General features: G+C 60.3%; 66 protein-coding genes, 3 tRNA genes and 2 pseudogenes (1 of these 71 cut by a window edge). 44 read left to right on the top strand and 27 right to left on the bottom strand.

The window, feature by feature from the left end; genetic code table 11:
- The 21 genes and pseudogenes from SOP97_RS10090 to SOP97_RS09990 form a co-directional block, all read left to right on the top strand.
- On the top strand, positions 1-357 hold the 3' portion of the coding sequence (locus SOP97_RS10090) for a hypothetical protein (RefSeq protein ID WP_322949130.1). Its footprint begins 108 nt before the window's first position; the window shows 357 of its 465 coding nt (coding positions 109-465); the start codon falls outside the window, past its left edge; the stop codon is at positions 355-357.
- Positions 358-369: 12 nt separating this feature from the next.
- Entirely contained in the window at positions 370-684 is a 315-nt protein-coding gene (locus tag SOP97_RS10085) for a phage holin, lambda family (RefSeq protein ID WP_322949128.1), read from the top strand.
- Entirely contained in the window at positions 681-1,526 is an 846-nt protein-coding gene (locus SOP97_RS10080; RefSeq protein ID WP_322949126.1) for an N-acetylmuramidase family protein, read from the top strand. Before SOP97_RS10085 ends, SOP97_RS10080 begins: the two co-directional genes overlap by 4 nt.
- Positions 1,493-1,885: pseudogene (locus SOP97_RS10075) on the top strand (Rz-like lysis system protein LysB); the annotation flags it as partial. The gene SOP97_RS10080 and the pseudogene SOP97_RS10075, both read left to right, overlap by 34 nt.
- Positions 1,809-2,072, top strand: coding sequence for an Rz1-like lysis system protein LysC (gene lysC, locus SOP97_RS10070; RefSeq protein ID WP_322949125.1), 264 nt, complete (start codon positions 1,809-1,811; stop codon positions 2,070-2,072). The pseudogene SOP97_RS10075 and the gene lysC, both read left to right, overlap by 77 nt.
- Positions 2,069-2,548 (top strand): phage tail protein, encoded by a 480-nt coding sequence (locus SOP97_RS10065; protein WP_322949123.1) that lies wholly within the window; start codon positions 2,069-2,071, stop codon positions 2,546-2,548. Before lysC ends, SOP97_RS10065 begins: the two co-directional genes overlap by 4 nt.
- The gene (locus SOP97_RS10060; RefSeq protein ID WP_322949122.1) at positions 2,541-2,999 is read left to right on the top strand and encodes a phage virion morphogenesis protein; all 459 of its coding nucleotides are present in this window, start codon (positions 2,541-2,543) and stop codon (positions 2,997-2,999) included. Before SOP97_RS10065 ends, SOP97_RS10060 begins: the two co-directional genes overlap by 8 nt.
- A gap of 87 nt (positions 3,000-3,086) precedes the next feature.
- Positions 3,087-3,563 carry a phage baseplate assembly protein V gene (locus SOP97_RS10055; RefSeq protein WP_322949121.1) on the top strand — a complete coding sequence of 159 codons (477 nt, stop codon included), beginning with the start codon at positions 3,087-3,089 and terminating at the stop codon, positions 3,561-3,563.
- Complete coding sequence (locus tag SOP97_RS10050; RefSeq protein WP_322949120.1) at positions 3,563-3,856, top strand: PAAR domain-containing protein; 294 nt, start codon at positions 3,563-3,565, stop codon at positions 3,854-3,856. The genes SOP97_RS10055 and SOP97_RS10050 overlap by 1 nt, the downstream gene beginning before the upstream one ends.
- Before the next feature lie 10 nt (positions 3,857-3,866).
- Positions 3,867-4,211 carry a GPW/gp25 family protein gene (locus tag SOP97_RS10045; RefSeq protein WP_322949145.1) on the top strand — a complete coding sequence of 115 codons (345 nt, stop codon included), beginning with the start codon at positions 3,867-3,869 and terminating at the stop codon, positions 4,209-4,211.
- Entirely contained in the window at positions 4,208-5,110 is a 903-nt protein-coding gene (locus SOP97_RS10040; protein ID WP_322949119.1) for a baseplate J/gp47 family protein, read from the top strand. The genes SOP97_RS10045 and SOP97_RS10040 overlap by 4 nt, the downstream gene beginning before the upstream one ends.
- Positions 5,107-5,724, top strand: coding sequence for a phage tail protein I (locus SOP97_RS10035; protein ID WP_322949118.1), 618 nt, complete (start codon positions 5,107-5,109; stop codon positions 5,722-5,724). The genes SOP97_RS10040 and SOP97_RS10035 overlap by 4 nt, the downstream gene beginning before the upstream one ends.
- The gene (locus SOP97_RS10030; protein ID WP_322949117.1) at positions 5,721-7,079 is read left to right on the top strand and encodes a phage tail protein; all 1,359 of its coding nucleotides are present in this window, start codon (positions 5,721-5,723) and stop codon (positions 7,077-7,079) included. The genes SOP97_RS10035 and SOP97_RS10030 overlap by 4 nt, the downstream gene beginning before the upstream one ends.
- A 10-nt stretch (positions 7,080-7,089) precedes the next feature.
- A complete protein-coding gene (locus tag SOP97_RS10025; RefSeq protein WP_322949116.1) occupies positions 7,090-7,830 on the top strand; it encodes a hypothetical protein in 741 nt (246 codons plus the stop codon).
- Positions 7,831-7,982: 152 nt separating this feature from the next.
- Complete coding sequence (locus SOP97_RS10020; protein ID WP_322949115.1) at positions 7,983-9,173, top strand: phage tail sheath protein; 1,191 nt, start codon at positions 7,983-7,985, stop codon at positions 9,171-9,173.
- 58 nt (positions 9,174-9,231) lie between these two features.
- A complete protein-coding gene (locus SOP97_RS10015) occupies positions 9,232-9,747 on the top strand; it encodes a phage major tail tube protein (protein WP_322949113.1) in 516 nt (171 codons plus the stop codon).
- Positions 9,748-9,804: 57 nt separating this feature from the next.
- Positions 9,805-10,140 carry a phage tail assembly protein gene (locus SOP97_RS10010; protein WP_322949112.1) on the top strand — a complete coding sequence of 112 codons (336 nt, stop codon included), beginning with the start codon at positions 9,805-9,807 and terminating at the stop codon, positions 10,138-10,140.
- Between the two features lie 8 nt (positions 10,141-10,148).
- The gene (locus SOP97_RS10005) at positions 10,149-10,271 is read left to right on the top strand and encodes a GpE family phage tail protein (RefSeq protein ID WP_322949111.1); all 123 of its coding nucleotides are present in this window, start codon (positions 10,149-10,151) and stop codon (positions 10,269-10,271) included.
- Positions 10,258-12,849, top strand: coding sequence for a phage tail tape measure protein (locus tag SOP97_RS10000; RefSeq protein WP_322949110.1), 2,592 nt, complete (start codon positions 10,258-10,260; stop codon positions 12,847-12,849). Before SOP97_RS10005 ends, SOP97_RS10000 begins: the two co-directional genes overlap by 14 nt.
- 6 nt (positions 12,850-12,855) lie before the next feature.
- Positions 12,856-13,296, top strand: a complete 441-nt coding sequence (locus tag SOP97_RS09995) for a phage tail protein (RefSeq protein ID WP_322949109.1) — start codon at positions 12,856-12,858, stop codon at positions 13,294-13,296.
- Complete coding sequence (locus tag SOP97_RS09990) at positions 13,293-14,573, top strand: phage late control D family protein (protein WP_411912049.1); 1,281 nt, start codon at positions 13,293-13,295, stop codon at positions 14,571-14,573. Before SOP97_RS09995 ends, SOP97_RS09990 begins: the two co-directional genes overlap by 4 nt.
- Positions 14,574-14,586: 13 nt before the next feature.
- On the opposite strand, the gene SOP97_RS09985 is transcribed toward SOP97_RS09990, so the two are convergent.
- From SOP97_RS09985 to SOP97_RS09965, 5 genes are all read right to left on the bottom strand, one after another.
- On the bottom strand, positions 14,587-14,772 hold the full coding sequence (locus tag SOP97_RS09985) for a hypothetical protein (protein WP_322949108.1): 186 nt from the start codon (positions 14,770-14,772) through the stop codon (positions 14,587-14,589).
- A 96-nt stretch (positions 14,773-14,868) separates the two neighbouring features.
- The gene (locus SOP97_RS09980) at positions 14,869-15,093 is read right to left on the bottom strand and encodes a helix-turn-helix domain-containing protein (RefSeq protein WP_322949107.1); all 225 of its coding nucleotides are present in this window, start codon (positions 15,091-15,093) and stop codon (positions 14,869-14,871) included.
- A complete protein-coding gene (locus tag SOP97_RS09975) occupies positions 15,084-15,416 on the bottom strand; it encodes a DUF2511 domain-containing protein (protein ID WP_322949106.1) in 333 nt (110 codons plus the stop codon). Before SOP97_RS09975 ends, SOP97_RS09980 begins: the two co-directional genes overlap by 10 nt.
- Before the next feature lie 14 nt (positions 15,417-15,430).
- Positions 15,431-15,889: a hypothetical protein gene (locus tag SOP97_RS09970; protein ID WP_322949105.1), complete on the bottom strand. Its 459-nt coding sequence runs from the start codon at positions 15,887-15,889 to the stop codon at positions 15,431-15,433.
- Between the two features lie 4 nt (positions 15,890-15,893).
- Positions 15,894-16,358, bottom strand: coding sequence for a helix-turn-helix domain-containing protein (locus SOP97_RS09965; RefSeq protein WP_322949104.1), 465 nt, complete (start codon positions 16,356-16,358; stop codon positions 15,894-15,896).
- On the opposite strand from SOP97_RS09965, the gene SOP97_RS09960 reads away from it, so the two are divergent.
- From SOP97_RS09960 to SOP97_RS09895, 14 genes are all read left to right on the top strand, one after another.
- Complete coding sequence (locus SOP97_RS09960; protein ID WP_322949103.1) at positions 16,353-16,580, top strand: DNA-binding protein; 228 nt, start codon at positions 16,353-16,355, stop codon at positions 16,578-16,580. The genes SOP97_RS09965 and SOP97_RS09960 overlap by 6 nt on opposite strands.
- 3 nt (positions 16,581-16,583) lie before the next feature.
- Positions 16,584-17,054 carry a YmfL family putative regulatory protein gene (locus SOP97_RS09955; RefSeq protein ID WP_322949102.1) on the top strand — a complete coding sequence of 157 codons (471 nt, stop codon included), beginning with the start codon at positions 16,584-16,586 and terminating at the stop codon, positions 17,052-17,054.
- A complete protein-coding gene (locus SOP97_RS09950) occupies positions 17,051-17,344 on the top strand; it encodes an Ogr/Delta-like zinc finger protein (protein ID WP_322949100.1) in 294 nt (97 codons plus the stop codon). The genes SOP97_RS09955 and SOP97_RS09950 overlap by 4 nt, the downstream gene beginning before the upstream one ends.
- Positions 17,341-17,697, top strand: coding sequence for a hypothetical protein (locus SOP97_RS09945; protein WP_322949099.1), 357 nt, complete (start codon positions 17,341-17,343; stop codon positions 17,695-17,697). Before SOP97_RS09950 ends, SOP97_RS09945 begins: the two co-directional genes overlap by 4 nt.
- Before the next feature lie 68 nt (positions 17,698-17,765).
- Complete coding sequence (locus SOP97_RS09940) at positions 17,766-18,005, top strand: hypothetical protein (RefSeq protein WP_322949098.1); 240 nt, start codon at positions 17,766-17,768, stop codon at positions 18,003-18,005.
- A 5-nt stretch (positions 18,006-18,010) separates the two neighbouring features.
- Complete coding sequence (locus tag SOP97_RS09935; RefSeq protein WP_322949097.1) at positions 18,011-20,725, top strand: toprim domain-containing protein; 2,715 nt, start codon at positions 18,011-18,013, stop codon at positions 20,723-20,725.
- Positions 20,726-20,773: 48 nt separating this feature from the next.
- Complete coding sequence (locus SOP97_RS09930) at positions 20,774-20,905, top strand: hypothetical protein (protein WP_322949096.1); 132 nt, start codon at positions 20,774-20,776, stop codon at positions 20,903-20,905.
- Positions 20,906-20,954: 49 nt separating this feature from the next.
- Positions 20,955-21,311, top strand: coding sequence for a DUF7673 family protein (locus SOP97_RS09925; RefSeq protein WP_322949095.1), 357 nt, complete (start codon positions 20,955-20,957; stop codon positions 21,309-21,311).
- A 78-nt stretch (positions 21,312-21,389) separates the two neighbouring features.
- Positions 21,390-22,190 (top strand): hypothetical protein, encoded by an 801-nt coding sequence (locus SOP97_RS09920; RefSeq protein ID WP_322949094.1) that lies wholly within the window; start codon positions 21,390-21,392, stop codon positions 22,188-22,190.
- The gene (locus SOP97_RS09915; protein WP_322949093.1) at positions 22,187-22,417 is read left to right on the top strand and encodes a hypothetical protein; all 231 of its coding nucleotides are present in this window, start codon (positions 22,187-22,189) and stop codon (positions 22,415-22,417) included. Before SOP97_RS09920 ends, SOP97_RS09915 begins: the two co-directional genes overlap by 4 nt.
- Positions 22,414-22,620, top strand: coding sequence for a hypothetical protein (locus SOP97_RS09910; RefSeq protein ID WP_322949091.1), 207 nt, complete (start codon positions 22,414-22,416; stop codon positions 22,618-22,620). The genes SOP97_RS09915 and SOP97_RS09910 overlap by 4 nt, the downstream gene beginning before the upstream one ends.
- Positions 22,610-22,828: a hypothetical protein gene (locus SOP97_RS09905; RefSeq protein WP_322949090.1), complete on the top strand. Its 219-nt coding sequence runs from the start codon at positions 22,610-22,612 to the stop codon at positions 22,826-22,828. Before SOP97_RS09910 ends, SOP97_RS09905 begins: the two co-directional genes overlap by 11 nt.
- Positions 22,825-23,445: a hypothetical protein gene (locus SOP97_RS09900; RefSeq protein ID WP_322949089.1), complete on the top strand. Its 621-nt coding sequence runs from the start codon at positions 22,825-22,827 to the stop codon at positions 23,443-23,445. The genes SOP97_RS09905 and SOP97_RS09900 overlap by 4 nt, the downstream gene beginning before the upstream one ends.
- A 95-nt stretch (positions 23,446-23,540) precedes the next feature.
- Positions 23,541-24,707, top strand: coding sequence for an Arm DNA-binding domain-containing protein (locus tag SOP97_RS09895; RefSeq protein WP_322949088.1), 1,167 nt, complete (start codon positions 23,541-23,543; stop codon positions 24,705-24,707).
- Between the two features lie 133 nt (positions 24,708-24,840).
- Here SOP97_RS09895 and SOP97_RS09890 read toward each other — a convergent pair.
- The 3 genes from SOP97_RS09890 to SOP97_RS09880 all read right to left on the bottom strand — a co-directional run bounded on the left by SOP97_RS09890 (position 24,841) and on the right by SOP97_RS09880 (position 25,165).
- Positions 24,841-24,925, bottom strand: a tRNA-Leu gene (locus tag SOP97_RS09890).
- Between the two features lie 53 nt (positions 24,926-24,978).
- A tRNA-His gene (locus SOP97_RS09885) sits at positions 24,979-25,054 on the bottom strand.
- Positions 25,055-25,088: 34 nt separating this feature from the next.
- Positions 25,089-25,165: transfer RNA gene (locus SOP97_RS09880), tRNA-Arg, on the bottom strand.
- 271 nt (positions 25,166-25,436) lie between these two features.
- On the opposite strand from SOP97_RS09880, the gene folD reads away from it, so the two are divergent.
- Entirely contained in the window at positions 25,437-26,291 is an 855-nt protein-coding gene (gene folD, locus SOP97_RS09875; protein ID WP_274086677.1) for a bifunctional methylenetetrahydrofolate dehydrogenase/methenyltetrahydrofolate cyclohydrolase FolD, read from the top strand.
- A 73-nt stretch (positions 26,292-26,364) separates the two neighbouring features.
- On the opposite strand, the gene SOP97_RS09870 is transcribed toward folD, so the two are convergent.
- From SOP97_RS09870 to SOP97_RS09845, 6 genes are all read right to left on the bottom strand, one after another.
- Positions 26,365-28,107 (bottom strand): ABC transporter substrate-binding protein, encoded by a 1,743-nt coding sequence (locus tag SOP97_RS09870; protein ID WP_274086678.1) that lies wholly within the window; start codon positions 28,105-28,107, stop codon positions 26,365-26,367.
- Positions 28,108-28,190: 83 nt separating this feature from the next.
- Positions 28,191-28,463 (bottom strand): DUF2160 domain-containing protein, encoded by a 273-nt coding sequence (locus tag SOP97_RS09865; protein ID WP_090386722.1) that lies wholly within the window; start codon positions 28,461-28,463, stop codon positions 28,191-28,193.
- A gap of 11 nt (positions 28,464-28,474) precedes the next feature.
- Positions 28,475-29,275 carry a carbohydrate ABC transporter permease gene (locus SOP97_RS09860; RefSeq protein WP_274086679.1) on the bottom strand — a complete coding sequence of 267 codons (801 nt, stop codon included), beginning with the start codon at positions 29,273-29,275 and terminating at the stop codon, positions 28,475-28,477.
- Between the two features lie 8 nt (positions 29,276-29,283).
- Positions 29,284-30,147 carry a carbohydrate ABC transporter permease gene (locus SOP97_RS09855; protein ID WP_160014187.1) on the bottom strand — a complete coding sequence of 288 codons (864 nt, stop codon included), beginning with the start codon at positions 30,145-30,147 and terminating at the stop codon, positions 29,284-29,286.
- Entirely contained in the window at positions 30,144-31,256 is a 1,113-nt protein-coding gene (locus tag SOP97_RS09850) for an ABC transporter ATP-binding protein (RefSeq protein WP_274086680.1), read from the bottom strand. Before SOP97_RS09850 ends, SOP97_RS09855 begins: the two co-directional genes overlap by 4 nt.
- Positions 31,256-32,350: an ABC transporter ATP-binding protein gene (locus SOP97_RS09845; RefSeq protein ID WP_274086681.1), complete on the bottom strand. Its 1,095-nt coding sequence runs from the start codon at positions 32,348-32,350 to the stop codon at positions 31,256-31,258. Before SOP97_RS09845 ends, SOP97_RS09850 begins: the two co-directional genes overlap by 1 nt.
- A 260-nt stretch (positions 32,351-32,610) precedes the next feature.
- Here SOP97_RS09845 and SOP97_RS09840 point away from each other — a divergent pair, with 260 nt between their 5' ends.
- The gene (locus tag SOP97_RS09840; protein WP_274086682.1) at positions 32,611-34,476 is read left to right on the top strand and encodes a sigma-54-dependent Fis family transcriptional regulator; all 1,866 of its coding nucleotides are present in this window, start codon (positions 32,611-32,613) and stop codon (positions 34,474-34,476) included.
- A 121-nt stretch (positions 34,477-34,597) separates the two neighbouring features.
- Here the strand turns inward: SOP97_RS09840 and cysS are convergent, their stop codons facing one another.
- Entirely contained in the window at positions 34,598-35,980 is a 1,383-nt protein-coding gene (gene cysS, locus SOP97_RS09835; protein ID WP_274086683.1) for a cysteine--tRNA ligase, read from the bottom strand.
- A 62-nt stretch (positions 35,981-36,042) separates the two neighbouring features.
- Positions 36,043-37,707 carry a glutamine--tRNA ligase/YqeY domain fusion protein gene (locus SOP97_RS09830; RefSeq protein WP_274086684.1) on the bottom strand — a complete coding sequence of 555 codons (1,665 nt, stop codon included), beginning with the start codon at positions 37,705-37,707 and terminating at the stop codon, positions 36,043-36,045.
- Between the two features lie 185 nt (positions 37,708-37,892).
- Between SOP97_RS09830 and SOP97_RS09825 the strand changes: the two genes are divergently transcribed.
- Positions 37,893-38,387, top strand: a complete 495-nt coding sequence (locus SOP97_RS09825) for a peptidylprolyl isomerase (RefSeq protein ID WP_274086685.1) — start codon at positions 37,893-37,895, stop codon at positions 38,385-38,387.
- Positions 38,384-39,112 carry a UDP-2,3-diacylglucosamine diphosphatase gene (locus tag SOP97_RS09820; protein ID WP_274086686.1) on the top strand — a complete coding sequence of 243 codons (729 nt, stop codon included), beginning with the start codon at positions 38,384-38,386 and terminating at the stop codon, positions 39,110-39,112. Before SOP97_RS09825 ends, SOP97_RS09820 begins: the two co-directional genes overlap by 4 nt.
- A gap of 70 nt (positions 39,113-39,182) precedes the next feature.
- Here SOP97_RS09820 and SOP97_RS09815 read toward each other — a convergent pair whose 3' ends face one another.
- The gene (locus SOP97_RS09815; protein ID WP_274086687.1) at positions 39,183-39,788 is read right to left on the bottom strand and encodes a MiaE family protein; all 606 of its coding nucleotides are present in this window, start codon (positions 39,786-39,788) and stop codon (positions 39,183-39,185) included.
- A 242-nt stretch (positions 39,789-40,030) separates the two neighbouring features.
- On the opposite strand from SOP97_RS09815, the gene SOP97_RS09810 reads away from it, so the two are divergent.
- The gene (locus SOP97_RS09810; RefSeq protein ID WP_274086688.1) at positions 40,031-40,894 is read left to right on the top strand and encodes a universal stress protein; all 864 of its coding nucleotides are present in this window, start codon (positions 40,031-40,033) and stop codon (positions 40,892-40,894) included.
- Between the two features lie 60 nt (positions 40,895-40,954).
- Here SOP97_RS09810 and SOP97_RS09805 read toward each other — a convergent pair whose 3' ends face one another.
- The gene (locus SOP97_RS09805; RefSeq protein ID WP_322949143.1) at positions 40,955-41,431 is read right to left on the bottom strand and encodes a DUF1289 domain-containing protein; all 477 of its coding nucleotides are present in this window, start codon (positions 41,429-41,431) and stop codon (positions 40,955-40,957) included.
- Between the two features lie 408 nt (positions 41,432-41,839).
- On the opposite strand from SOP97_RS09805, the gene acnB reads away from it, so the two are divergent.
- Positions 41,840-44,449, top strand: coding sequence for a bifunctional aconitate hydratase 2/2-methylisocitrate dehydratase (gene acnB / locus SOP97_RS09800; RefSeq protein WP_322949142.1), 2,610 nt, complete (start codon positions 41,840-41,842; stop codon positions 44,447-44,449).
- 232 nt (positions 44,450-44,681) lie between these two features.
- Complete coding sequence (alaC, locus tag SOP97_RS09795) at positions 44,682-45,911, top strand: alanine transaminase (protein ID WP_322949087.1); 1,230 nt, start codon at positions 44,682-44,684, stop codon at positions 45,909-45,911.
- 36 nt (positions 45,912-45,947) lie between these two features.
- On the opposite strand, the gene SOP97_RS09790 is transcribed toward alaC, so the two are convergent.
- Entirely contained in the window at positions 45,948-46,340 is a 393-nt protein-coding gene (locus SOP97_RS09790; protein WP_274086691.1) for a hypothetical protein, read from the bottom strand.
- A 208-nt stretch (positions 46,341-46,548) separates the two neighbouring features.
- Here SOP97_RS09790 and SOP97_RS09785 point away from each other — a divergent pair, with 208 nt between their 5' ends.
- Positions 46,549-46,866: a transcriptional regulator gene (locus tag SOP97_RS09785; RefSeq protein WP_274086692.1), complete on the top strand. Its 318-nt coding sequence runs from the start codon at positions 46,549-46,551 to the stop codon at positions 46,864-46,866.
- An 89-nt stretch (positions 46,867-46,955) separates the two neighbouring features.
- Positions 46,956-47,402, top strand: coding sequence for a thioesterase family protein (locus SOP97_RS09780; protein ID WP_274086693.1), 447 nt, complete (start codon positions 46,956-46,958; stop codon positions 47,400-47,402).
- 411 nt (positions 47,403-47,813) lie between these two features.
- Here SOP97_RS09780 and SOP97_RS09775 read toward each other — a convergent pair whose 3' ends face one another.
- From SOP97_RS09775 to SOP97_RS09740, 8 genes and pseudogenes are all read right to left on the bottom strand, one after another.
- Entirely contained in the window at positions 47,814-48,779 is a 966-nt protein-coding gene (locus tag SOP97_RS09775) for an OmpA family protein (protein ID WP_274086694.1), read from the bottom strand.
- A gap of 101 nt (positions 48,780-48,880) precedes the next feature.
- On the bottom strand, positions 48,881-49,480 hold the full coding sequence (sigX, locus tag SOP97_RS09770; protein WP_274086695.1) for an RNA polymerase sigma factor SigX: 600 nt from the start codon (positions 49,478-49,480) through the stop codon (positions 48,881-48,883).
- An 87-nt stretch (positions 49,481-49,567) separates the two neighbouring features.
- Positions 49,568-50,383, bottom strand: a complete 816-nt coding sequence (locus SOP97_RS09765; RefSeq protein WP_274086696.1) for a mechanosensitive ion channel family protein — start codon at positions 50,381-50,383, stop codon at positions 49,568-49,570.
- A 2-nt stretch (positions 50,384-50,385) separates the two neighbouring features.
- Positions 50,386-50,631 carry a CrfX protein gene (locus SOP97_RS09760; protein WP_274086697.1) on the bottom strand — a complete coding sequence of 82 codons (246 nt, stop codon included), beginning with the start codon at positions 50,629-50,631 and terminating at the stop codon, positions 50,386-50,388.
- 54 nt (positions 50,632-50,685) lie between these two features.
- A complete protein-coding gene (locus SOP97_RS09755; RefSeq protein ID WP_274086698.1) occupies positions 50,686-51,681 on the bottom strand; it encodes a zinc transporter ZntB in 996 nt (331 codons plus the stop codon).
- Between the two features lie 20 nt (positions 51,682-51,701).
- A complete protein-coding gene (rraA, locus tag SOP97_RS09750) occupies positions 51,702-52,190 on the bottom strand; it encodes a ribonuclease E activity regulator RraA (protein ID WP_274086699.1) in 489 nt (162 codons plus the stop codon).
- Positions 52,191-52,340: 150 nt separating this feature from the next.
- On the bottom strand, positions 52,341-53,348 hold the full coding sequence (locus SOP97_RS09745) for an alpha/beta fold hydrolase (protein WP_274086700.1): 1,008 nt from the start codon (positions 53,346-53,348) through the stop codon (positions 52,341-52,343).
- Between the two features lie 222 nt (positions 53,349-53,570).
- A pseudogene (locus tag SOP97_RS09740) lies at positions 53,571-53,809 on the bottom strand (group II intron reverse transcriptase/maturase); the annotation flags it as partial.

Below are 53,809 nucleotides of genomic sequence, written 5' to 3'. Positions count from 1 at the left end.
GACGGCCGCTGGCTTTCCGCCTCGGCCATGGACGGTGGCGTGCGTGCCAAACGTATCGAGCTGAATCTGGAGCACTGGGACCTAATCCCCGTGCCATGGGCCAACCACCGCCTGGTCGAGGCCGTGTTTGATCGCCATGAGGGCAAAGGCTACGACTGGCTGGGCATCTTCCTCAGCCAGTTCCTGCCCATCGGCCTGCACAGCCGCCGCCGTATGTTCTGCAGCGAGTTCTGCGCCGCCGGCTTCGCCTTCAACACCAGCGCTCAACGGTTCAACCCCGCGCTCATCGGCGAAGTGGTGCAACGCATCAATCGCCTGCCCTTCGTCCAGCTCGGCCACTCCCTACAAGAGGGATAAGGAATGCCACATATGCCTGATCGTCCTGAAACTTGGGCCTGGCTGATCGCCTGGCTTGAGCAACACCACCCGCTGATCTACGCGGCCACGCTGTCCACCGTACTGGCAGCCACCCGTTTTATTTACAGCGGTGGCGGCATCCGTCGCGCCATGGGCGAAGGCTTTATTTGCGGTCTAATCACCCTCGCGGTGAGCAACGGCCTCGCCCTGTTTGGCATCCCGGAACAGTTCGCCCCCTTCTTCGGCGGCATCGTCGGCCTGCTCGGCGCCGACTATCTGCGCATCGGCCTCAAACGCATCGCAACTCGCAAGGCAGACCAACTATGACCATCCTCCGCCATGGCGACCGCAGCCAAGCCGTCCGCAACCTGCAACAACAACTCAACCGCGCCGGCGCCAACCTGTTTGTAGACGGTGCTTACGGCGACGCAACCGAGAAAGCCGTGCGCGCCTTCCAGCTCAAAGTTGGCCTGGTAGACGACGGCGGTGCCGGCCCCAAAACCCTCGCAGCCCTGGCTGGCGCGGACTGCAGCCAGCTACTCAGCAACACCACCCTGGTAGCCGCGGCTAAACGCCTGGGCGTTGAGCTGGCCAGCGTGTATGCCGTCAATGAGGTCGAAAGCCTCGGCAGTGGCTTCCTCAGCAACGGCAAACCCAAAGTACTGTTTGAGCGCCACGTCATGCACCGCCTGCTGGCCACCCCGCGCCATGAGGGTGACGACGCCGCCGCGCTCAAAGCCCACGCCGACGAGCTGGCCAAGGTCTACCCCGCCCTGGTCAACCCCAAACCCGGTGGCTACGCCGGCGGCACCGCCGAGCACCAACGCCTGGCCCAAGCCCGCCTCATCGATGCCAACAGCGCCGACGAGTCCGCCAGCTGGGGCGCATTCCAGATCATGGGCTACCACTGGCAGCGCCTCGGCTATGCCAGCCTGGCCGACTTCACCACCCGCATGGCCGCCAGCGAGGCCGAGCAGTTCGAAGCGTTCGTGCGCTACATCGAGGCCGAACCCGCCCTGCACAAAGCCCTCAAGGCCAAAAAGTGGGCCGAGTTCGCCAAGCGCTACAACGGCCCCGCCTACGCCCGCAACCTCTACGACGTAAAGCTAGAGCGCGCCTACCAGCGGCATGCTGAGTGCGGCTGTGGTGGGCAGAAGGTGGCGGCGTGACCACCCTGCGCCAACTCGGCTACGGCCTCGCCCTGTTCGCCGCCCTTGGCCTGCTGGCTTGGGGCCAATATCAGCAGAGCCAGGCCGTGGCCGCGCGGGAAAGCCTGGCCGCCGAACGCCAGCAACAAGCCGAAGCGCGCATCCAGCGTCAGGCCAACACCATCACCACCCTGGCAGCTGCCCTGGAAGGCGAGCGCGCCGCCCAAACCTCCCTGCGAAGCACGCAAAACCTGCTGCGCCAGGGCCTAACCGAACGCCAACAACAGATCGAGGTGCTCAAGCGTGAAAATTCAGATCTTAGGGATTGGGCAAATCGGCCTTTGCCTAGCGCTGCTCAGCGGCTGCGCAACCGTTCCGCCATCACCGGAGCAAACGCTTATCGTGACTGGCTGTCCCGCAGTGGTGCCCTGCGTGCTGCCAGCCAGCAGCCCGAGCACTAACGGCGAACTGCTCACCGAAACCGAACGCGCCGAGCTGGCCTGGGCCGAATGCGCCGCCCAGGTCGACATGATCTACAGCCACCAACAGCCCAGGGCCGACCCATGAACAAACCCACCAGCCTGCGCGCTCACCTCATGGCCAAAGTGCCCGAGCTGAAAGACAACCCCGACCGCCTGCAAGTGTTTATCGACCAGGGCAACGTGCGCTGCACCGCTGCCGCCACCTTGTCCTGGGAATACGCCTACACCCTGCAGCTGATCCTGCTCGACTACCCCGGCCACCCAGACACCGTCATGCTGCCCCTGCTCGCCTGGGTGCGCGTGCACCAAAACGAGCTACTGGCCAACCTCGACAACGCCAAAGAAGGCCTGCAATTCGAGGCGGACATCATCGACAAAAGTAAAGTCGACCTCTCCATCAGCCTGCCCCTCACCGAGCGCGTGGTCATCGGACAGGACGAAGCCGGCAACCCAACCATCACTCACCCCGCCGAGCCGCAAGCAGCCCTGGCCTTCCTGGACCCCGCCTGGCAAGCAGGCGCACAAGGCACCGGCAGCGAGTGGTATTTGCCTGATGAGTGACCAACTCGACGACCTCAGCAGCTGGCTCACCCCGCTCATCAGCCGGCTGCAGCCCACTGAGCGCAGCCAACTGGCGCGCACCATCGCCCAGCAGCTGCGCCGCAGCCAACAGCAACGCATCACCGCCCAGCGCAACCCCGACGGCAGCGCCTACACCCCGCGCAAACAACGCGACCTGCGCGGCAAGGTCGGGCGCATCAAACGCAAAGCCAAAATGTTCACCAAACTGCGCACCGCTCGCTACATCCAGGCCCGTGGCAACGCCAGCGAAGCCACCGTCAGCTTTGCCGGGCGCATCACCCGTATTGCCCGCGTGCACCAATACGGCCTGCGCGACCGTGCTGAAAAAGGCGCCCCCGACGTGCAATACCCCCAGCGCCAACTGCTCGGCCTTAGCGCTACTGAGCAAGCCTTTATCCGCGATCAACTGCTCGCCCACCTCGCCAACTAGCTAAACATTCCGGGCGCACCTTGTACGCCACCACCCTACAAGCCAAGCCGGCTGCACCGCCTACGCGCGCGCGGCACCATCAACGGCATGAACGATCTCGCCACCCTCGCCCGCCTGCTGGAAAACCTCATCCGCTTCGGCACCATCGCCGCCGTGCAGATGACGCCACCGCGCGTAAAGGTATTAACCGGCACCCTCACCACCGCCTGGCTGCCCTGGTTAAACCCCCGCGCCGGCGCGGATCGCGAGTGGAACCCGCCAACGGCCGGCGAACAGGTGCTGCTGCTCAGCCCATCCGGCCAACTGGCCAACGGCGTGGCCATCACCGGCCTGTTTAGCGAGCACATCCCCGCCAATGGCGACCGCGACGGCCTGCACCGCACCACCTACCGCGACGGCGCCGTGATCGAATACGACAGCATCGCCAAGCACCTGCGCGCCACCCTGCCTGGTACCGCAGAGGTAACCACCGCCGGCGACATCACCCTCACCAGCGGCGCGAACATAACCGTTACAGCAGCGGGAAACTTCAAAGTCACCGCCGCCCGCGTGGATCTCAACTGATGCCCGCCGTAACCCGCAAAGGCGACGCCTGCACCGGCCACGGCTGCTGGCCGCCACGCCCCAGCACCGGTGCAAGCCCTTCCGTATTCGTTAACGGCATTGCAGTACACCGCAAAGGCGACGCCTGGGCCGCGCATACCTGCCCCACCATCCCCGAAACCCACGCCAGCGTGCTGGCCAACGGCAGCGCCACCGTATTCGCCAACGGCAAGCCCCTGGGCCGCATCGGTGACCCCGTCGCCTGCGGCTCCAGCGTGGCAGCCGGCAGCGCCAACGTATTTGCAGGGGGCTAACCAGATGAGCATGAACCGCCAAACCGGCCGCCCCATCACCACGCTGGAGCACATCAGCCAAAGCATCGGCGACATCGTCACCACCCGCCTGGGCTCGCGCGTGATGCGCCGTGAATACGGCAGCCAACTGGTAGACCTCATCGACCAGCCCGGCAACCCCGCCACCCAGCTGCTGTGCTACGCCGCCATCGCCATGGCCCTCATCCGCTGGGAGCCGCGCGTGCGCCTCAGCCGCGTGCAACTCACCGCCCTCACCATGGCCGGCCAGGCAGAGCTGGAAGTCGAAGGCACCCTGGTAGACAGCAACGAGCCCCTAAGCCTGAAAATCCCCCTCAGCATGGGGGCTAGCGTATGAGTGTCTGGACGCCCATCGACCTCGCCGCCCTGCCCGACCCGCAAGTGGTCGAGCCGCTCGACTACGAACAGATCCTCACCGAGCGCAAGGCCTACACCGTCAGCCTATGGCCCGCCGCCGAGCAGGCAGAAATCGCCGCACGCCTGGCGCTGGAATCCGACCCCATCACCAAACTGGTGCAGGAAAACGCCTACCGCGAGCTGCTCTGGCGCCAGCGCGTCAACGAGGCCGCCCTCGCCACGATGCTGGCCAAAGCCAAGGGCACCGACCTGATCCAAATCGCAGCCAACTACAACGTAGAGCAGTTGGTCGTCACCCCGGCAACGGATGACAGCCCAGCGATAATGGAAAGCGACGAAGCCCTGCGTGAGCGCACGCAAATGGCCTTCGAGGGCCTCAGCACCGCCGGCCCGCGCAACAGCTACATCTTCCACGCCCGCAGCGCCTCCGGCCTGGTCGCCGATGCCACAGCGGAAAGCCCCAGTCCTGCCGTGGTCGTGGTCACCGTGCAAGCCCTGCAGGGCGACGGCAGCGCAGCCGAGCCCCTGCTCGCCACCGTGATGGCCTACCTGTCCGACGACGACCGCCGCCCCCTGGCCGACCGCCTCACCGTGCAAAGCGCCGAAGTACTGGAATACAGCGTTACCGCAGCCCTGCACCTGGCCACCACCGGGCCAGAAGCCGAACCCATCCGCCAGGCGGCCGAGGCGGCTTTGCTCGCCCTGGTCAACACACGCCGCCGTTTGGGTGTTGAGGTATCCGCCTCAGCCATTTACGCCGCCCTGCATGTTGAGGGCGTGCGCCGCGTAGTGCTCACCGGCTGGGCCGACATCACCCCAACCAGCGCCCAGGCCGCCTACTGCACCGGCGTAACCGTAACCGTGGCAGGCAGCTTATGAGCCGCCCGCTGCTGCCCTCCAACGCCACCCAGCTGGAGCGCCTGGCCGCCCAGGCGTTAGCGCAGATCGAGCGCGTGCCCGTGCCCATCCGGGATTTGCTCAGCCCCACCCGCTGCCCGCTCCCCCTGCTGCCCTACCTGGCCTGGGCCATGAGCGTCGACCGCTGGGAGGAAGCCTGGCCCGAAAGCACCAAGCGCCAGGTCATCGCCAGCAGTTACTACGTGCACGCCCACAAAGGCACCATCGGCAGCCTGCGCCGCGTGGTGGAGCCACTGGGCTACCTCATACGCGTCACCGAATGGTGGCAAGAAACCCCCGAGGGCGTGCCAGGCACCTTTCGCCTCAACATCGGCGTGCTCGAGAGCGGCATCACCGATGAAATGTACGAATCCCTGGTGCTACTCATCGACGACGCCAAACCCGTCAGCCGCCACCTGATCGGCCTCGCCATCAGCCTGGAGGTGCGCGGCAGCGTATTCCTGGCAGTGGCCCAGCTGGATGGCGAAACCCTCACCGTTTACCCCTACGCCCCCGGCCCTATCGAGGTCAGCAGCCAGGTGCTGCTGTTCGGCGGTGCGGAACATTCCATCGACACCATGAGCGTCTACCCATGAGCCAAACCTATTTCGCAATTCTCACGGCCGTGGGCGAGGCCAAGCTCGCCAACGCCACCGCCCTAGGCACCCAGCTGCAAATCAGCCGTATGGCCGTGGGGGATGGCAACGGTAACCTGCCCACGCCCAACCGCAGCCAAACCGCACTGGTTGGCGAGCAATACCGCGCCGACCTCAACACCCTGCAGGTGGACCCGCTAAACACCAGCCAGATTATCGCCGAGCTGGTTATCCCGGAAACCGAGGGCGGCTACTGGCTGCGCGAAATGGGCTTGTATGACGCCGCCGGCGACCTGATCGCCGTCAGCAACTGCCCGCCCAGCTACAAGCCGCAACTGGCCGAAGGCTCAGGCCGCACCCAAGTGCTGCGCATGGTGCTTATCGTCAGCAGCACGGCGGCTGTGCAGCTAAAAATAGACCCCAGCGTGGTGCTGGCAACTCGGGCCTACGCCGACAGCCTCATTACCGTGCACCAGGCCGCCGCCGACCCGCACAAGCAGTACAAGCTGCGCGGTGCCTTCACCAGCCTCAGCGCAAACACCCTGCTCACTGCCGCCCATGAGGGCGTGATTGTGCTGGACGCCACTGCCGGCGACCGCACCCTAACCCTGCCGCTCAACGATGCCGCCTTCGGCATACGCGACCTGCTCATCCGCCGGGCAGACAACACCGGCAACCGCGCCAAAGTGCAGGCATCCGGTGCGGACAAAATCAAGTTTCACACCCACCTCAATGCCGCCGGCTATGCCTTCCTCTATCTGATGGGTGCTGGCGACTGGTGGCACCTACGCAGTGACGGCGCAGGCGGCTGGTGGCCGGTTGCCCGGCGTGATGACTCACCGCTTGGTCGCGTGAGCTTTGAAGCATCAACCGCCATCCAGCCAGGTGGCTACGGCCTGCCCCATGGCGTTATTTTCGTGCGGGCCGACTGGCCGTGGGTTTGGGATCACGCCCAAACCAGCGGCATGCTAGTCGATGATGCCGGCCGAGCAGGGTTTGAGGGCTGCTGGACGCGCGGCGACGGCGCTACGACTGGGCGCACGCCAGATGTTCGCGGTCAGTTCTTGCGGTCGTTAGATGCTGATTTAGGTGTAGACGCATCGCGCGTGGCCGGCTCAGTCCAGAAAGGTACTTTGGTCGCTGCGGATGACGTTAATTATGACGGCGTGGGCGGTGTCCATTTTACGTTAGGCAGTGATCCTGCGTCATTCGGCGCTGACGCCATCACTGGTGGCGCAACAAAATATCCAAATGTTGCGCCGGCTCAGGTAGCAGGCAACTCTTCCTGGGGCGTCATTCATGGTGTGGCCAGACCAACCAACATCGCCTACCCAGGCCGCATCAAACTGATCTGAGGAACCCACCATGCACACCTACATCACAGACAACGCGGGCGTCCTCGCTGGCCCGGTAGAACTCCCCGTAATCCCTGGCCTCGGCATACAGGTGCCAAGCAACGCCATTCAACTGGCTGCCAAGCTGGTTAACCCTGCCGCCGGCAAAGTCTGGGCGCTGGTCGATGGTCAACCGCAGCAACTAGCCGACTATCGCGGCACGGTTTACAGCACAGCGACCGGCGCAGAACAGCAACACTCAGAACTGGGCGACCTGCCCGAAGGCCTCACCACCGAGCGACGCCCCTCAGCAGATCACCGCTGGTCAGGTAACGGATGGGCCTTCGACGCCGCCCTGCAAGCTGCTAACCACAGCGCACTCCAGCTCAGCCTGTGCGAGCAAGTAGACACCGCCGCCGACGCCGCCCGCAACACCGTAGCCGGCGACCCCCTACGCGCTGTGGAATACGACCGCGCCCGCATGGCCGCCGAGCAGTACGCTGCAGCCAACTACCAGGGCAACGTGCCGCCGATGGTCGCCGCCTGGGCCATCAACGGCCGCACACCGCAGCAAGCGGCAGACAGCATCCTGGCCGAGGCCGCGCAATACACCACCGCCCTGGTTTACCTGCGCACCGTGCGCCTCAATGCTAAAGAGCTGATCCGCAACGCCATGGCCGCCGGCGAAGTCGAGCAAGCCGAAGACATTGCAGCCGAAACCATCGCCAGCATTGAAGCCGCCGTCGCCGGCATCGGTAACAACGCCGGCTAAGCCCCAAAACGCCACACAAAAAGCCCCGCCAAGTGCGGGGCTTTTTCCATCTGCGTCTTGTACCGCCCAGCCCTACAACCCCCGCCACTCGCGGCCCCATCGCGCGCGCGGCAACCTGTGCACTCTGATTCCACAACTGTGCAGGCAACCCAATGGCCGACTATCTACACGGCGTCCGCGTCATCGAAATCAACGAAGGCACCCGCCCGATTCGCACCATTTCCACCGCCGTAGTCGGCATGGTCTGCACCGCAGAAGACGCCGACCCGCTGGCCTTCCCGCTCGACACCCCGGTACTGCTCACCAACGTGCAAACCGCCCTCGGTAAAGCCGGCACCACCGGCACCCTGCGCGCAGCCCTGCAAGCTATTGCCGACCAAACCAAGCCGTTCACCATCGTCGTGCGCGTAGCCGAAGGCACCGGCGAAAACCCCGAAGCAATCGCCGCCGCCACCGTCAGCAACCTCATCGGCACCACCACTGCCGAGGGTAAATACACCGGCATGAAAGCCCTGCTGGCCGCCAAAGGTAAGCTCGGCATGGTGCCGCGCATCCTCGGTGTGCCGGGGCTAGACAGCCTGCCCGTGGCCACCGCCCTGGTCGCCATCGCCCAAGACCTGCGTGCCTTTGCCTACGTGTCCGCCCACGGTGCCAAAACCAAAGAAGAAGCCGTCGCCTACCGCGACAACTTCGGCGCGCGTGAAGTCATGGTCATCTGGCCCAGCTTCGAGAAGTGGGACACCACCGCCAACGCCACCGCACAATCCCCCGCCGTGGCAATCGCCCTCGGCCTGCGCGCCAAGCTGGATAAAGAGATCGGCTGGCACAAAACCCTGTCCAACGTCGCCGTCAACGGCGTGACCGGCATCAGCGCAGACGTCTGGTGGGACCTGCAAAACCCCGCCACCGACGCCAACTACCTCAACGAGGCCGAGGTCACCACCCTCATTCAAGAGGCCGGCTTCCGCTTCTGGGGCTCGCGCACCTGCAGCGAAGACCCGCTCTTTGCCTTCGAAAACTACACCCGCACCGCCCAGGTACTGGCCGACACCATGGCCGAAGCGCACTTCTGGGCGGTCGACAAGCCCATGCACCCGTCCCTCATCAAAGACATCATCGAAGGCATCAACGCCAAGTTCCGCGAGCTGAAAAGCGCCGGCTACATCATCGACGGCCAGTGCTGGTACGACGAAGAAGCCAACGACGCCACCACCCTCAAGGCCGGCAAGTTGTTCATCGACTACGACTACACCCCCGTGCCGCCGCTGGAGGATCTCACCCTGCGCCAGCGCATCACCGACCGCTACCTGCTCGACTTCGCCGCGCGCATCAACGCCGCCTAACCCAGCCAGCGCGGCCTAACTCGCCGCGCCAGCCCCCCATTGCCAGGAGAGCGCCCACATGGCCATGCCCCGCAAACTCAAAAACATGAACCTGTTTAACGACGGCACCAGCTACCTGGGCGTTTCCAAGTCCGTCACCCTGCCCGCCCTGGGCCGCAAGATGGAAAGCTACCGGGGCGGCGGCATGAACGGCCCAGTCAAAACCGACCTGGGCTTTAGCGACGACGGCCTGCAGCTGGAGTGGACCCTCGGCGGCATCGACCTCACCGTGCTCAAGCAGTTCAGCATGGTCAAAGCCGACGGCGTCATGCTGCGCTTTGCCGGGGCCTACCAGCAGGACGACACCGGCGAAGTAGTCGCCGTGGAAATCGTCGTGCGCGGCCGCCACGAAACCATCGAAATGGGCGATGCCTCCGCCGGTGAAGACACCGAGCACAGCATCACCACCACCTGCACCTACTACAAGCTCACCGTAAACGGCGAAGAAGTGATCGAGATCGACCTGCTCAACTTCATTGAGAAGGTTGGCGGCGTCGACATGCTCGAAGCCCAACGCCAAGCCCTGGGCATCTAAACCCTGCGCAGTCACGGCGCTACACCGCCACGCCCCAAAAACCAAAGGAGCCACACCATGCCAAAGCCAGACGACCAAACCAAAGCAGCTGATCAAGCCGTGCCCGACAACGTCGTGGTGCTCGATGAGCCCATCAAGCGCGGCGACACCACCATCACCCAGCTCGAACTGCGCAAGCCCATGTCCGGCGAGCTGCGCGGCGTATCCCTGAGCGACCTGCTCAACCTCGATGTAAACGCCCTGCGCAAAGTGCTGCCACGCATCACCACGCCCACCCTCACCGACATTGAAGTGGGCCGCATGGACCCCGCAGACCTGCTCGACGCCGGCGCCAAGGTGGCCGGTTTTTTGTTGAAGAAGTCAGCGAAGGCGGAAGCATTCCTGTCTGCGTAGACGATGCCATGGCCGACATGGCCGTGGTGTTTCACTGGCAGCCGTCCGCCATGGACGGCCTCAGCCTCACCGAGTTAATGGAATGGCGCGAACGGGCGCGTGTACGGAGCCAAAGCGATGGCCGCAAGTAAGCTACAGCTGCAAGTCATCCTCTCCGCCCTGGACAAAGCCACCGCCCCGCTCAAGCGCATCCAGGGCGGCAGCATCGGTGCTGCCAAAGCCCTGAAAGAAACCCGCGACAAGCTCAAAGAGCTGAACACCCAGCAGAAAGACGTCAGCGCCTGGCGTGCCCAGCGCGCCGCTGCTGCACAAACCGAGCAAGCCCTGGGCGCAGCCCGCGACAAGGTCAAACAGCTCAGCCGCGACATCGCCGCCAGTGGCGCACCCACCCGGCAGATGAGCCGCGACTTCAAGGCCGCCGTGCGCGAGGCCAACGCCCTCAAGCAGGCCCACGGCAACCAGCAAACCCAGCTCCAGGGCCTGCGCAACAAACTCAACGCCGCCGGCATCAGCACCCGCAACCTGGGCGCAGGCGAGCGCGACCTGCGCGCCAAAATTGCCGCCACCAACAGCGCCCTGCAGCAGCAAGAGAACCGCCTCAAGCGCATCACCACCCAGCAAAAGCGCCTGGCGGCCGCTAAATCGCAGTACGAAAAAACCCAAGGCCTGGCCGGCAGCATGGCCGGTACCGGCGCGGCTGGCCTGGCCACCGGCAGCGGCATTTTGTATGGCGGCGCCAAGCTCATGGCGCCGGGGCTGGAATTCGACGCCAGCATGAGCAACGTCCAAGCCCTCACCCGGCTGGATAAAGACTCCCCCGAGCTGCAAGCCCTGCGCGACCAAGCCCGCGAGCTGGGGGCCGGCACCCAATTCACCGCCGGCCAAGCGGCCGACGCTCAGGGCTACCTCGGCATGGCCGGCTTCGACCCCGCCGCCATCAAAGCCGCACTGCCCGGCATGCTCGACCTGGCCAAAGCCGGCGGCGCCGAGCTGGCCGAAACCGCCGACATCGCCTCCAACATCCTCACCGGCCTCAACCTCCAGGCATCCGACATGGGCCGCGTGGGTGACATCCTGGTGGGCACCTTCACCCGCTCCAACACCAACCTGCAGATGCTCGGCGAAACCATGAAGTACGTGGCGCCGGTCGCCAGCGCCGTGGGGCAAGACATTGAAACCGTGGCCGCCATGGCCGGCAAACTGGGCGACGCGGGCATCCAGGGCAGCATGGGCGGTACCGCGCTGCGGGCCATTCTCAACCGCCTCAGCGCGCCGCCCAAAGCCGCCGCCAAAGCGCTGGACCAACTCGGCATCAGCGCCAAGGATGCCCAGGGCAACATGCGCGCCATGCCCGACATCCTCACCGAGCTGTACGCCAAAACCAAAGACATGGGCAACGCCGACCGCGCCGGTTTGCTCAAGGGCATCGCCGGCGAAGAAGCCGTCAGCGCCCTGCAGGTGCTGGTCAAACAAGCCGGCAGCGGTGACCTGCAAAAGTTCATCGGCACCCTGCGCGAAGCCCAGGGCGAAGCCGGCAAAACCGCCAAGGTCATGGCCGACAACCTCGCCGGCGACCTCGCCACCCTAAACAGCGCCTGGGAAGACCTCGGCATACAAGTGCAGGACCAGCAAAACGGCCCTATGCGCGAGCTAACGCAAAGCCTCGCCTCGGTGATCGGCGGCGTTAAAAACTGGATTGCTGAAAACCCCGAGCTGGCCGGGCAAATCGTCAAAACCGCCGCCGGGCTGGGCATTCTTATGGCGGCCATGGGCGGCATCACCTTGGCCCTGGCCAGCATCCTCGGCCCGTTCGCCATGGTGCGCTACGGCATGGCCCTGTTCGGCATCAAAGGCGCCGGCCTGGCCGGCACCCTGTTCAACCTGGGCAAAACCGCCCTGCCCATGGTCGCCACCGGCCTGCGCATACTGGGCGCGGCTGCCGTGGCCAACCCCATCGGCGCCATCATCATGGCCATAGCCCTGGGCGCGGCGCTCATTTACGCCAACTGGGGCACCGTTGGCCCTTACTTCCTAGGCCTCTGGGCTGAAATCAAAGCAGGCTTTGCCGGTGGCCTGGGCGGCATTGCCGCGCTCATCGTCAATTTCAGCCCGGCCGGTTTGTTTTACCGCGCCTTTGCTGGCGTCATGGGCTACTTCGGCATCGAGCTGCCGGCCAAATTCACCGAGTTCGGCAGCATGATCATGCAAGGCCTGGTCAACGGCATCGCCAACGCCGCCGGCGCGGTCAAGGCAGCCGTGGTGGGCGCGGCCGACAGCAGCATCAACTACTTCAAAGAGAAGCTCGGCATCCACAGCCCGTCCCGCGTGTTCGCCAGCCTGGGCGTAGACACCATGGACGGCCTCGCCCAAGGCCTCAACAACGGCTCGGCCAACCCCTTTGCTGCCCTGGACGACACCGCCAAACAGGTCATCCAAAAGGGCGGCGAAATCAGCGCCAACAACCCGTTCGCCGGGCTGGCCGGCATGCCCGAGCTGGCCAACACCGAGCAACTCACCTTCGACAAGCGCCCGCCCATCAGCGCCGCCAGCAACAGCGCGCCCGCCGGCGCAGCGCCCGTAATCATCAACGTCTATGCCGCTGCCGGGCAAGACGCCAACGCCATTGCCCAGGCCGTCGCGCGGGAATTTGCCAAGCAGCAGAACGCCCAACAAGCCAAACAACGCGGCCGCCTCAGCGACCTGGAGTAACAAACCATGATGATGGCCCTCGGCATGTTCGTATTCAGCCTGCCCACCCTTGCCTATCAAGAGCTGCAACGCCAAACCGACTGGCGCCACCCCAGCAACAGCCGCGTGGGCACCAACCCGGCGCGGCAGTTTGCCGGCCGTGGTGAAGACGCCATCACCCTGCCCGGCATCATCCTGCCCGAGCTGGCCGGCAGCGCCCTCAGCCTCGACGCCCTGCGCATGATGGCCGACACCGGCAAAGCCTGGCCCCTGGTGGAAGGCACCGGGCGCATCCTCGGCATTTGGGTGATTGAAAGCCTGAGTGAAACCCGCACCCTGTTCTTCCGCGACGGCGCAGCGCGGCGCATCGAGTTCAGCATCAGCCTCAAGCGCATCGACGACGGCAAGGTCGACATGCTCGGCGCGGCCATCGGCGCCGGCGTCAACCTGCTGCGAGGCCTGCTGTGATCGAGCAAGTGCTGGCCGCTGGCAAAGCCGCCATCGGTGACGTAATCGGCGTGGTACGTGATGCCGGCAAACGCCTGCTGGGCGACAACAACTACCCCGCCGCCATTTATCGGCTGACGGTGGATGGTGCCGATATCGCCCAACTCATCAGCCCGCGGCTGATAAGCCTGAACCTTACCGACAACAGGGGTATGGACGCCGACACCCTCGACATCAGCCTCAGCGACCACGACGGCCTGCTCAGCATCCCGCCCACCGGTGCCGTGCTGCACGTCTGGCTGGGCTGGGCAGACACCGGCCTGGTGGACAAAGGCACCTACACCGTCGACGAAACCGAGCACAGCGGCGCGCCCGACGTGCTCAACATCCGCGCCCGCAGCGCGGACCTGCGCAAAGGCCTAAAAACCAAGCGCGAGGGCAGCTGGAGTAATGAGTCCCTGGGCGTAATTTTGTGGGCGATCGCCAAGCGCAACGGCCTGGTACCGCAAATTGCCCCGGCCATGAACGCCATCCTGGTGCACCACCTGGACCAAGCCAATGAGTCCGACGCCAACCTGCTCACCCGTTTGGGCGAGGAGCACGACGCCGTGGCCACCATCAAAGCCGGGCGCTTACTGTTTATGCCCCGCAGCGGTGGCAAGGCCAGCAGCGGTGCAGCGCTGGAGCACATCACCCTCACCCGCGCAGACGGCGACGGCCACCGCTACCTGCAAGCCAACCGCGACAGCTACGACGGGGTGCGCGCCTACTACTACGACATCAACAGCGCGAAAAAGCAGGAGGCCATCGCCGGCGGCGGCGACAACCTCAAAGACCTGCGCAACAGCTACAGCGACCGCGAATCCGCCCTGCGCGCCGCGCGGGCCGAGTGGCAGCGCATCCAACGCGGCACCGCCACACTCAGCTACAACCTGGGCAAAGCCCGGCCAGAGTTGATACCGGAACTCACCTACACCCTGGTGGGCGTAAAACCCGAGATAGACGCCATCATCTGGCACGGCGGCAACGTGCAACACAGCCTCACCGCCGACGCTGGCTACACCATGAGCCTAGAGCTAGAAAGCCAACTGCCCGAGGCTGAGGATTTGGGCGAAACACCGACAAAGTACTCCGGCATCCTCGCCTACTACCGCGACGACAAAACCGGCTCCCAGAAGGCCGTCACCGCCGGCGAGCAAACCACCCCCAAACGCCTCACCCACCTCTACGCCAGCAAGGCCAGCGCGCAGCGGGCGGTGGATAGGGAGTGGGGTAAAATGCAAGAAGCCCCGCAATAGCGGGGCTTCTCATTCAGCTGGGCGACTCTCGACACACCATCGCTTCAATCGCCCGGCGCATAAATGCTTGTTCGGTTTCATCCAATTGGCGGTAGAACCGCAACAGCAGCCGCTCCTCTGGCGTTACCCACTCCATCATGGGCTGCGCAACCATCCCACCTGGTTGATCAACTACAGCCTCAAGCACTTCGGTACTCATCTGCATACTCCGTCATTGGCAGTGAGTCTTGAAAATACCGCCAATTTTCAGAATGCAAGTGCCTCTAGAATGAGCCTTTCAAATAGCTTGTACGGACTATTCGCCGGTGATGATTAGCACCACATTGGCATCCGTGCGCCGATGCAGCGCCTGCAGGTAATCGGCGGGTATTGGCTGGCTGCCGTCTTCGTAGCGCTTTTGGGTGTGGTCGGTACGCCCGCACAAATGCGCCAGCTCATGCACGGCCAGGCCCAAACGCTCACGCTCGGCACGCAGGCGCGCACCAAAGGCTGGGGCGTCGTCGAGGTCATTCATTTGCATAGCGGCAGCCCTTGCTCGATCACGGGGCCCAAGCTCACCTTAGCGCCGGCAATATCGGGATCCGCTCGCCAGACTTTGTCGATAGGCTCCAACCCCAGGGCGCTGGCCTTGGCTTTGGCGGTGCCGTTGAGCGGGTACATCACACCGGTTTCAGCGTCAGCCACCACCAGGGCGTCACCGGGGAAGCATGAGAGGTGCATTTCATCAACGGTGAAGGGCCAGGCGTCGCCATAGTCATCGGCACTGATCAATTGCGGGCCAGCAGCATGGGCAACCGATGAAAGAAACCCAGCGAATGCCAGGCCGAATAATCCGTTACGCATCAGTAGTCCTCGTGCTAGTTGTGGCGGCGCGCCCACTTTTTCGGGCTGAGCATCTCGCCCGTATCGCAATCAGTCAGGTCGCCAATAATCCGATCGAGCCGGAACGTCCTTTCGGCTTGCCTGTCATGGCACTCACCTTTGATGTGCGTTGCCGTGACTGAGTGAACGGTAAGCGTCCGGTAGCTGATATCGCCGGCAGAGTCTTCATAGGTAAAGGCCACCTCACCCATGCTCCAGCCATTGCGAATGGCGCGCGTGGGTTCCTGAGCAGTGGCTTTTTCAGCCTTCGCCTTTGGTACTTGTGGGTGCCGCTCTTTCAGGTTGAGCGCTTTGCGCTGCTCTTTCGACAGTGGCTCAGGACGATGCCCGAGGCTCGCCTCAAGCGCCCTGCCCTTGGCATTTGTACGCCGCACCATCAGTACGAAAATCGTTGCGATGCCGATCAGCACCAACAGACCTATAAGCGCATCCATCGCGCTACTCCTTGTCGTTATTTGTTTTCCCTGTGACCACGTAGCGGCCGGCCATTTCAGCCAACGCAGTAACCATCTTTGCCGCGCCGACTCGGTCGGTTTCCGGCAACTGCCGGTAGTGCTCAAGCAAACCGGCCTCATCTGGCGAGAGGCTGCCCACCTCGGTGGAAATGCGTGCGCCAGTCAGCACGTACTGCACATCTACCCCCATGCCTTGTAGGGCCATGAGATAGCGAACGTCAGGCGAGCTGCTTTCCAACTCGTAGGCTTTTTGGGTGCCACGGCTCACGCCCGCCTGCACACCGAAATCGGTCTGATTCAGGCCAAGCCGATCCCTTTCTTCACGCAGGCGTTCACCTGAATTTGGCGCTATGAGCATTTTTTTGATCAATACCGGTTGACTTGACCAGTTTTCTGGCCAAGAATCCTTTCCATCGAACACGATTAAACACGGATAAACACTATGCATGCCCTATTAACCCCTGAGCAAGCCCGCGCGGCCCTTGACCGCGAGGGGCAGAGCATTGCGGCGTTCGCCCGTAAGCACGGCTTGAACAAAAATCTGGTCAGTGACCTGCTCAATGGCCGCAAAAAAGGTAAGCGCGGTGAGGCTCACAAAGCCGCCGTTCTGCTCGGCATCAAAGAAGGCGTTGTTTGCACAGTAGTGCCAGCGGCTCAAGGGGAAAACTAGAACATGACCCGCTCAATTCTCGACAGCCGCCGCAAGGTGGTCAGCGCCATCATCCATGCGTTCCCTGGTGGGCGTGAGTGCGCGGCAGCGTTGCTAGGCCTGGAGCTCAAGAAGTTCGACAACCACGCCTACGAAAACGCCGGCACTCGCCCACTGGCCGACGAGCAACTGCACGCCCTGGAGCAAGTGGCCGGCACCCACTACCTGCCGGACTACCTCAGCGGCCTGTATGGCGGTGTATTCGTAGCCATGCCAGATGCAACCAAGCTGGACAACGTAGACCTGTACATCCGCTCGCTACACACCGACGTCAAAAAGGGTGCAGTCGACCAAATCATCGTTAAGGCCCTGGCCGATGGCCAAATCACCCCCGATGAGTTGGCCAACATCATCGAAGCCCACCGCCAGCACATTGCTGCACGCCATGCCGAAGTGCGCGCTGTGGTGGTGCTGCACACGGAGGTGAAAGCGTGAGCGTTTACAAACTCGTTTGCCCCGCCTGCCTCAAGCCTATGCGCATCCGCACCAGCGATGGGCAGACGCCTTGTTTCCGCTCGATCTACTACCAGTGCACCGACCTGGTGTGCGGTGCCACCTTCACCGGCTCGATGACCATCGACTTTGAGCTCAGCCCCTCCGGCATTGAGCGGCCCATGGTCCAGCTGCCCGTAGCACCCGCCGTAGAACGCATGCGCGCCATGCGCAACCTGCGCGACCCAAGCGCCCAACCTGACCTGCTCGACCAGCTGGAGCCAACCGCATGAATACGCCAATGCAATCTAACGCCCAAACCCTTGCCGACTACCGCAGCACCATGCAGGAAGTGGCCGAGGCTTACCTGCAGCGCCACTGGGATGAGCACCTAGACGAAGGCCAGCTGTTTGAGCGCACCTGCCAGTACCTGGTGGCCAATGAGGTGCCGTTATTTATGGCGCAGCGCCTGGTGTACCTGGCCATGAGCACCCTCACCCCGCCGCGTGTGACCGTGGGTGTGGACTGGGCCAACCACGGCGACCGCACTGCCGTGGTGCTGATCGACTCCCGCGACGGCATTCACCACGTGATCAACCGCCGTTTGCTGCCTGAGCGCTTCCTCGCGCACGCCGCAGCTCAGTAATTCCAATTCCCTATGCCTATGCCCGCCCTACGTGGGCAGGGGCAAGTTGCGCCCAGATGGTGGCCCGTATGAGTGACATTACCGTTTCAATCCAGCTCGACAGCAAGCAGGCCAACGCCTACTTGAAGTTCCTGATTAACCAGTACGAGCAGGCCATGGCCGACTGCTGGTACAGCGACCAGTACCGCCACACCCCCGAGGGCCTGCGAGGGCGCAAGGTGCTGGCCGACCACCCGCACATCGCCGGCATCAGCCGCACCGCCCGCGAGCTGAAAAAGCAGCTGAGCCAACAGGGAGTGCAGGCGTGAAGGCCATGGATAACGCAATCCGCAGCGAAGTGCTGCGCCGCCTGGAGTCCGACTACGGCCTGCAGCACATGAAGGGCACGCCCTACCTGCGCAAGGGCACCTGCCCAGCGTGCGGCAAGCGTGAGCTGTATTCACGCCACGACGAGCCCTGGTTCATCAAGTGCGGCCGCGAGAGCAAGTGTGGCGAGCAGTGGCACGTTAAAGAGCTGTTTGACGACCTGTTCGACGACTGGAGCAAGCGCGCCCCGGCCACCGAGGCCGAGCCAAACCGCACCGCCGATGATTACCTCAGCTTTGCCCGCGGCTTCGACCTCAGCCTGATCAAAGGCAGCTACACCCTGGACAACTACTGGGACCGCGACCTGGGCATCGGCAGCGCCACCGTGCGCTTTGCCCTGGAGAAAGGCGGCTACTGGGAACGCCTGATCGACCGCCCGCACCGCTTCGGCAAAAAGAAAGCGCGCTTTGCCCCTGGCCAGTCGCCCAAGGGCTACTGGTGGTGCCCGCCCTGCGTGGACCTGCTGGAGGTTAAAGAGCTGTGGATTGTTGAGGGCATCTTCGACGCCATCGCCCTGGTGCACCACGGCCTGGCCGCCGTATCGGCCATGAGCAGCGGCGCCTTCCCGCTTGAGTCCCTCAAAGAGCTGGCCCGCCAGCGTGGCGGCAAGTTGCCCCGTTTGGTGTGGGCGTTAGACAACGAGCCCGGCGCGCACCGCTTCACCCGCAAGCACGTGGCCATGGCCCGCGAGCTGGGCTACACCTGCGAAGCGGCGCAGATCCCCCAGCGCGACCGCAAGACCGACTGGAACGACCTGCACCAGCGTTGGATGTTCATCGACAACGCCGAGCAGCGCGCCGACCGCACCCACCGCGACCTTGAGGAAGCGCGGTACCACGGCGCCCTACTGCTGGCCGAAAGCGCCAGCGAGAAAGGCGTGCTGATGTACGACTGGAACGAGCGTAACGAATTCCACTTCGGCTACGAGAACCGCCTCTACTGGTTCAAGATGGACCAGAAGAAATTCGCCGATGCCAAGCAGCAGCTCGAAAGCTCAGAGCGCCAAGAAGACGCCCTGCTCAACGATAGGCAGATCCGCGACAAAGCCTTGCGCCAGTGCGGCGCCGTGGCGGAGATCGCCAACTGCTACCCGCAGGCGCTGTACTTCCAGCGCAACGAGGTAACGGACGAGAGCTGGTACTACTTCCGCGTCGACTTCCCGCACGACGAGCCCACCGTGCGCAACACCTTCACAGGGGGCCAGGTGGCCGCCGCCAGCGAGTTTAAAAAGCGCCTGCTGGGCATGGCCGCCGGCGCGGTGTTCACCGGCAGCGGCGCGCAGCTCGACAAGATCATGCGCGACCAGCTGTTCGGCCTGAAAACCGTGCAAACCATCGACTACATCGGCTACAGCAAGGAGCACGGCTGTTATGTGTTCGGCGACCTGGCCGTGCGCGGTGGCGTGGTGGAAAAGGCCAACGCCGAGGACTACTTCGAGTTCAAAAAGCTGCGCCTCAAAACCCTGCAAAAATCCATCCGCCTGGAGATTGCCCAAACCAACGAGGGCTACCGCCACGAGTGGCTGGACTGGCTGTGGCTGTGCTTCGGCCCGCAGGGCGTGATTGCCCTGGCCTTCTGGTTTGGTTCGCTATTCGCTGAGCAGATCCGCAGCGAGTTTCAGTCCTTCCCCTTCCTGGAGGTGACTGGCGAGGCCGGCGCGGGTAAATCCACCCTGCTGATGTTCCTCTGGAAGCTGCTCGGCCGCCCCGAAGAAGAAGGCAAAGACCCCTCGAAAATGTCCAAGGCCGGCCTGCGCCGCTGGTTGGGCCAAGTGTCGGGCATGCCCCTGGTACTGCTGGAAGCCGACCGCAGCGACGCCACCACCAGCAACACCGCCAAAGGCTTCGACTTCGACGAGTTCAAACCGATGTTCAACGGCGGCAGCCTGGGCGTGACCGGCGTGAAGACCGGCGGCAACGAAACCCACGAACCACCGTTTCGCGGTTCCCTGGTGATGAGCCAAAACGCCACCGTGACCGGCAGCGAGGCCATTCTCACCCGTATCGTCAAACTGCACTTTGTACGCCCCGAGGTCACAAGTGCCAGCCGCGCAGCGGTGGACAACCTCAACCACCTCAATGCCAAAGACGTCAGCCACTTCCTGATCATGGCCGCCAAGGCCGAGCAGAAGGTGCTGGAGGTGTTCCGCCAGCAGGTGCGCGTGCATGAGCAAACCCTGCGCGCATTCCGCGAGATCCGCGTGGAACGCATCATCAAAAACCACGCCCAGATGCTGGCCCTGCTCGATGCTCTGCGCACCGTGATACCGCTCACCGACGACCAGCACCGCGCCACCCAGCAGGAACTGATGGCCATGGCCATTGAGCGCCAGGGCGCCATCGAAGCCGACCCAGAAGAAGTCCGCACCTTCTGGGAGGTCTACGACTACCTGCAATCGCTGAGCGATGACCCGGTGGTGAACCACAGCAAGAAGCCCGAGCACATCGCCATCAACCTCAACGAGTTCGCCGAGCGCGCCGCCGAGCACCGCCAAAAGCTGGCCGACGTGGCCACCCTGCGCACGCTGCTCAAGCACAGCCGCTCGCGCCCTTGCATCGACATCAACCGCGCCACCGACAGCGCCGTGCGCGCCGCTTTCAACGCCCGCAACCCCCTTTCACCTCGCTGCGCAACAGTGAAGTGCTGGGTGTTCAAGCCTTAACCCAACCCCGGCGCGGCAACGCCGGCAACAACCCCAAGGAGAAGCACCATGCGCCACGACAACCACCAACCCACTGCCCGCGAAACCATCACCAGCCTGGCCGTTAGCGCCCTGGCCCTGGCCCTGATGATCACCGCCGGCTACCTCACCCCCGACCTGCTGGCAGGCCTCGGCCAATAACCCCACCGCCCAGGCGCGGCAACGCCTGGGCGACCCAAGGAGAAGCACCATGCAAACCATCCGCGAGCGCGCCATTGACGCCCTCAACCGCTTAGCCGTGGAAGAAGCCGAGCGCCCCTACATCCGCGCCGCTGGCATCGAGGCCCTACACCGCCTGCTGCCGGTAGCCCAACGCGACACGCACCAGAGCCGCACCGTGGGCAAGTTCCTGCTGAGCCTCTACAACGGCCACGCCTTCCCCTTCCCGCTCACCGATCTGCGCGGGCTGGACAAAAGCCTGTGGAATGACTGCATGGCCCTGCTGCGCATGGACCAGCGGCCCGAGCAGGAGGTGCAGGAGTACATCGAGAACGGCGAGCAGGTTTGGTCGCAACTGAAAAAAGACTGGGCACCACGCCCGAACTGACACCGGCCAAGCCGGAAAAAAGATGGCCCCGGTGGGCGGCAACCCACCAGGGCCGAACCAACCCCAAGGAGAAGCACCATGCAAGCACAAACCCCAGAAGTCAGCAGCGAGCAGGCTACCACACCGCGCTACGACACCATCGTCATCAAAGGCGCTAAGGGCAAGAACGTGCCGAAAGAGGTAGACGGCGGCGAGGTAGTCGCCTGGAGCGTGGGCCACGGCCTTGCAGCTATGGACGCCCTGGAAGAATTTGTAGACGACCTGGCCGCCGGCAACTGCCACCAGCCTGCATATCTGCACCAAGGCGCAGCGGACGCGATGAACCTAATGCGCCGCCGCCGCGTACTCGGCTGGGACGCCGACGAACCAACCGGGCAGCCGCCCGCCGACTGGAAGACCGCCGTAGCCTTGGCCGTCGCAACCGCCCATCACGTGTTCGAAGACTGCGAAGAAGAAGCCAGGAACGCCATCGAGTACCTCGCGGCGCTGATGCTGGCAAGTGAACCGGCCGACATCACAGAACAGCCACACACAGACTGGACGCACAACAAACCCACCTTGCCGGGCGCGTACTGGATACGCGGCAACCTGTTGCGGGCGGACGCCCTGATTGAGGTCAAGCGGGTAGATGACGAGCTGTGGTGCAACCTGCACCTGGTGAACACCGAGCACCGCATCGAATACGGCTTCACCATTGATCAGATCAGCCCGGACTTTGAATGGCTCGGCCCGCTTGCACCAGTGCAGGCCCAGCCGGTGGCTTGGCGCTGGAAAATCGCCAACAGCTGCTGGCAGCTTGAGGAAGAGCGGCCTGTGACTGACGACCCAACGGCAATTATCGAGCCTCTCTTCACCTCTGCTCAGGGAGGTGCTGCATGAAGACGCCAGCCGAAGTCGACCAAATCGCCGAGAACGTCATCGCCAGCTATTGCAGCTCGGCCGGTATCGAGACGCCGGATGACTTGCGCAAGGCCTGCGAGCTACTGATCAGCAAAGCCGCACGCGCCATCGAGAAGTACAACGGCCACACGAAATCCGTCGAGGTGCTCCGCCGCACCATGGACTACGTCGCCACCAATCCTATGCCGGTCGGAGGTGTGCAATGACAGTGCAACGCATCCGCCCGCCGCTGGCCGGCCACCGCCTCGACCTGCCCAGCATCTGCGATGTTTGCGGCAAAGCCCGCTCAACCCGCAAGCATGCCAAGTGCAGCAGCATCCGCCAGCAGCGCAAACAGGACGAGTGGGCCGCCTACATGGCCAACGTCGCCGCCAAAAAAGCCCAGGGAGGCCGCCGTAATGCCCGTTGAAATCCGCTGCCGGTACACCACCGGCACCTACGTGGCCACCGTCAAAGGCCAAAAGAAAACCGCCAGCAACACAATTAGCGCCCGCCAAGCCGCAGACGCCATGGCCACCAAACTGGGCCTCGACCCCGCGCACCTGGTGGAACAAACCCGCGACCTGATCGACAACAAAGGCGCGGTCATTTTCAGCCATCCTGGAGAGCCGGCATGAAGACCGAAACCACCCAGATCACCAAGCTGCTGATCACTGATCTGATGGACGAGCCCCATAAGCTGGACCAGGTAACCGTGATCGTTGAAGACCTCGGCGTTCGTGCAGAGGTAGAGCAACACAAGACCCGGCAAGGGAAAATCATCCTCGAATGCTATGGATCTTCTTGGTCAGCCTACTGGGGATCGATGGGAGATCGAACGGTTTCCCAGTTCTTTGCGGATGCTGGCGATGACTACTTGATTGGATGTCTGGCGCCAGGCCTGAACCCGAGCCGCTTTAGCGGTGACGCCCTGGTCAATATGGCAACGCGCGTGGTTCTGGACTGCCGGCGCGGGCGTACTGCCGACCACCATCCCTTCAGCCTGGACAAGGAGGACGCCCGCAGACTGTTCGATCGCATCGTGGACGAGCTGCGCAGCATCGAGCGTGATGATCACTGCTGGAACCACTCCGACCTGCTCTCCGAGCTGTTCGGGGACGAATGGTGGTACAACGCAGGCGAAGCCACCGAGCCGAACCCGAACTACCAGTATCTGCAACGCATAGTACTGGCAGTTCAAATAGGCCTGCGCCAGGCAGGCTTGGCTAAAGCCAAGACTCCCGCACCAATCTAGAAACCAGCCCTTTCAATTCTAGGCCCGGCAACGGGCCGCTTCTTTTTCAGGCCCATAGACTGGGCTTTTTTCCGTTGTTTTGCGTGGGGACGCATATGGCTGATGGTGTTGAGGTGCGCGGCAACCGCGTGCGCGTGTATTTTCGCTACCAGGGCGAGCTGTGCCGCGAGGCGATGCCGGGCGATGCCAGCCCGGAGAATATCGCCCAGGCCGAGCGCCTGGTGGGCATGATCAATTACGAGATAAAGGCCGGCACGTTCAGTTATGCCCGGCACTTTCCTGATTCACCCAGGGTGAAAACCAACACACTGGGCCACTACATCGACCTGTGGTTGGACATCAAGCGCAACCAGCTGGCGCCGTCCGGTTTCCGCACGTACAAAAGCAAGGCTGAAACCCACATCCGCCCGCACTGGGGCGAGCACCAGGCCGACCAAATCGACCACCTGCACCTGCAGGAGTGGGTGCAAAAAACCCTGGTACCGAAGCTGCACAACAAGACGGTGCGCGAGATCCTCAGCTTGATCAGGCAGATTTTTGTGATCTACCGCACCCGCAACAAAACCGCCCACGACCCGACCGAGGGGCTGGCCGTGGCGTTGCCTGACCCAGACGAAGCCGACCCATTCAGCCGTAAAGAGATTGACGCCATCCTCGCCGGCGCCACGGACAAGCAGCAGGAGGTAAACCTGGCCAAGTTCATGATCTGGGCAGGGCCTCGGGTATCTGAGGCCATATCACTGGCCTGGGAGGACGTGGATTTGAAGGCCGGCACGGTGAAGTTCCGCCGCTCGCAGGTGCGCGGCCATTACAAGGTGACCAAAACCCGCCGCTCAACCCGCGAGGTGCGCCTGCTCAAGCCAGCCCTGGAGGCGCTGCAAGCCCAGGCCCGCTTTACCGAGAAGGCTGCACCGGTGGCCATCGAGGTGACCGACCGCGACAACAAGACGAAAAAGCCGGTGAAGGTGCGCTTTGTATTCCACTGCACTACAACCGACGCGGCGCACACCAGCTCAGACATGCTGCTCAAGGGATTCTGGCGGCCACACTTGGAGAGCGTGGGCGTGCGGTACCGGGGGCCGAACAACTGCCGCCACACCTACGCCAGCCAACTGCTTAGCACCGGCGCGGTGCCGCTGGACTGGATCGCCGACCAAATGGGCCACACATCCACCGCGATGATCTGGCGCCACTACGGCAGCTGGATCAACCAGGACGGCCCCGACATGATCGGCCTCCTGGAACACGCGCTAAAGCTCTAAACCCAGCCCCCAGAAACGACAAAAGGCAGCCCTTTCGGAGCTGCCTTTTTCGTTCGTAATTCCCAAAATGTTCCCAAATCGCTCCCGTTTTCACAGGGCCAAATAAAAAACGCTTTGAAAACAACAGTTTACTTGGTGCGGACGGAGAGACTCGAACTCTCACACCTTGCGGCGCTGGAACCTAAATCCAGTGTGTCTACCAATTCCACCACGTCCGCGGGCAAAGCTTTATAAAAAACGCCAGGCGCTAACCTGGCGTTCTTTCTGAATATGGGGTGGACGATGGGGATCGAACCCACGACAACAGGAGTCACAATCCTGCGCTCTACCAACTGAGCTACGCCCACCATATTGCATTTTGCTCGAGCCAAGACCGCCAAATGGCGCACCCGGCAGGACTCGAACCTGCGACCATCCGCTTAGAAGGCGGATGCTCTATCCAGCTGAGCTACGGGCACTTATCCATCTGCAAACGCAGACTTAAAGCTTTCGGCTTCGGAAAAAACTTTGCAGCTTCGACCTTTGCCGTCTTACCCAGCGTCTGGCTGTGCTCGACAAGCGGGGCGAATGTTATAGAGGCGACTTAAGCTCGTCAACACTAAAAGCTAAAAAAAATCAGATATTTAAAGGGGTTACGCGAAAACCGCGGCGTGCGCCTTTGCCCCACTGCACGGTCATGCGAGAATGCGCGTCCTTTTCCCATCCTTTCTTTATGGTTAACCAAGCGCAATGACCGCACAACTGATCGATGGCAAAGCAATTGCCGCCGGCCTGCGTCAGCAGATCGCCAAACGTGTCGCCGAACGACGCCAGCAAGGCCTGCGCGCCCCTGGGCTAGCCGTGATTCTCGTCGGCAGCGACCCTGCGTCCCAGGTCTATGTCTCGCACAAGCGTAAAGATTGCGAAGAAGTTGGCTTCGTTTCACAGGCCTATGACCTGCCAGCCACCACAGGCCAGGCAGAGCTGATGGCATTGATCGACCGCCTCAATGATGAACCGACTATCGACGGTATCTTGGTGCAGCTTCCTTTGCCGGAACATCTGGACGCCTCTTTATTGCTGGAGCGCATCCGCCCGGACAAAGACGTTGACGGCTTCCACCCCTACAACATTGGCCGCCTGGCACAGCGCATGCCCTTGCTGCGCCCCTGCACCCCCAAAGGCATCATGACCCTGCTGCAAAGCACCGGCGCTGACCTGTATGGCATGCACGCAGTGGTAGTTGGCGCGTCAAATATCGTCGGCCGGCCGATGGCGATGGAATTACTGCTGGGCGGCTGCACGGTCACCGTGACCCACCGCTTTACTAAAGACCTGCCCATGCACGTTGGCCTGGCCGATATCGTTGTCGTCGCGGCCGGCAAGCCTGGCTTGGTGCATGGTGAATGGATCAAGCCAGGGGCGATCGTGATCGACGTCGGTATTAACCGCCAGGAAGACGGCAAACTGATTGGCGACGTGGTGTATGAAACCGCCCTGCCCCGCGCTGGCTGGATTACCCCAGTGCCAGGCGGCGTTGGCCCGATGACCCGCGCCTGCCTGCTGGAAAACACCCTGCATGCCGCCGAGCATCTGCACGACTGAGTGCAGCGCTGGCAGAAATAAAAAACGGCACCTGTAGGTGCCGTTTTTTTATGCCTAATTCAACCCGCTACGCTTAGTCGCGAGCTTGCTCCCAGGATTTCAACAGCTCGTTGTAGTTGATGGTTTCACCCTGAGGCTTTTCGTTAGCCAGCTTGGGCTTCGGTGCACCCGGCTGATCCAGCCAGTACTGCGGATCACGTGGCTCATTGAGTTTCGGACCACACTCACCGAGCACACCTGCACGCTCCAGACGGGCCATCATGGTGTCCTGTGCAGCCGCCAGGCCATCCAGCGCCTCTTGGGGGGTTTTATCGCCACTGGCTGCCTCGGCAATAAACTGCCACCACAGCTGCGCCAGACGCGGGTAGTCCGGCACATTGGTACCGGTTGGCGTCCACTGTACGCGAGCAGGGCTGCGATAGAACTCCACCAGGCCGCCCAGTTTCGGCGCAACGTCGGTCATGGCTTGCGAGTTGATATCAGACTCACGAATTGGCGTCAGGCCAACCAAAGTCTTCTTCAGCGAAACGGTTTTTGAGGTAACAAACTGAGCATACAGCCAGGCGGCCAGGCGCTGTTTCTCCGGGGTCGACTTGAGGAAGGTCCAGGAACCGGTGTCCTGATAGCCCAGCTTCATGCCCTCTTCCCAGTACGGACCTTTCGGTGAAGGGGCCATGCGCCACTTCGGCGTGCCGTCTTCATTAACCACCGGCAAACCTGGCTTGGTCATGTCCGCGGTAAAGGCGGTGTACCAGAATATCTGCTGGGCGATGCTGCCCTGTGCTGGCACCGGACCAGACTCAGAGAAGGTCATACCCTGCGCTTCTGGTGGCGCGTATTTGCGCATCCAATCGACATATTTAGTGGTGGCATATACGGCCGCTGGGCCGTTGGTATCGCCGCCACGGGAGACACTGGAACCTACAGGGCGACAGCCGTCGACCCGGATACCCCACTCATCCACCGGTAAACCATTGGGCAGGCCCTTGTCGCCACCACCGGCCATGGAGAACCAGGCATCGGTGAAGCGCCAGCCCAGGGATGGGTCTTTCTTGCCGTAATCCATATGGCCATAGATACGCTGGCCATCGATTTCCTTGACCTTCTCGGAGAAGAACTCGGCAATGTCTTCATAGGCCGACCAGTTAACCGGCACGCCCAACTCATAGCCGTAAATTTCTTTGAACTTGGCCTTCAGTTCCGGGCGCTCGAACCAGTCGGCGCGGAACCAGTAGAGGTTGGCGAACTGCTGATCCGGCAGCTGGTAGAGCTTGCCGTCGGGCCCGGTGGTGAAGGAAATGCCGATAAAGTCCTGCAAATCGAGGGTTGGCGAGGTCACCGCCTTGCCTTCGCCTTCCATCATGTCGCTGATGGCCACGGCCTTGCCATAACGGAAGTGCGTGCCGATCAGGTCCGAGTCGTTGATATAGCCGTCGTAGATGTTCTTGTCCGACTGCATCTGAGTCTGCAGCTTCTCGACGACATCGCCTTCCTGCATCAGGTCGTGCTTGAGTTTGATCCCGGTAATTTCGCTAAAGGCCTTGGCCAGCACCTTGGACTCATACTCGTGAGTGGCGATGGTTTCAGAGGCCACACTGATGCTCATGCCACGAAATGGCTCGGCGGCCTTGATAAACCACTTCAACTCTTCGAGTTGCTGCTCAGGCGTCAGGGTCGAGGGGCTGAACTCCTCGCCAATCCACTTCTTTGCCGCTTCTTCGTAGGCATCAGCCCAGGCTGCACCGCTCAAGCCGGACAACGTCAGCAGGGCAGCCAGCGCCATGCTATGTCGAGTTTTGTTGTTATTGTCGAACATAGAGACCTCCATCTCAGGGTTTGGAATGAGGCAAGCGGGTCATGGCCGCACCCAATTAACTGGCGCGCCCAGGGCAGCCCGGTTCAGCCCCAACGCATCACTGCAAACAACCAGAACAGGGACAGCACCGAGGCTATCCAGACACTCCAATCGGTCGCGCCCACCACCAGCAGGTGCAGGTAGGCACTTCCAAGCAGACCGATAAACAGCCGATCACCACGGGTGGTGCTAATCGGCAACAAGCCTTTGCGTTCGATGCAGGGCGAACGCAGTTCCCAGATCGTCATGCCAACCAGCAGCATGCCGATAAAGCCGAAAAACAACGCCGTCGGCAGCGTCCAGGCCATCCAATCCATAATCGCGACTCCTATACCCGGCCCAGGGCAAAGCCCTTGGCCACATGGTTACGGACAAACCAGATCACCAGCATGCCCGGCAGAATGGTCAACACCCCAGCCGCCGCCAGCACGCCCCAATCGATCCCCGAGGCCGAGACGGTACGTGTCATCACTGCGGCAATCGGCTTGGCATCTACCGAGGTCAAGGTGCGCGCCAGCAGCAGCTCGACCCAGGAGAACATGAAGCAGAAGAACGCGGTGACGCCGATGCCCGAGCCAATCAGCGGGATAAAAATCTTCACGAAGAATTTCGGGAAGCTGTAGCCATCGATATAGGCGGTTTCATCGATTTCCTTCGGCACCCCGGACATAAAGCCTTCGAGAATCCACACCGCCAGGGGCACGTTGAACAGGCAGTGCGCCAGCGCCACGGCGATATGCGTATCGAACAGGCCGATGGACGAATACAGCTGGAAAAACGGCAGCAAAAACACCGCCGGTGGCGCCATGCGGTTGGTCAGCAGCCAGAAGAACAGGTGCTTGTCACCGAGAAAACGGTAGCGTGAAAACGCGTAGGCCGCTGGCAGTGCCACCGTCAATGAAATCACCGTATTCAGGCACACGTAGTACAGCGAATTGAGATAGCCCTCGTACCAGCTCGGGTCGGTGAAGATCACCTTGTAGTTTTCCAGGGTGAACGCATGCGGCCAAAGCGTCAGACCACCGAGGATCTCGGTATTGCTCTTGAACGACATGTTCAGCAGCCAGTAGATCGGCACCAGCAGGAACAGGATATACAGCCCCAGCACTACTTTTTTACGTAGGGTCATGGTCGGCCTCAGCGAGTCTTATCGTTGTGGGTCATGGCGGTGTAGAACAGCCAGGACACCAACAGGATGATCAGGAAGTACACCAGCGAAAACGCCGCCGCTGGGCCCAGGTCGAACTGGCCGATGGCCATTTGCGTCAGGGTCTGACTGAGGAAAGTAGTGGCGTTGCCCGGCCCGCCGCCGGTGAGCACAAAGGGCTCGGTGTAGATCATGAAGCTATCCATAAAACGCAGCATCACCGCGATCAGCAGCACGCTCTTCAACTTGGGCAGCTGAATATGGCGGAACACCGCCCAGTCGGAGGCACGGTCTATACGCGCGGCCTGGTAATACACATCGGGAATGGCGCGCAGCCCCGAATAGCACAGCAATGCCACCAATGAGGTCCAGTGCCAGACGTCCATGATCAGCACAGTGACCCAGGCGTCGCTGGTATTGGAGGCATAGTTATAGCTGATACCCAGACTGTTCAGGCTCCAGCCGAGCAAACCGATGTCAGCGCGACCGAAGATCTGCCAGATGGTGCCGACCACGTTCCACGGAATCAGCAGCGGAATCGCTAGCACGATCAGCACCAGCGAAGCCATGCGACCCTTGGTCGGCATGCACAAAGCGATGGCGATACCCAAGGGAATCTCGATCAGCAGCACGCAGGCGGAGAAGATGAACTGGCGCAGCAGCGAATCATGCAGGCGGGTGTCTTGCAGTACCTGCTTGTACCAATCGACCCCGACGAAATAGCGCGTGGAGTGGTCGAAGATGTCCTGCACCGAGTAGTTGACCACCGTCATCATCGGCACGATGGCGCTGAACGCCACCAACAGAAACACCGGCAGCACCAGCCACCAAGCCTTGTTGTTCTGCACCTTCATGGCTGCACCTCCTGCACTTGCGCCTCAACCAGAAAGTCATCGGCATAGAGCATCAGCCACTGCGCAGGGAAGCTCAGGTATACCTGCTGCTGCGGCACGGGCTGATCTTCCTGCAGGCGCACCTTGAGTGGCTGGCCATCGAGCTTGAGGGTAAGAATTTTATAGGTGCCGAGGTCTTCGACATGCACCACCTCGCCACACAACGCGTCTTCGTTGGGGCCATCCCAGATATGCACGAACTCGGGACGGATACCGACTTTCAGGCTGCTCCAGTTCAACTCGTCGAGGCGCTGATTCAGCGCTGGTGACAGCGGCAGAACGGTATCGGCAAAACGCACCCCGCCCTCGCAACGGCCGACCTCGATCAGGTTCATCCCCGGGCTGCCGATGAAGTAGCCGACAAAGGTATGGCTGGGCCGCTCGAACAACTCGCGCGGGGTGCCGAACTGGACGATCTGTCCGCCGTACATCACCGCAATCTTGTCGGCGAAGGTCGAGGCTTCGAGCTGGTCGTGGGTGACGTAAACCATGGTGATATTGAACTGTTCGTGAATCTGCTTGAGCTTGCGCCGCAGCTTCCATTTCAGGTGCGGGTCGATCACCGTCAGCGGCTCATCGAAGAGGATCGCCGACACATCATCACGCACCAGGCCGCGCCCCATGGAGACCTTCTGCTTCTCGTCAGCAGTCAGATTACGGGCGCGCTTGTGCAGCAATGGGTGCAGCTCTAGCACCTCGGCAATTTCATTGACCTTGGTGAGGATCTTCGCCTCATTCATGCCCTGATTACGCAAGGGGAAGGCCAGGTTGTCGAACACCGTCATGGTGTCGTAGACCACCGGAAACTGGAAAACCTGGGCGATATTGCGCTGCTCGGGCGGCAGCGCGTTGACCACCTTGCCATCAAACTGCACTTCGCCGTGCGAAGGGCTGAGCAGCCCGGAAATGATGTTCAGCAGGGTCGACTTGCCGCAGCCGGATGGCCCCAGCAACGCATAGGCACCGCCCTGCGCCCACACATGATTCATCTCGCGAATGGCGTAATCAGCCGCACCAGCAGGGGCGCGACTGTAACTGTGGGCCAGGTTATGCAAACGGATCTCGGCCATCAGGCAACCCTCCCCAGACGGCGGCTGGGCGCCTGAATCAGCTGCCCATCCGCGGAAAAGACAAACAATTTATGGGTCGGGATATAAATAAGAATCGAGCTATCCACGTCGTATTCATGCACTCCAGGCAGATGCAGCACCAGCACGAATTGCTCGTTGCGCACATGCAGGAAGGTTTCCGAACCACTGATCTCGGCCAGCTCAACCGTCACCGCCAACTCCAGATCATCGTCGTTGGACGGCACTAGACCGATATGGCTGGGGCGTACGCCGAAACGGTATTCACCTTCGGCAATACCTTGCAGGTCCGGGTTAAGCGGGAAATGCACAGTATCGGCAAAGCTCACTTCAGTACCGCTGACGCGCCCCGGCATCAGGTTGATCGCCGGCTCCGAAAACAACTCTGCCGCTAACACCTGCTGTGGTCGGTGATAGACCTCAGCGGTCTTGCCGCTCTGCACCACTCGACCTTCATGCAGGATGGTAGTGGTACCGCCCAAGGCCAGCGCTTCGTTGGGCTCGGTGGTGGCATAGATAGCGATGGTGTGGCGGGCCTGGAACAGCTCGCGCATCTCTTGGCGCAGCTCTTCGCGCAATTTGTAGTCAAGGTTGACCAGCGGCTCATCGAACAGAATCAAGGAGGCGTCCTTGACCAGCGCCCGCGCCATAGCCGTGCGCTGCTGCTGGCCACCGGACAACTCCAGTGGGTAGCGCTTGAGCAAACCATCAATACGCAGCATCTGCGCCGTGGCATGCACTTTTTCTTCAATCAGCGCCTTGCTCACACCGGCCTGGCGCAGCGGCGAAGCGATGTTCTCGAACACCGTCAGGGTCGGGTAATTGATGAACTGCTGATAGACCATCGACACGTTGCGCTGACGCACCGGCACTTGGGTCATATCGGCGCCATTCATCAGGATGCGTCCGCTAGTGGGCTTATCCAGACCCGCCATCAGGCGCATCAAACTGGTCTTTCCGGATAGCGTGCGCCCCAGCAGCACATTGAAGGAGCCGGGTTCGAAGCTCAGGCAGGCATCGTCGATATACAACTGGTGATCAACGATACGCGTGACATGCTCCAGGGTAAGTGACATGGGCCGTCCTTTTTCTTGTTATCTGCCCAGCTACAAGGCGAGTTCCGTGCCAAGCCCTTTAAACGAATTTAAGTTATTGATTTAAAACATCTACGCTTGAACGCTGGCAATCACAGGTGACAACACTGAACACTTTTGAACAGTGCACAGTGAACAACTGAACAGTCATAGCGTTGACATTGAACAGCCTTCGGCGACACTGCAGGGACCCGGCGCAGACCGTGGCCCATAACAACAAAAAACCGCGCGAGATACCTGTCATGGCTGACGCTGTCACTGCCCTGCCCCACGAGACCATCATCCAGGACTCCTGGACCCGCTGCCGTGACTACGGCCTGACCCACCAGAGCACCCCGATCTTCAGCCAGCCCGAACGCGGCGAAGTCAGCGCATTACTGGAAAGCCAGCACGCCTTGGTGCACACCACCCACAAGGAAGTGCTGCCCTACTACGGCACCATCCTGGCCAACTCCAATTGCCTGATCATGCTGGCCGACCACCAAGGCCAGGTGCTGCAATCCTGGGGCGACCAGCGCTTTATCGAGCCCAGCCGCGCCGCCGGCTTTGTCGCCGGGGCCACCTGGCTGGAGCGCTATACCGGTACTAATGCCATTGGCACCGCCCTTAGCTGCGCCCAGGCGGTTCATATTCAGCACGATGAGCACTTTCTCAAAGCCAACCGCTTTATGACCGGCTCGGCCTCGCCGATTTTTGATGAGCAAAGGCAGATGATCGCGGTGTTGGATGTTTCCAGTGACAGCTACCTGCCGCCCTCGCACACCCTAGGCATGGTCAAGATGATGAGTCAGTCGGTGGAAAACCGCTTGATTCTCAACCTGTTTCAGCAGCGTTACTTCCAACTGAGCTTTAACACCAGCCTGGATAACCTGGGCAGCCCCTGGGCCGGGCTGCTGATTTTCGATGACCAAGGCCAGGTGGTTTCCGCCAATCGCCGGGCCGACAGCTTGTTAGGTGTGGGCCTCGCCCAGGTGAATATCGAAAGCCTGTTCGACGTGCCGCTGCAGCAACTGCTTAACCAACCCGAGTCGCTGCCGTTCAACCTGCGTGCCGGCGGGCGCTTTCGCTTCCACGCCCAGATCAAACGCCCGCAGCAACCTTCACCCATTCAAGCTCGCGACTTTCGCCAAACCCAGCCGCCGTCCGCCAGCGCCAACAGCAACCCGTTCACCCTGGCCTCGCTCAATTTGGGTGATCCGCGTGTTGATAAAGCCGTACGCCAGGCCGAGCGCCTACTGGAAAAAAACATCCCGATTCTGGTGCATGGTGAAACCGGCGTCGGCAAAGAAGTCTTCGTCAAAGCCCTGCACCACGCCAGCTCGCGTGCCAGCCAGGCGTTTATCGCGGTTAACTGCGCGGCCATTCCGACTGAACTGGTCGAATCTGAGCTGTTCGGCTACGAAAAAGGCGCGTTTACCGGGGCCAATCAGAAAGGCAGCATCGGCCTGATCCGCAAGGCCGATAAAGGCACGCTGTTTCTCGACGAAGTCGGCGATATGCCGCTGCGGGTGCAGGCCCGCCTGCTGCGGGTATTGCAGGAACGCTGCGTACAGCCGCTGGGCAGCAGTGAACTGTACCCGGTGGATATCCGCCTGATCTCCGCCACCAACCGCCCACTGCGCCAGGATGTGGAAGGCGGGCTATTTCGCCAGGACCTCTACTACCGCATCAGCGGCCTCAATCTGGAACTGCCGCCGCTGCGCGAACGCACCGACAAGGCCGCCATGGTTAAGCGCATCTGGGACTATCACCGCGAGCCGCAGCAATGGGCTGGGCTAAGCCAGGAAGTGCTGATCCTATTCGAGCGCCACCCCTGGCCCGGTAACCTGCGCCAATTGAGCAGCGTCCTGCAGATCGCCTTAGCCATGGCAGAGGATCAGCAGATCCGCCCAGAACATTTGCCAGATGATTTCTTTGCCGACTTGCAAGCGGCTCCCAAAGCAGCCACTGACACGTCACAACAGCCCAATGCAGCCACCGGCGACGATGACCTGGCCAGCCAATATCAAGCGTGCGGCGGCAACATTTCCAGCCTGGCGCGCAGCCTGGGGATCAGCCGTAACACGCTGTACAAGCGGCTGCGTGAAAGTGGATTAACCGAGCGTTAACAACGCTGGGGTTGCGTACCGCCCGCTCAGGCAATACCTGAGTGCCTGCAATAACAGCGGCGCGCATACTCCACAGGCAATAAAAAACCGCTCGAAAGCGGTTTTTTATTCATTACTGCGTTTAATCAGCCAAACGCCAAGTCGTACCGCCCTTGCCGTCTTCCAGCACCACACCCATGGCGGTGATCTGATCACGGATGCGGTCGGATTCCGCCCAGTTCTTCTCGGCGCGAGCTTGCAGACGCGCCGCAATCAACGCTTCAACCTCGGCCGCATCAACCTTGCCAGCAGCACCTGCTTGCAGAAACGCCTCTGGCTCAAGCTGCAGCACACCGAGCACCCCAGCCAGCTCCTGCAAACGCGCGGCTAAACCAGCCGCTGCTTGCACATTGCTTTCACGCAGACGGTTGATCTCGCGCGCCAACTCAAATAGCACGGCGCAGGCTTCTGGCGAGTTGAAGTCATCATCCATTGCCGCCGCAAACCGTTCAACAAACGCCTCACCACCTGCTGCGGCCACTTTAGGCAAGCCTTTGAGCGCGTTATAAAAGCGTTCAAGGGCGCCCTTGGCTTCCTTCAGGCTGTCTTCGGAATAGTTGATCGGGCTGCGGTAGTGGCTGGACACCAGCAGGTAACGCACCACCTCCGGCTGATACTTCTCCAGCACTTCGCGAATGGTGAAGAAGTTACCCAGGCTCTTGGACATCTTCTCGCCATCCACGCGCACCGCACCGGCGTGCATCCACGCATTGGCGTAAAGCTTGCCAGTGGCCGCTTCGCTCTGCGCGATCTCGTTTTCGTGGTGCGGGAAGACTAGGTCCGGGCCACCGCCATGGATATCGAAGGTATCGCCCAGGCAGCAGGTCGACATCACCGAGCATTCGATGTGCCAGCCTGGACGACCTGCGCCCCACGGCGACTGCCAGCTCGGCTCGCCCGGCTTGACGCCCTTCCACAGGACGAAATCCAGCGGATCCTGCTTGGCTTCATCCACCTCGATGCGCGCGCCGATTTTCAGGTCTTCAATCTTCTTGCGCGACAGCTTGCCGTAGCCAACAAACTTGCCGACGCGGTAATACACGTCGCCATTGCCGGGAGCGTAGGCAAAGTCTTTGTCGATCAGTGTTTGAATCATCTGGTGCATGCCGGCGATATGGTCAGTGGCACGCGGCTCCTGATCCGGACGCAATACATTCAGGCGCGCTTCATCCTCATGCATGGCAGCGATCATGCGCTCGACCAGCGCCTCGAAGGGCTCGCCGTTTTCATTGGCGCGCTTGATGATTTTGTCGTCGATGTCGGTGATATTGCGCACGTAGGTGACTTCATAACCGCGATGGCGCAGCCAGCGGGTCACCACATCGAACGCCACCATCACCCGCGCATGACCGATATGACAGAAGTCGTAAACCGTCATGCCGCACACGTACATGCGCACCTGGTTACCCACCAGCGGTTTAAAGACATCTTTGCTTTTGGTCAGCGTGTTGTAGATCGAGAGCATCGGGATTCCTTGAAAAACAACGGGCCAGCGCGCTGGCCCGACCTATAACGCGTTCGCCTTGATCAAGCCCAGGAGTCACGCAGCGTTACGGTGCGGTTAAATACCGGCGCGCCTGGCTTGCTGTCCTTGATATCAGCGCAGAAGTAGCCTTCACGCTCGAACTGGAAGCGTTCTTCCGGCACGGCATTGGCCAACGACGGCTCAGCGCGACAGCCCTTGAGTACCACCAGCGAGTCGGGGTTGATGTTGTCGAGGAAGCTGCCGCCCTCTTCGTCCTTCTCAGGATTAGCGGAGCGGAACAGGCGGTCATACAAGCGCACTTCGCACTCAACGCTTTCGGCGGCCGGCACCCAATGGATCACGCCCTTGACCTTGCGGCCCTCGGGGTTCTTGCCCAGGGTGTTTTCGTCATAGCTGCAACGCAGTTCGACGATGTTGCCCTCGGCATCCTTGATCGCTTCATCAGCGCGAATCACGTAGCTGCCGCGCAAACGTGCTTCGCCACCAGGGATCAGACGCTTAAAACCCGCCGGCGGGACTTCTTCAAAGTCGCCCGCATCGATATAGATTTCGCGGCTGAACGGCAGTACACGCACGCCCAAGTCCTGCTTGGGATGACGCGCCAGCTCTAGATTCTCGACCTGGCCTTCCGGGTAGTTGGTGATCACCACCTTGAGTGGCTTGAGCACGCACATGGCGCGGCCCGCATTGGCATCCAGGTCGTCACGGATGGCGAATTCGAGCATGCCCACATCCACCACACCGCCTGCGCGGTTGACGCCGATCATGTCGCAGAAATTACGGATCGAGGCTGGGGTGTAGCCACGACGGCGAAAGCCCGACAGGGTCGACATGCGCGGGTCGTCCCAACCATTGACGTGGTTCTCATCAACCAGTTGCTTGAGCTTACGCTTACTGGTGATGGTGTAGTTCAGGTTGAGCCGGGCGAATTCATACTGACGCGGCTGCGACGGTACCGGCAGCTGCGCCAGGAACCACTCATACAGCGGGCGGTGATCTTCAAACTCCAGGGTGCAGATCGAATGGGTCACGCCTTCGATGGCGTCCGACTGGCCATGGGTGAAGTCATAGCTCGGGTAGATGCACCACTTGTCGCCCGTCTGGTGATGATGAGCGTGGCGAATACGGTAAAGAATCGGGTCGCGCAGGTTCATGTTCGGCGAGGCCATGTCGATCTTAGCCCTTAGCGCACGAACACCATCGGCGAACTCACCGGCTTTCATGCGCGCAAACAGGTCGAGGTTTTCCTCAACGCTGCGCTCACGAAACGGGCTGTTCTTGCCCGGCTCGGTCAGGTTGCCGCGGTATTCACGGGCCTGCTCCGGCGACAAATCACAGACGTAGGCGTTGCCAGCCTTGATCAGCTCAACCGCCCAATCGTGCAGTTGGTCGAAGTAGTCGGAGGCATAGTGTTCCTTGCCGGCCCACTGAAAACCTAGCCACTGCACATCACTCTTGATCGCGTCGATGTATTCCTGATCTTCCTTGGCCGGGTTGGTGTCGTCGAAGCGCAGGTTGCACTCGCCACCAAACTCCTTGGCCAAGCCAAAGTTCAGGCAGATCGACTTGGCATGGCCGATATGCAGGTAGCCATTGGGCTCCGGCGGAAAACGGGTGATGATTTTCGCGTGTTTGCCGGCATCCAGGTCGGCCTGGACGATGGGGCGAAAAATGTTAGCGGCGGCGACAGCTTCTGGCTTGCTCATGGGGTCCTTGATCATGCAGGTGCGCGGCGCAGGGTAGGCCGGCTAAAACAAAGCGCTTATCATAGCCGAAGCTGTCAATCCCCTGACAGGCCCAAGAGTCGCCTCAATGCCCATTGCATGTAGCCACACAGCACACGCACGGTCACGAAACGGCTCACGGATTTATCGACAGAGCGATTACCTCCATGATCAAGCTGCACACCAACCACGGCGTTATCACCCTCAAGCTGTTCGAAGACAAAGCCCCAGAGACCGTGGCCAACTTCAAGCAGTACGTTAAAGATGGCCATTACGACAACACGGTATTTCACCGTGTGATCAGCAACTTCATGATCCAGGGCGGTGGCTTTGAGCCGGGCATGAAGCAGAAAACCACTCGCGCACCGATCAAAAACGAAGCCAACAACGGCGTTGCCAACAAAATCGGCACCGTGGCCATGGCCCGTACCATGGAGCCGCATTCGGCTTCCGCGCAGTTCTTTATTAACGTTGGTGACAACAGCTTCCTCAATCACAGCGCGCCAACCGTTCAGGGCTGGGGCTACGCGGTGTTTGGTGAAGTGGTTGAAGGCATGGACGTGGTTAACGCGATCAAGGCCGTGGACACCACTAGCAAATCCGGCCACCAGGATGTGCCCGTTGAAGACGTGATCATCGAGCGCGCCGAGATCGTTGAGTGATTCTACTGATCTCCGATCTGCATCTTGAACAGGAGCGCCCGGCTATCAGCCGGGCCTTCCTGCATTTTCTCGAAACCCGCGCGGCTCACGCTCAGGCGCTGTATATCCTGGGCGACTTCTTCGAAGTATGGATCGGCGACGACGCCATTACCCCTTTTCAACGCTCGATTGCCCAAGCGCTGCGCAACCTTAGCGAGCGCGGCACGCGCATCTATCTGATGCACGGCAATCGTGATTTCCTGATCGGCAAGGCCTTCTGCCAAGAAGCAGGCTGCAGCCTAATTCCAGACCCGTGCGTGATTGAGCTTAACGGTGAGCGCACGCTGCTAATGCATGGCGACAGCCTGTGCACTCAGGATATTGGTTACATGAAGCTGCGCCGCTGGCTGCGCAACCCCATCGCCCTGTTTATCCTGCGCAACCTGCCGCTCAGCACCCGGCACAAACTGGCGCGCAAGCTGCGCAATGAAAGCCGCACGCAAACCCGCATGAAAGCCAGTGAAATTGTCGACGTTACCCCGGACGAAGTGCCGCGCATCATGGCCGCCCACCGCGTACGCACGCTGATTCACGGCCACACCCACCGCCCGGCCACCCATCAACTGCAGGTCAACGGCGAGGCGGCGCAGCGCATCGTCCTCGGCGACTGGGACCAGCAAGGCTGGGCCTTGCTGGTCGACAGGCAAGGCTTGCAGCAAAGCGCGTTCGAGCTGGCAGCAGACTGACCGCCTGACGCGTCCGGCAAAACCGCCAGATTAACTACACAGCAGCGCGCCTGCTCGGCGCGCCAAAGTTTCAGCGTGGCGGAATCCCGCTGTGGAAACGAAACTCAGTGTCTGGCGACTCGATCAGTTCACGCTCCGCCGCCCTCACCCGCTCGATGGCCTGATCAACATCTCGAGCATCGCCGTATTGGTAGGCCAACTTCAGATAATTCTGAAAATGCCGCGCCTCGCTTTTCAGCAAGCCGAAATAAAATTTACCCAGCTCGTCATCCAGATGCGGCACCAGCGCCTCGAAGCGCTCACAACTGCGCGCCTCGATAAACGCACCGACCACCAGGGTATCCACCAGTTTGTGCGGCTCATGGGTACGCACCACTTTGCGCAAGCCCGAGGCATAGCGCGCCGCGGATACCGGCCGCAGGCCGATTTTGCGCCGCTTCATGATGCGCAGTACCTGCTCGTGATGCACCAACTCCTCACGGGCCAGGCGCGACATGGCGTTAAGCAGGTCCACATAAGTGCTGTACTTGGCCATCAGGCTCAGCGCCGTACTGGCGGCCTTGAACTCACAGTTCTTATGGTCAATCAGCAGGGTCTGCTGATCAGCCAAAGCCGCAGTGATCCAGGCATCCGGTGTCCGGCAACCGAGAAATTCGTGGATTTCAGGCAGGTTCATGACCACAGGCCTGCTGCGCAGCAAGGCGAGACCCGAGAAAAACGACAGTGCTGCAGGGGTTCAATTTCAGCTAACAGATACATAAATTCACACAGCTAAGCCGGCAAGAGTGATAACGCTAGAGGGCGCGCATTATACGATTGAGCGCGCAAACAGCCACTCGATTGACATCAATCAGCATTGATCGAGCGGCAGCGATCTATAGTGATAATTAGAAAAATGGACTGCACATGGAGACGATCATGCAAGCTATTCGCAGCATTCTGGTGGTGGTGGAACCGACGCACACAGACGACCTGGCTCTCAAGCGCGCCAAACTGATTGCCGGCGTCACGCAATCGCATCTGCACCTACTGGTATGCGACAAGAAAAGTGACCATACCGGTTACCTGAGCGACCTCACCAGTTTGCTCAACAGCGAAGGGTTCAGCACCTCCAGTCAGCAGGCCTGGGATGATAGCCAGCATCAAACCATCATCAACGTGCAGCAAGCCGAAGGCTGCGGCCTGGTGATCAAGCAACATTTCCCCGACAACCCACTTAAAAAAGCCCTGCTCACGCCGGGTGACTGGAAGCTGCTGCGTTACTGCCCGGCGCCCGTATTGATGGTCAAAACCGACAAGCCTTGGGCCGGCAGCGTAATCTTGGCGGCCGTAGACGTAGGCAATGCCGATGGTGAACACCGCACGCTGCACACCAGTATTGTCAGCCATGGTTACGATATCGCGGCGTTGGCTAAGGCTGAACTGCATGTCATCAGCGCCCACCCAACACCGATGCTTTCAGCGGCCGACCCGACCTTCCAGCTAAAAGAGACCATCGAAGCGCGTTACCGGGAGCAGTGCAAAGCCTTCCAGGCCGAGTACGACATCAACGATGAACACCTGCATATCGCCGAAGGGCCAGCCGATTCATTGATTCCGCAGATCGCTCGTCAGCTCAATGCAGGCGTTACCGTGATTGGCACCGTTGCACGCACCGGGTTGTCTGGCGCATTGATCGGCAATACCGCCGAAGTGATTCTCGACGCCCTCGAAAGCGACATTCTGGTGCTCAAGCCAGACGACATCATCGCCCACCTCGAAGAACTGGTCGCTCAGCGCTGAGACTGAACGGCAAAAACCACAAAGCCGCCTTAAAGGGCGGCTTTGTGGTTTAACCCGGGGCTAAATCTGCACATTCAAACCATCACGCAAAAATTGCGGGGCGATATAGCGCTGATAATGCGCTTCGGACAATAGAAAGAATTCACGATCAATCGCGTCGCGTAACTCCGGCAGGTTCCACTCGCGAAACTCCGGCAATAGCACTATGCCATACGCCTCTACCTGGCTGATCACTCGGGCCCCACGGGCTATAAGCTGGTAGGCCCAGCAATAAGGTGACTGCTGCGGGGCAAAGCGGATCTTGCGCTGCTCCAGCTGCATGCGCAGGCGGTTTTCATCAAAAACCTCGAGTTTCGCCGTCATCACTTGCACCAACAACACTTCCAGACGCAGCCAGACGGCGTGTTTTTCCTCGTCGTTATAACCGTTCCAGTTGATCACCTCATGGTGAAAGCGCTTACAGCCACGGCAGACTAAATCGCCGTAAACAGTGGAGCACAGGCCAACACAAGGGGTTTTGATGCGCTGATTAGACATAACGAAAGGCATGGATACTGGCGGATAGGCTGGCATCTTAGCCCTTTGTCTAAGGCAGATCACCCCTATATAAGCGGGGCCTTCGGCTTAACTTTATGAAAGCTTTCCAGTAGAATCAGCCGGCCTTTTAGAGGCAGCAACATCCGTTGGAAGCTGTTTTCAAAGCGTCACGAGCACAGTCAATCCTGCAGGTTCGATGTTGGTACCGCCCCTTGAGCCACCCCTTCAAGTGTCGGTACCAGCCCTCATCCAAACCGTCCTGCCGGCGTAAAACTTTGAAAACAGCTTCTGCAAGAAAGCAGCACAATCTCGGCTGAGCGGCCCATAAAGCCACGAAGCGCCTGGTTTGTTGTTTTTCTGGATCGCGTCCCGGACACGCATTTGGGACCACTGATGAGGGTAATAACTGTGCTTGAAGCCTACCGCAAACATGTAGCAGAGCGTGCCGCTCAGGGTATCGTGCCCCAGCCGCTGAACGCCGAACAAACCGCAGGCCTGATCGAGCTGCTGAAAAACCCGCCAGCCGGCGAAGAAGCCGTTCTGCTCGACCTGATCACCAACCGCGTGCCGCCAGGCGTCGACGAAGCTGCCTACGTCAAGGCTGGTTTCCTCTCTGCCATTGCCAAAGGCGAAGCCACTTCCCCACTGATCAACAAGCAACACGCTGTTGAGCTGCTGGGCACCATGCAGGGCGGCTACAACATCGCCACCCTGGTTGAGCTTCTCGACGACAGCGAACTCGCTGGCGTGACTGCCGAGCAACTGAAGCACACCCTGCTGATGTTCGACGCCTTCCACGACGTCGCTGAAAAAGCCAAAAACGGCAACGTTCACGCTAAAGCAGTACTGCAATCCTGGGCTGATGGCGAGTGGTTCAAGAACCGCCCAACCCTGGCCGACAAGATCAGCCTGCGCGTATTCAAGGTTACCGGTGAAACCAATACCGATGACCTGTCCCCTGCTCCAGATGCCTGGTCGCGCCCAGATATCCCGCTGCACGCCTTGGCCATGCTGAAAATGGCTCGCGACGGCATCGTGCCGGACGAGCAAGGCGTAACTGGCCCGATGAAGCAAATCGAAGCCATGCGCAACGAAGGCTTCCCGATTGCTTACGTCGGCGACGTAGTCGGTACTGGTTCCTCGCGTAAATCCGCCACCAACTCGGTGCTGTGGTTCTTCGGCGACGACATCCCGAACGTGCCGAACAAGCGCGCTGGCGGCTTCTGCTTCGGCAGCAAGATTGCTCCGATCTTCTATAACACCATGGAAGATGCCGGCGCCCTGCCAATCGAATTCGACGTTTCCAACATGCACATGGGCGACGTGATCGACCTGTACCCGCATGCTGGCAAAGTCTGCAAGCATGGCACCGACGAAGTACTGACCACCTTCGAAATGAAGACTCCAGTACTGCTCGACGAAGTCCGCGCTGGCGGCCGTATCCCGCTGATCATCGGTCGCGGTTTGACCGAGAAAGCGCGCGCCGAACTGGGCCTGGGTCCAACCGACCTGTTCAAACTGCCTGAGCCACCAGCTGCCAGCACCAAGGGTTTCACCCTGGCGCAGAAAATGGTCGGCAAGGCGTGCGGTCTGCCTGAAGGCCAAGGCGTTCGCCCTGGCACCTACTGCGAACCGAAGATGACCACCGTTGGCTCCCAGGACACCACTGGCCCAATGACCCGCGACGAGCTGAAAGACCTGGCCTGCCTGGGCTTCTCCGCTGATCTGGTGATGCAGTCGTTCTGCCACACCGCGGCTTACCCAAAGCCGATCGACGTCACCACCCACCACACCCTGCCGGATTTCATCCGCACCCGTGGCGGTGTTTCCCTGCGTCCTGGTGACGGCATCATCCACAGCTGGTTGAACCGCATGCTGCTGCCGGACACCGTCGGTACCGGTGGCGACTCGCACACCCGCTTCCCGATCGGCATCTCCTTCCCGGCCGGTTCCGGCCTGGTCGCGTTCGCCGCCGCCACCGGCGTAATGCCGCTGGACATGCCAGAGTCGATTCTGGTGCGCTTCAAGGGCAAGCTGCAACCAGGCATCACCCTGCGTGACCTGGTGCATGCGATTCCTTACGCGGCCATCCAGAAAGGCCTGCTGACCGTTGAAAAGAAAGGCAAGGTTAACGCCTTCTCCGGTCGCATCCTCGAAATCGAAGGCCTGGACGAACTGACTGTTGAGCAAGCGTTCGAACTGTCCGACGCCTCTGCCGAGCGTTCCGCTGCAGGTTGCACCATCAAGCTGCCGGAAAAAGCTATCGCTGAGTACCTGCGCTCAAACATCACCCTGCTGCGTTGGATGATCAGCGAAGGCTACGGCGATGCACGCACCCTGGAGCGTCGCGCCCAAGCAATGGAAGCTTGGTTGGCTGATCCTAAGCTGATGTCGGCTGACAAAGACGCTGAGTACGTCGAGATCATCGAAATCGATCTGGCAGACATCAATGAGCCAGTTCTCTGCGCCCCGAACGACCCAGACGATGCTCGTCTGCTGTCGACCGTTGCCGGTGAGAAGATCGACGAAGTGTTTATCGGTTCGTGCATGACCAACATTGGTCACTTCCGCGCGGCTGGTAAGTTGCTGGAAAAAGTTGAAGGCACCCTGCCAACTCGCCTGTGGCTGTCGCCGCCGACCAAAATGGACCAGCACCAGCTGACCGAGGAAGGCTACTACGGCATCTACGGCAAAGCCGGCGCGCGCATGGAAATGCCGGGCTGCTCGCTGTGCATGGGTAACCAGGCACGCGTGGAAGCCAACTCCACCGTGGTATCGACCTCGACCCGTAACTTCCCCAACCGTCTGGGCGATGGTGCCAACGTCTACCTGGCTTCGGCTGAGCTGGCGGCTGTTGCAGCCATCACCGGCAAGCTGCCGACTGTTGAGGAGTACATGGTCTACGCGAAGGAAATCGACACCATGGCAGCGGACGTTTACCGCTACCTGAGCTTCGACCAGATCGCCGAGTTCCGTGAAGCTGCTGCGAACGCCAATATCCCGGTCGTTCAAGCCTAACGAAACAACGCATCACGCTGTACGCTGAAGAAGAGCCCCGCCTAGTGCGGGGCTTTTTCTTTTCTGATCCATGACCGAGCAACTCAATGGCTACACCTAGCGCACTGTTATGCAGCACGGCGGCGTAACTGTGCTGGACAGGCGACGCACCGCCACTTATCTTCGCCACCTGGCCAGCGCACTGGCCAACGTCGCTCGGACGGTTCCGGGCGCTTACGTATCCGAGGAAAGCATGACTGATCAAGCTCCGCGCCGCTTTGCGCGCATCGATCGACTCCCCCCTTATGTGTTCAATATCACCGCCGAGCTGAAGATGGCCGCGCGCCGCCGTGGCGAAGACATCATCGACTTCAGCATGGGCAACCCCGATGGCCCCACCCCACCGCATATCGTCGAAAAGCTGGTGCAGGTCGCCCAGCGCGAAGACACTCACGGCTATTCGACTTCTCGCGGTATTCCGCGCCTGCGTCGCGCCATTTCGCGCTGGTACAAGGACCGTTATACGGTCGATATCGACCCGGAAAGTGAAGCCATCGTAACCATCGGCTCAAAGGAAGGCCTGGCACATTTGATGCTGGCCACTCTGGACCATGGCGATACCGTGCTGGTACCCAACCCCAGTTATCCGATTCACATCTACGGTGCGGTGATCGCCGGCGCACAGGTGCGCTCGGTGCCGTTGATTCCGGGCGTGGACTTCTTCGCTGAGCTGGAGCGCGCAATTCGCGAATCCATACCTAAGCCGAAGATGATGATCCTCGGCTTCCCCTCAAACCCCACTGCGCAATGCGTAGAGCTGGACTTCTTCGAACGCGTGGTGGCCCTGGCCAAGCAATACGACGTGCTGGTTATTCACGACTTGGCGTACGCCGATATCGTCTATGACGGCTGGAAAGCACCGTCAATCATGCAGGTGCCGGGTGCCAAAGACATTGCCGTGGAGTTCTTCACCCTGTCCAAGAGCTACAACATGGCCGGCTGGCGCATCGGCTTTATGGTCGGTAATAAAGAACTGGTCAACGCCCTCGCACGAATCAAGAGCTACCACGACTACGGCACCTTCACCCCGCTGCAAGTTGCAGCCATTGCAGCACTGGAAGGCGACCAACAGTGTGTGCGCGATATCGCCGAACAGTATCGCCAGCGTCGCAACTTATTGGTCAAAGGCCTGCATGAGCTGGGCTGGATGGTTGAGAACCCCAAAGCCTCGATGTATGTCTGGGCCAAGATTCCCGAGCAGTACGCCCATCTCGGCTCACTGGAGTTTGCCAAGAAGCTACTACTGGAAGCCAAGGTCTGCGTTTCTCCGGGTATTGGTTTCGGTGATTACGGTGACGACCATGTGCGCTTTGCCCTGATCGAAAACCAAGACCGCACCCGTCAGGCGCTTCGCGGGATTAAGACGATGTTTCGCGCGGACGGCCTATTAACCGGCCAAAAAGCCAAACCTCACGACCAGTAATCACACAGAGGGCACCTTAGGGTGCCCTCTAACGTTTCAGCTCGAATAATCCAGCACCGTCCACACCCGGCTCAGGCCATCAGCAATCACGCAGCCACTTTGCCCCAGCTGGTTGCTGCTGTGCAGCGACATCCGATTCGTCACGCCATCGGCCGCATCCGAACGTTCGCTCAGCCACTGCACACGGCCGCAATTGGCCGTCTCGATGACATAGCTGGCCGCCACTACCGCGCCCTCGCTAGGCTGCTTAATCACATCCACCACCGTACCGCGCTCTTCAACGCGCATCCCGTCGAATACCAGCACGGCCCAGGCCTGGCTGTTCTCTATGACTAGGTAAGTGCCATTGGCTCGGGGTTGATCAAGCTGCGGCTGCGCACAGCCGGCTAAAAGACCCAGTAGCACAAGTGTCATCAGCATCTGTTGCATTGTTAGCGACTCCTTTGCAGTGCCTGTCGCCATTGGCTTTGCGAGCACATGGCGGGAGAGATCGGGTAGGTGACGATTTAGGACTTGGGCTTACTATTATCGAATACTGTTTATTTGTACAGTATTTTCGATTACCCTTGCCCCCGCCTACTTAGCCAGCCGCACAACCCGTAAACGGACCCTACAAGTCGCGAACAGGAGCTCACACATGCAAGACGTATTGCAGATGAAAGACAGCGTAAACCGCATGGCTGTGGAAAAAGTCCGCGCCATCGTCGAAGAATTACAGCTCGACGGCATCGTCACCGAGGGCAAGACGCCGTTCTCACGGGCGCACTTCAATACCTGTTTTGCCGAGATAGAAGCGTTATTGCAGCGTGCCGGCTATCACCGCCAACTGGACGTAGTCGGTTACCAAGGCCTGGCCTATACCATGTTCGATCCTTCACGCTGGGAGGCTGTGGAGGTACTGCGCTGGCTCAAGGCCTTTGTCGAGGAAGGACAGAGCCAATCACGCTCACGTTAGGACTGTTAATACCGAACACCACGCAGCACCTGCCACACAGAGCGCAACAGGGCTAATATTCGCCATCTTTTCAACGACTGGATGCAGCAATGGCCCGCTTGACCCTAATGTTTCCCGAAGACCAGTTCTGCTTTAGCACTCACCTGACTGTGCGGGTAACTGACATCAACGCTGCCAACCACCTGGGCAATGACTCGATGATCTCGATGATTTCCGAGGCGCGGGCGCGCTTTCTATTCGAGTTCGGCATCGAGGAAACCCAGGAAGACGGCACAGGCATCATCGTTACCGACCTAGCCACCACCTACCGCGCCGAGGCCCACGCCCGCGATCAATTGCTGTTCGAGGTCGGCGTGATGGATTTCAACAACTACGGCGGCGATATCACCTTCCGCATCACGCGTCCGGCCGACGGTGTGCTAGTGGCTATGGCTAAGTCCGGCTTCGTGTTTTTTAACTATAAGCTAGGCAAGGTGGTGAAGATGCCAGCCGCCTTCAGCAATAAATTCAGCAAGGTTAACTGGCTCAGCCAATAACCGACGCTGCCGAGGAACTCCGGCGAGCGCCAGCATGACCTCGCCTGAGCGCTACGACCCCGCCTGGTCAGAGAGTTTTTGCTCGTTTATTCGGCTGCCGCCGTGACAGCCGGCGCATCCTCTGCTACGCCTTATGCATAAAATCAAAAGCAGGGGCCATTACTGTGACAGCTACGCGCCGCCATGTCCGCAACGCCGGACTACTGAGCAACCTACTCGCCTTGGCGCTCCTGACCCTTCCCATGCCTACGCATGCGCTTAACCCCGCCGCTGACGTCAAACCCACGGAACACCATTGCCGCGCGCATGCCAGATGAACCTGACATAGATATGTTTTTTATAACGCCTCAGCCTATTTCCAGACAAAGAAAAGCCCGGTCTAAGCCGGGCTTTTCTATACAGCCAGATCGATTACTGCTGGATCTGAGCTTCTACTTCAGCTTCTACGCGACGGTTAACAGCGCGGCCTGCGTCGGTAGCGTTATCAGCAACCGGACGAGTTTCGCCGTAGCCTGCCGCATTAACGCGGGCAGCATCAACGCCGTACTGATTGACCAGCACGTCACGAACAGCGCTAGCGCGGCGCTCGGACAGGTTCTGGTTGTAAGCGTCGCTGCCTTTGGAGTCAGTGTGACCTTCAACCACGGTGGTGGTCTGCGGGTACTGCTTCATGAAGTCAGCCAGGTTCTTGATGTCGCCGTAGCTTTCTTCTTTAACATTGGCCTTGTCGAAATCGAACTTAACGTCCAGCTCAACACGAACCAATTCCATCGGCTCTTCAACAGCTACCGGCTCTGGGGTCGGCTCAACAGCAGCGACAACAACTGGCGCCGGCTTGCTGCCACCACCGAAGTTCATGCCTATACCGACGCTTGGCGCCCACTCGGTATCGCCCTGGTCGATGTTGTACTGAGCTTCAACGCCAGCACGGGCATAGAAGTTGTCAGTGAAGTAATACTTAGCGCCGCCGCCGATGTTGGCGAAGGTAGAACCGTTACGACCATTGCGACCGGACTGACCGATGCTCTGATCCGAGAAACCAGCAGAAACGTAAGGACGCAGTGCGTCGCCAGCGTTGTTGAAGTGGTACAGCGCGTCCAGAGCGGTGTTCGAACCCTTGATGTTGCGACCATCTTCGCCGCGGGCGTTGTGTACTTCGTCATAGGCCAGACGCAGTTCAACGTCGTCAGTCAGGTAGTAGCCGATGCTGCCACCAAACAGGTTGCCGTTGTTTTTGAAGTCACGGGCGCTGTCAAAAATTTCTTTCTTGGCAAAACCCTCAATTTCTACAGCGCCTTGGCCTTGGGCCAGAGCACTGAGAGAAGAAGTAGCCAACAACGAGCCAATGACAACGCCTAAAGTGTTTTTCAGTTTCATTACCAATATTCCCTATCTCATGATGGTCAGTAAGTTGTCTGACAAACACAAGACAACTCAGCCGATAATTCTACCAGAATTAACCGTTAGCTATGACGGCTTTATTCTAAGTAAGTTTCAGCACTATCCGAAAATTTATCGCGTAGCCGATCAAGTGCACGCTTATAGCGCATTTTCGTAGCACTTAGGCCCATGTGCATAATGTCGGCAATCTCTTGGAACTCCAGCTCTGCGACAAAACGTAGCACCAAAATTTCCCGATCGATGGGATTAACGTGCACCAGCCAACGATCAAGTCCACCTTTATCTTCAGGCTTTGGCTCTTTCTCTTCAGACGCTTCTTCGAGCGGATCCAAGCTTAGGGCGTCAATAAGACGGCGCTTGCGACGTTCTTTGCGATATTGAGTAATGCATTCGTTGTACGTGATGCTGTACAGCCATGTTTTAAACTTTGACTTACCCTCAAAGTTTTTAAGGCCATATAAAACCTTGAGCATAACTTCTTGGCAGACATCATCCGCATCACGGTCGTTACCCAAATAACGCGCGCACACGTTAAATAAAGTACGTTGATAACGGCGCATTAACTCTTCATAGGCACGGGTTATATGAAATAACTCGTCACGGGCACGCGCCACTAACTCTTCGTCCGAGAGTTCGCGGGGGTCATAGCGCAGTGATGCGGAGTGGGCTTTATTCAAAACGAGTCGGGCCGACAGTCAGGACATAAGCCAACGCAACCTGTAATCAGGCTGCTGATTGGCCGCATACAATAGCAGGGATTAGCCTTAGCGGCTGCTTACCTGCTGATCAAGCAAGGTACGGTTAGCGACTGAAACCAGCTCGCCGGCTTCCGTCAGCAGCGTGGTTTTAACCGTACCGATCTCTTCGATCTGCCCTTCGACCGCACCGACCTGGACTTGTTGCCCCACTTCATACAATTCACGCACATAAATACCAGCCAGGATCTGACTGGCGATATCGCGACTGCCCAGCCCCAGCGCCAGAGCGACAGCCAGCCCTACCGAGATCAGCACAATGGCGATCACGTTATTAAGCAGTTCGGTTTTCACCTCAAGCTGACCGATCGCCACCGAGATACTGATGATGATCACCAAGCCCTGAGCAATACGCCCCAGGCCGCCGGCATAATCCAGGCCTACGCCTTCTGCAGCGCCGCGCACCAAGCCACTGACCAGTTGCGCCAACAAGACACCGGCGAGCAACACCAAGGCCGCACCGAAGACTTTCGGCAGGTACAGGGCCAGCACATCGAGGGTGGCGGAAACCCGCTCAAGACCAAGGGATTCAGCCGCAGTGACCAGGAAGATCAGCAACACAAACCAGTAAACGATTTTACCGATCAGGGTCGACACCGGCACTTGGATACCGGCACGACCGAGGATTTTGGTCAGACCAGTACCGGCCATCAAACGATCCAGGCCAATCTTACCGAGCAGCTTGGACAGTAAAGTGTCGAGAAACTTAGCCACCACAAAACCCAGTAACACCACCACCATGGCGCCAAACAGCCGCGGAATAAAAGCAGCAATAGGGGTCCAGACGCTGGCCATCGCGTCTACCAGCACTTGAGTAAATTCCATGCTCAGTCAGCCTTATCAAGAGAAGATTCGGAGGATTTACGGCGCGAAACCGGCGCAACGTGAGGCGATCCGTTATTCAGCGCGATCATTAACGCGCCGGCCCAATGCCCCATCAGGGCAAACAAATCACCGACACCGACCTGGCGGTTGGCGGTTTTCAGCACGCGATGCAGACAAGCATCATCGTCATGGCTCGAGGCGGGCGACTTAAGTAAATCGCGCAATGATTCTTCAAAGGGATCGTGCATGGCGCACCTCACAGGATGTGACGGCTAGACGAGACCAGTACCGAGCAGGTCACATCAGATCCAGCGCAAGCGACGAAACAGCAGCCACTGCACCAGCGCTACCACCGCCATCAGCGAACAAGCCAGAAGAAAGCCATGCGGGCTTTCTGAGCCGGGAATACCGCCGACATTAATCCCGAGCAAGCCGGTAAGGAAACTCATCGGCAAGAAGATCCCGGTGATGATGCCGAAACGGTACATGGTGTGGTTCATCCGCTCATCCATGCGCCGATTTTCCGCTTCCAGCAGCAGGCTGACCCGCTCACGGCTGAGTTCAAGCTCTTCCAGGTAACGGGTCAAGCGGTTGTTCAGCTCATTCCAGTAGCCACCGTCTCCCTCAACAAACCACGCCTGGGCACTGGCAGTCAGCTGAGCGTAGATATCACGCTGCGGCGCCAGGAAACGCCGCAAACTGGCCGCACGACGACGTATCTGCAGCAGCGTGGAATGATCCGGCGCCTCACTGGCTTCGGCATCGGCGGACTCTTCCAGATCATCGATCTGCTCCGACAGTTCGCCCACCAACAACTCAACTTTATCGGTCAGGTAATGCGCCATGCTGAGGATCAGCTCGGCCGAGGTTTTCGGCCCGCGGCCGGCCAACAGGTCTTCGATCAACGCCTCAGTGGCCCGCAGCGGTCGTAAACGCAAAGAAATGGCCCGTTGGGTGTCGGCAAAGATACGCACAGAGACCATGTCTTCGGGCTCAGCCCCCGGGTTGAGGTTCAAACCACGCAAAAACAGCAGCAGCTGCTGCTCAGGCAGCGCCAGCAGTCGCGGCCGCGTGTTCTCCTCAAGCAGCAGGTCACAGCAGAACTCACTCAAGCCACTTTCGGCGCGCAACCAGGCATGCGTCTGCGGATGACCGCGATCCCAGTGCAACCAGAGGCTTTCTTGCTCAGCCAGCACCAACCCAGGCAACTCATCCCGAGCGATGCTACGAGCACCGCCCTGGCCGTTGAGGACAAAGGCATGCACCAAGCCCCACTGAGCGTTTTCACCTTCGTGCATGACGGTTTCCTGCAAGTGGGCTACTCCGGCATTTGTAGGGCAGACGGCGAGATGATCACGCCATTGTTGTCGGCATAGATAAATTCACCCGGACGGAAGGTCACGCCGCCAAAGGTGACCGCGACGTTGAGGTCGCCGATGCCGCGCTTATCGGTTTTCATCGGATGGCTGGCCAGAGCCTGAATACCCAGATCGGTCTGCGCCAGCACGTCGACATCCCGCACGCAGCCATAAATCACAATGCCTTCCCAGCCATTCTTCGCGGCTTTCTCGGCGAGCATGTCACCGAGAAGCGCGCGACGCATGGAAGCGCCACCATCGACCACCATGACCTTGCCCTTACCCGGCTGCTCAACCTGCTCTTTAACCAGCGAGTTGTCCTCAAAGCACTTGATGGTCACAATTTCGCCACCAAAAGAGTCGCGGCCACCAAAATTGCTGAACATCGGTTCAACCACCTGGACCAGTTCCGGGTAGGCATCGCACAGATCGGGGGTGATGTAATACATGGCAAAGCTCCTTGGAGAATTTGAGGGGCGCTGACAGGTCGATCCCGACCCGTTTTGCATCATAAACCACAGGCCAATACGCCGGCTGACAAAGGGCGCATTCAACGCGCGACAACTGTCCAGGTCAACCGCAATTAGGCTCCCCTGCCGCTACTCGACGCCAGCAGTTGCAGCGCCTTCTAATTCACTACGCTCCAGCTCGGCAGACATTTGCGGACTTCGTTGCAACCATTGCTCAAGCAAGGGCCAGACCTCACGCTGCGCTTCTTTACTGATGAGCATTTCAACATGGCCGAAGTCGCTGCTGAAACCCTGCTTTTTACCCAGGCAGATAAACTCACTCACGGGCGAACCGAACTGCTTGAGTAACTTTTCGCAGGCCCAGGCCGGATCCTGCCTGTCCCCTAGCGCAGCTACGGCCAGAACCGGCACCCGCACCTCTGCCAACCCGGCCCACCAGTTGCGCTTGGCATCACCAAAACGGCCAAACAGGCCATGCCAGCGCAAGCTCTCGACGACCAAGCCAATCGGTTCATCTTCCGGGCCACGCTTAAGTCGGGCGCCGGAAAGCACCGAGAAGCGCTTAAGCAGCAGCCGTGCGGTCCACTCCAGTGGCGGCAGCTTCAACGGCCAATAAACGCGACTGATCTGACTGCCGAACAACGCACTGGAGGCGATTTTCGCCTCATCCAGATAATGCCCACCCAACGCCCCAGCAAGAATAATCCCGCCCAGAGAATGCCCCAGCCAGTGGGCCTTCTGCGGGTTTAGCTCATGGATAAAGTCAGCGATTGCCGGCAGGTCGTAACGCACGTAATCACTGACCGTGTTGCGTGAATAGTCGCGGTTACGCGGCGACAAGCCATGCCCACGCATCTCGGCAATCCACACATCGAAGCCGGCACGGGCCAGGTAAGCGCCCAACCCAATACCCTTGGGCGAAAACCAGAAGCGCCGGTTGGAAAAGCTCCCGGGAATCAGAATCACCGGCACGCCACGAGTGTGCTCATAGCCTGCACGACCCAGACGCGTCAGCGCCAGTTCAACACTTCTATCCGGACTGTTACCGGGCTTGAGGCGATAAATGTCTTCACTCAAATCGCCACGGAGTTCCGCGCTGATCAAGGCGACGGGAAAAAGCTCACTGCTGCTTTGCATCTGTTTACGCTCTGGTACAAGCCAATTGCCGGGCGCAATTTTTCACGTCGCAGGCGACGGCCCTAAGGTCGCCACGATGGCCGACCACAAAAACGCCAGCAGCGTTTTTGCGCGCAAGCCCCGGAGAGGTGAAGCACATGGATGTGCTGAAATCGGGTAGGAGGCGGCCTCACGGCCGCCGTCCTCCCACACCACCGTGCGTACGGTTCCGTACACGGCGGTTCAGGCCATGCGGTTAAGCCGATTGATCGTATCCAGTATCGAGACCAGTCCAAGTCTGTCCCATAGCTTCTTCGGCAGCGCCTGATTCATATGCGGCGCTCCTGAGTTCCACCACGGGCCTCGGCCATTGAAGGCCGACTTGCAGGCACGCTCCTCGCTCAATCCCAGGCGCATCAGGTTGCGCGCCCTCGTAGAGGGCTGCTTCCATTGCCGCCAGATGACACAGCGAAGTTTGTGCC

This window comes from Pseudomonas spirodelae (assembly GCF_034653255.1).
GTDB lineage: Bacteria > Pseudomonadota > Gammaproteobacteria > Pseudomonadales > Pseudomonadaceae > Aquipseudomonas > Aquipseudomonas spirodelae.
The sequence above is the reverse complement of the archived record's forward strand: the minus strand, read 5'-3'. Positions and strand labels throughout refer to the sequence as shown.

Coding starts and splice junctions, on each gene's coding strand:
- SOP97_RS09930 (WP_322949096.1), top strand. CDS start 20,774: ATGCGCCACGACAACCACCAACCCACTGCCCGCGAAACCATCACCAGC.
- SOP97_RS10065 (WP_322949123.1), top strand. CDS start 2,069: ATGAACAAACCCACCAGCCTGCGCGCTCACCTCATGGCCAAAGTGCCC.
- SOP97_RS10005 (WP_322949111.1), top strand. CDS start 10,149: ATGGCCGACATGGCCGTGGTGTTTCACTGGCAGCCGTCCGCCATGGAC.
- SOP97_RS09975 (WP_322949106.1), bottom strand. CDS start 15,416: ATGCGTAACGGATTATTCGGCCTGGCATTCGCTGGGTTTCTTTCATCG.
- SOP97_RS09790 (WP_274086691.1), bottom strand. CDS start 46,340: ATGCAACAGATGCTGATGACACTTGTGCTACTGGGTCTTTTAGCCGGC.
- SOP97_RS09755 (WP_274086698.1), bottom strand. CDS start 51,681: ATGCACGAAGGTGAAAACGCTCAGTGGGGCTTGGTGCATGCCTTTGTC.
- SOP97_RS09925 (WP_322949095.1), top strand. CDS start 20,955: ATGCAAACCATCCGCGAGCGCGCCATTGACGCCCTCAACCGCTTAGCC.
- SOP97_RS09840 (WP_274086682.1), top strand. CDS start 32,611: ATGGCTGACGCTGTCACTGCCCTGCCCCACGAGACCATCATCCAGGAC.
- SOP97_RS09810 (WP_274086688.1), top strand. CDS start 40,031: ATGCAAGCTATTCGCAGCATTCTGGTGGTGGTGGAACCGACGCACACA.
- SOP97_RS10020 (WP_322949115.1), top strand. CDS start 7,983: ATGGCCGACTATCTACACGGCGTCCGCGTCATCGAAATCAACGAAGGC.
- SOP97_RS09940 (WP_322949098.1), top strand. CDS start 17,766: ATGAGTGACATTACCGTTTCAATCCAGCTCGACAGCAAGCAGGCCAAC.
- SOP97_RS10015 (WP_322949113.1), top strand. CDS start 9,232: ATGGCCATGCCCCGCAAACTCAAAAACATGAACCTGTTTAACGACGGC.
- SOP97_RS09965 (WP_322949104.1), bottom strand. CDS start 16,358: ATGCATAGTGTTTATCCGTGTTTAATCGTGTTCGATGGAAAGGATTCT.
- SOP97_RS09785 (WP_274086692.1), top strand. CDS start 46,549: ATGCAAGACGTATTGCAGATGAAAGACAGCGTAAACCGCATGGCTGTG.
- SOP97_RS10045 (WP_322949145.1), top strand. CDS start 3,867: ATGAACCGCCAAACCGGCCGCCCCATCACCACGCTGGAGCACATCAGC.
- SOP97_RS09815 (WP_274086687.1), bottom strand. CDS start 39,788: ATGAACCTGCCTGAAATCCACGAATTTCTCGGTTGCCGGACACCGGAT.
- SOP97_RS10040 (WP_322949119.1), top strand. CDS start 4,208: ATGAGTGTCTGGACGCCCATCGACCTCGCCGCCCTGCCCGACCCGCAA.
- SOP97_RS10050 (WP_322949120.1), top strand. CDS start 3,563: ATGCCCGCCGTAACCCGCAAAGGCGACGCCTGCACCGGCCACGGCTGC.
- SOP97_RS09830 (WP_274086684.1), bottom strand. CDS start 37,707: ATGAGCAAGCCAGAAGCTGTCGCCGCCGCTAACATTTTTCGCCCCATC.
- SOP97_RS09985 (WP_322949108.1), bottom strand. CDS start 14,772: ATGAGTACCGAAGTGCTTGAGGCTGTAGTTGATCAACCAGGTGGGATG.
- SOP97_RS09910 (WP_322949091.1), top strand. CDS start 22,414: ATGACAGTGCAACGCATCCGCCCGCCGCTGGCCGGCCACCGCCTCGAC.
- SOP97_RS09850 (WP_274086680.1), bottom strand. CDS start 31,256: ATGGCCGAGATCCGTTTGCATAACCTGGCCCACAGTTACAGTCGCGCC.
- SOP97_RS09955 (WP_322949102.1), top strand. CDS start 16,584: ATGACCCGCTCAATTCTCGACAGCCGCCGCAAGGTGGTCAGCGCCATC.
- SOP97_RS10030 (WP_322949117.1), top strand. CDS start 5,721: ATGAGCCAAACCTATTTCGCAATTCTCACGGCCGTGGGCGAGGCCAAG.
- SOP97_RS10010 (WP_322949112.1), top strand. CDS start 9,805: ATGCCAAAGCCAGACGACCAAACCAAAGCAGCTGATCAAGCCGTGCCC.
- SOP97_RS09900 (WP_322949089.1), top strand. CDS start 22,825: ATGAAGACCGAAACCACCCAGATCACCAAGCTGCTGATCACTGATCTG.
- folD (WP_274086677.1), top strand. CDS start 25,437: ATGACCGCACAACTGATCGATGGCAAAGCAATTGCCGCCGGCCTGCGT.
- SOP97_RS09765 (WP_274086696.1), bottom strand. CDS start 50,383: ATGGAATTTACTCAAGTGCTGGTAGACGCGATGGCCAGCGTCTGGACC.
- SOP97_RS10025 (WP_322949116.1), top strand. CDS start 7,090: ATGCACACCTACATCACAGACAACGCGGGCGTCCTCGCTGGCCCGGTA.
- SOP97_RS09870 (WP_274086678.1), bottom strand. CDS start 28,107: ATGTTCGACAATAACAACAAAACTCGACATAGCATGGCGCTGGCTGCC.
- SOP97_RS09825 (WP_274086685.1), top strand. CDS start 37,893: ATGATCAAGCTGCACACCAACCACGGCGTTATCACCCTCAAGCTGTTC.
- SOP97_RS10035 (WP_322949118.1), top strand. CDS start 5,107: ATGAGCCGCCCGCTGCTGCCCTCCAACGCCACCCAGCTGGAGCGCCTG.
- SOP97_RS09895 (WP_322949088.1), top strand. CDS start 23,541: ATGGCTGATGGTGTTGAGGTGCGCGGCAACCGCGTGCGCGTGTATTTT.
- SOP97_RS10080 (WP_322949126.1), top strand. CDS start 681: ATGACCATCCTCCGCCATGGCGACCGCAGCCAAGCCGTCCGCAACCTG.
- alaC (WP_322949087.1), top strand. CDS start 44,682: ATGACTGATCAAGCTCCGCGCCGCTTTGCGCGCATCGATCGACTCCCC.
- SOP97_RS09745 (WP_274086700.1), bottom strand. CDS start 53,348: ATGCAAAGCAGCAGTGAGCTTTTTCCCGTCGCCTTGATCAGCGCGGAA.
- SOP97_RS09780 (WP_274086693.1), top strand. CDS start 46,956: ATGGCCCGCTTGACCCTAATGTTTCCCGAAGACCAGTTCTGCTTTAGC.
- SOP97_RS09920 (WP_322949094.1), top strand. CDS start 21,390: ATGCAAGCACAAACCCCAGAAGTCAGCAGCGAGCAGGCTACCACACCG.
- SOP97_RS10060 (WP_322949122.1), top strand. CDS start 2,541: ATGAGTGACCAACTCGACGACCTCAGCAGCTGGCTCACCCCGCTCATC.
- rraA (WP_274086699.1), bottom strand. CDS start 52,190: ATGTATTACATCACCCCCGATCTGTGCGATGCCTACCCGGAACTGGTC.
- SOP97_RS09860 (WP_274086679.1), bottom strand. CDS start 29,275: ATGACCCTACGTAAAAAAGTAGTGCTGGGGCTGTATATCCTGTTCCTG.
- SOP97_RS09995 (WP_322949109.1), top strand. CDS start 12,856: ATGATGATGGCCCTCGGCATGTTCGTATTCAGCCTGCCCACCCTTGCC.
- SOP97_RS09775 (WP_274086694.1), bottom strand. CDS start 48,779: ATGAAACTGAAAAACACTTTAGGCGTTGTCATTGGCTCGTTGTTGGCT.
- SOP97_RS09845 (WP_274086681.1), bottom strand. CDS start 32,350: ATGTCACTTACCCTGGAGCATGTCACGCGTATCGTTGATCACCAGTTG.
- SOP97_RS09855 (WP_160014187.1), bottom strand. CDS start 30,147: ATGAAGGTGCAGAACAACAAGGCTTGGTGGCTGGTGCTGCCGGTGTTT.
- SOP97_RS10085 (WP_322949128.1), top strand. CDS start 370: ATGCCTGATCGTCCTGAAACTTGGGCCTGGCTGATCGCCTGGCTTGAG.
- SOP97_RS09970 (WP_322949105.1), bottom strand. CDS start 15,889: ATGGATGCGCTTATAGGTCTGTTGGTGCTGATCGGCATCGCAACGATT.
- SOP97_RS09945 (WP_322949099.1), top strand. CDS start 17,341: ATGAATACGCCAATGCAATCTAACGCCCAAACCCTTGCCGACTACCGC.
- SOP97_RS10055 (WP_322949121.1), top strand. CDS start 3,087: ATGAACGATCTCGCCACCCTCGCCCGCCTGCTGGAAAACCTCATCCGC.
- SOP97_RS09935 (WP_322949097.1), top strand. CDS start 18,011: ATGGATAACGCAATCCGCAGCGAAGTGCTGCGCCGCCTGGAGTCCGAC.
- SOP97_RS09760 (WP_274086697.1), bottom strand. CDS start 50,631: ATGCACGATCCCTTTGAAGAATCATTGCGCGATTTACTTAAGTCGCCC.
- SOP97_RS09915 (WP_322949093.1), top strand. CDS start 22,187: ATGAAGACGCCAGCCGAAGTCGACCAAATCGCCGAGAACGTCATCGCC.
- SOP97_RS09980 (WP_322949107.1), bottom strand. CDS start 15,093: ATGCAAATGAATGACCTCGACGACGCCCCAGCCTTTGGTGCGCGCCTG.
- SOP97_RS10000 (WP_322949110.1), top strand. CDS start 10,258: ATGGCCGCAAGTAAGCTACAGCTGCAAGTCATCCTCTCCGCCCTGGAC.
- cysS (WP_274086683.1), bottom strand. CDS start 35,980: ATGCTCTCGATCTACAACACGCTGACCAAAAGCAAAGATGTCTTTAAA.
- SOP97_RS09805 (WP_322949143.1), bottom strand. CDS start 41,431: ATGTCTAATCAGCGCATCAAAACCCCTTGTGTTGGCCTGTGCTCCACT.
- SOP97_RS09865 (WP_090386722.1), bottom strand. CDS start 28,463: ATGGATTGGATGGCCTGGACGCTGCCGACGGCGTTGTTTTTCGGCTTT.
- SOP97_RS09905 (WP_322949090.1), top strand. CDS start 22,610: ATGCCCGTTGAAATCCGCTGCCGGTACACCACCGGCACCTACGTGGCC.
- SOP97_RS09960 (WP_322949103.1), top strand. CDS start 16,353: ATGCATGCCCTATTAACCCCTGAGCAAGCCCGCGCGGCCCTTGACCGC.